The sequence below is a fragment of the Pseudonocardia endophytica genome (genome assembly GCF_004339565.1).
Taxonomy (GTDB): domain Bacteria; phylum Actinomycetota; class Actinomycetes; order Mycobacteriales; family Pseudonocardiaceae; genus Pseudonocardia; species Pseudonocardia endophytica.
The window spans coordinates 2,177,755-2,233,595 of sequence record NZ_SMFZ01000002.1 but is presented as its reverse complement, the minus strand read 5'-3'; the positions used below and the strand labels follow the sequence as shown (position 1 = coordinate 2,233,595).

At 71.5% G+C, this 55,841-nt stretch carries 54 protein-coding genes and 1 pseudogene (1 of these 55 running past the window's edge); 18 read left to right on the top strand and 37 right to left on the bottom strand.

The features are described from left to right. From EV378_RS29330 to EV378_RS29245, 18 genes are all read right to left on the bottom strand, one after another. Positions 1 to 30, bottom strand: the beginning of a protein-coding gene (locus EV378_RS29330) for a MaoC/PaaZ C-terminal domain-containing protein (protein WP_132430606.1). The gene continues 393 nt to the left of window position 1, outside the view; the window shows 30 of its 423 coding nt (coding positions 1-30); the start codon lies at positions 28 to 30; its stop codon lies beyond the left edge, outside the window. Continuing rightward, positions 27 to 452, bottom strand: a complete 426-nt coding sequence (locus EV378_RS29325; RefSeq protein WP_132430605.1) for an FAS1-like dehydratase domain-containing protein — start codon at positions 450 to 452, stop codon at positions 27 to 29. Before EV378_RS29325 ends, EV378_RS29330 begins: the two co-directional genes overlap by 4 nt. Before the next feature lie 3 nt (positions 453 to 455). Next, positions 456 to 1,640, bottom strand: a complete 1,185-nt coding sequence (locus EV378_RS29320; protein WP_132430604.1) for a lipid-transfer protein — start codon at positions 1,638 to 1,640, stop codon at positions 456 to 458. 23 nt (positions 1,641 to 1,663) lie between these two features. Beyond that, positions 1,664 to 3,133 carry an APC family permease gene (locus EV378_RS29315; RefSeq protein ID WP_165922542.1) on the bottom strand — a complete coding sequence of 490 codons (1,470 nt, stop codon included), beginning with the start codon at positions 3,131 to 3,133 and terminating at the stop codon, positions 1,664 to 1,666. Between the two features lie 321 nt (positions 3,134 to 3,454). Beyond that, a complete protein-coding gene (locus EV378_RS29310) occupies positions 3,455 to 4,360 on the bottom strand; it encodes an NAD(P)-dependent oxidoreductase (protein WP_132430602.1) in 906 nt (301 codons plus the stop codon). Positions 4,361 to 4,390: 30 nt separating this feature from the next. Beyond that, positions 4,391 to 5,761, bottom strand: coding sequence for an FAD-binding oxidoreductase (locus tag EV378_RS29305; protein WP_165922541.1), 1,371 nt, complete (start codon positions 5,759 to 5,761; stop codon positions 4,391 to 4,393). After that, positions 5,758 to 7,101, bottom strand: a complete 1,344-nt coding sequence (locus tag EV378_RS29300; RefSeq protein WP_165922540.1) for an FAD-binding oxidoreductase — start codon at positions 7,099 to 7,101, stop codon at positions 5,758 to 5,760. Before EV378_RS29300 ends, EV378_RS29305 begins: the two co-directional genes overlap by 4 nt. Before the next feature lie 69 nt (positions 7,102 to 7,170). After that, complete coding sequence (locus EV378_RS29295; protein WP_165922539.1) at positions 7,171 to 8,430, bottom strand: LLM class flavin-dependent oxidoreductase; 1,260 nt, start codon at positions 8,428 to 8,430, stop codon at positions 7,171 to 7,173. Further along, a complete protein-coding gene (gene fgd / locus EV378_RS29290) occupies positions 8,427 to 9,458 on the bottom strand; it encodes a glucose-6-phosphate dehydrogenase (coenzyme-F420) (protein WP_132432911.1) in 1,032 nt (343 codons plus the stop codon). The genes EV378_RS29295 and fgd overlap by 4 nt, the downstream gene beginning before the upstream one ends. A 196-nt stretch (positions 9,459 to 9,654) precedes the next feature. After that, the gene (locus tag EV378_RS29285; protein ID WP_165922538.1) at positions 9,655 to 10,500 is read right to left on the bottom strand and encodes a MerR family transcriptional regulator; all 846 of its coding nucleotides are present in this window, start codon (positions 10,498 to 10,500) and stop codon (positions 9,655 to 9,657) included. 215 nt (positions 10,501 to 10,715) lie between these two features. Continuing rightward, positions 10,716 to 12,218: an aldehyde dehydrogenase family protein gene (locus EV378_RS29280; RefSeq protein ID WP_132432909.1), complete on the bottom strand. Its 1,503-nt coding sequence runs from the start codon at positions 12,216 to 12,218 to the stop codon at positions 10,716 to 10,718. After that, positions 12,202 to 13,746, bottom strand: a complete 1,545-nt coding sequence (locus tag EV378_RS29275; protein WP_132430597.1) for a GMC family oxidoreductase — start codon at positions 13,744 to 13,746, stop codon at positions 12,202 to 12,204. The genes EV378_RS29280 and EV378_RS29275 overlap by 17 nt, the downstream gene beginning before the upstream one ends. Next, on the bottom strand, positions 13,743 to 14,732 hold the full coding sequence (locus EV378_RS29270) for an LLM class flavin-dependent oxidoreductase (protein ID WP_165922537.1): 990 nt from the start codon (positions 14,730 to 14,732) through the stop codon (positions 13,743 to 13,745). Before EV378_RS29270 ends, EV378_RS29275 begins: the two co-directional genes overlap by 4 nt. Next, positions 14,732 to 16,216: a class I adenylate-forming enzyme family protein gene (locus tag EV378_RS29265; protein WP_132430595.1), complete on the bottom strand. Its 1,485-nt coding sequence runs from the start codon at positions 16,214 to 16,216 to the stop codon at positions 14,732 to 14,734. The genes EV378_RS29270 and EV378_RS29265 overlap by 1 nt, the downstream gene beginning before the upstream one ends. Further along, complete coding sequence (locus EV378_RS29260; protein WP_132430594.1) at positions 16,213 to 16,683, bottom strand: VOC family protein; 471 nt, start codon at positions 16,681 to 16,683, stop codon at positions 16,213 to 16,215. The genes EV378_RS29265 and EV378_RS29260 overlap by 4 nt, the downstream gene beginning before the upstream one ends. A gap of 25 nt (positions 16,684 to 16,708) precedes the next feature. Next, a complete protein-coding gene (locus EV378_RS29255) occupies positions 16,709 to 17,845 on the bottom strand; it encodes an LLM class flavin-dependent oxidoreductase (RefSeq protein ID WP_132430593.1) in 1,137 nt (378 codons plus the stop codon). Beyond that, positions 17,842 to 18,261, bottom strand: coding sequence for a Zn-ribbon domain-containing OB-fold protein (locus EV378_RS29250; RefSeq protein ID WP_132430592.1), 420 nt, complete (start codon positions 18,259 to 18,261; stop codon positions 17,842 to 17,844). The genes EV378_RS29255 and EV378_RS29250 overlap by 4 nt, the downstream gene beginning before the upstream one ends. A 5-nt stretch (positions 18,262 to 18,266) precedes the next feature. Beyond that, on the bottom strand, positions 18,267 to 19,472 hold the full coding sequence (locus EV378_RS29245; protein ID WP_132430591.1) for a thiolase C-terminal domain-containing protein: 1,206 nt from the start codon (positions 19,470 to 19,472) through the stop codon (positions 18,267 to 18,269). Positions 19,473 to 19,799: 327 nt separating this feature from the next. On the opposite strand from EV378_RS29245, the pseudogene EV378_RS29240 reads away from it, so the two are divergent. From EV378_RS29240 to EV378_RS29215, 7 genes and pseudogenes are all read left to right on the top strand, one after another. Then, positions 19,800 to 19,946: pseudogene (locus EV378_RS29240) on the top strand (IS3 family transposase); the annotation flags it as partial. Positions 19,947 to 20,169: 223 nt separating this feature from the next. Beyond that, positions 20,170 to 21,204 (top strand): helix-turn-helix domain-containing protein, encoded by a 1,035-nt coding sequence (locus EV378_RS29235; RefSeq protein WP_165922536.1) that lies wholly within the window; start codon positions 20,170 to 20,172, stop codon positions 21,202 to 21,204. A 47-nt stretch (positions 21,205 to 21,251) separates the two neighbouring features. Further along, positions 21,252 to 22,151 (top strand): alpha/beta hydrolase, encoded by a 900-nt coding sequence (locus EV378_RS29230; RefSeq protein WP_132430589.1) that lies wholly within the window; start codon positions 21,252 to 21,254, stop codon positions 22,149 to 22,151. Positions 22,152 to 22,220: 69 nt separating this feature from the next. After that, complete coding sequence (locus tag EV378_RS29225) at positions 22,221 to 23,120, top strand: MaoC/PaaZ C-terminal domain-containing protein (protein WP_132430588.1); 900 nt, start codon at positions 22,221 to 22,223, stop codon at positions 23,118 to 23,120. A gap of 50 nt (positions 23,121 to 23,170) precedes the next feature. Beyond that, positions 23,171 to 23,347 carry a hypothetical protein gene (locus tag EV378_RS35620; RefSeq protein WP_165922535.1) on the top strand — a complete coding sequence of 59 codons (177 nt, stop codon included), beginning with the start codon at positions 23,171 to 23,173 and terminating at the stop codon, positions 23,345 to 23,347. 165 nt (positions 23,348 to 23,512) lie between these two features. Beyond that, positions 23,513 to 23,944, top strand: coding sequence for a nucleotide triphosphate diphosphatase NUDT15 (locus EV378_RS29220; protein WP_132430587.1), 432 nt, complete (start codon positions 23,513 to 23,515; stop codon positions 23,942 to 23,944). Positions 23,945 to 24,005: 61 nt separating this feature from the next. After that, positions 24,006 to 24,824, top strand: coding sequence for a class I SAM-dependent methyltransferase (locus EV378_RS29215; protein ID WP_132430586.1), 819 nt, complete (start codon positions 24,006 to 24,008; stop codon positions 24,822 to 24,824). A 216-nt stretch (positions 24,825 to 25,040) separates the two neighbouring features. Here the strand turns inward: EV378_RS29215 and EV378_RS29210 are convergent, their stop codons facing one another. Beyond that, a complete protein-coding gene (locus tag EV378_RS29210) occupies positions 25,041 to 25,604 on the bottom strand; it encodes a dihydrofolate reductase family protein (RefSeq protein WP_132430585.1) in 564 nt (187 codons plus the stop codon). A gap of 275 nt (positions 25,605 to 25,879) precedes the next feature. Here EV378_RS29210 and EV378_RS29205 point away from each other — a divergent pair, with 275 nt between their 5' ends. Further along, positions 25,880 to 26,371 carry a pyridoxamine 5'-phosphate oxidase family protein gene (locus EV378_RS29205; protein WP_132430584.1) on the top strand — a complete coding sequence of 164 codons (492 nt, stop codon included), beginning with the start codon at positions 25,880 to 25,882 and terminating at the stop codon, positions 26,369 to 26,371. A 9-nt stretch (positions 26,372 to 26,380) separates the two neighbouring features. On the opposite strand, the gene EV378_RS29200 is transcribed toward EV378_RS29205, so the two are convergent. Beyond that, positions 26,381 to 26,770, bottom strand: coding sequence for a hypothetical protein (locus EV378_RS29200; protein WP_132430583.1), 390 nt, complete (start codon positions 26,768 to 26,770; stop codon positions 26,381 to 26,383). Between the two features lie 72 nt (positions 26,771 to 26,842). On the opposite strand from EV378_RS29200, the gene EV378_RS29195 reads away from it, so the two are divergent. Next, positions 26,843 to 27,145 (top strand): hypothetical protein, encoded by a 303-nt coding sequence (locus tag EV378_RS29195; protein WP_132430582.1) that lies wholly within the window; start codon positions 26,843 to 26,845, stop codon positions 27,143 to 27,145. A gap of 194 nt (positions 27,146 to 27,339) precedes the next feature. On the opposite strand, the gene EV378_RS29190 is transcribed toward EV378_RS29195, so the two are convergent. Further along, complete coding sequence (locus EV378_RS29190) at positions 27,340 to 28,188, bottom strand: metallophosphoesterase family protein (protein ID WP_279389668.1); 849 nt, start codon at positions 28,186 to 28,188, stop codon at positions 27,340 to 27,342. Between the two features lie 143 nt (positions 28,189 to 28,331). Between EV378_RS29190 and EV378_RS29185 the strand changes: the two genes are divergently transcribed. After that, a complete protein-coding gene (locus EV378_RS29185) occupies positions 28,332 to 29,669 on the top strand; it encodes a cytochrome P450 (RefSeq protein ID WP_165922534.1) in 1,338 nt (445 codons plus the stop codon). Between the two features lie 12 nt (positions 29,670 to 29,681). On the opposite strand, the gene EV378_RS29180 is transcribed toward EV378_RS29185, so the two are convergent. Next, on the bottom strand, positions 29,682 to 30,248 hold the full coding sequence (locus EV378_RS29180; protein ID WP_132430581.1) for a DUF6069 family protein: 567 nt from the start codon (positions 30,246 to 30,248) through the stop codon (positions 29,682 to 29,684). Positions 30,249 to 30,399: 151 nt separating this feature from the next. Next, positions 30,400 to 31,437, bottom strand: a complete 1,038-nt coding sequence (locus tag EV378_RS29175; protein ID WP_132430580.1) for a phosphotransferase family protein — start codon at positions 31,435 to 31,437, stop codon at positions 30,400 to 30,402. A gap of 96 nt (positions 31,438 to 31,533) precedes the next feature. On the opposite strand from EV378_RS29175, the gene EV378_RS29170 reads away from it, so the two are divergent. After that, complete coding sequence (locus tag EV378_RS29170) at positions 31,534 to 32,007, top strand: SRPBCC family protein (protein ID WP_132430579.1); 474 nt, start codon at positions 31,534 to 31,536, stop codon at positions 32,005 to 32,007. 41 nt (positions 32,008 to 32,048) lie between these two features. Here EV378_RS29170 and EV378_RS29165 read toward each other — a convergent pair whose 3' ends face one another. The 3 genes from EV378_RS29165 to EV378_RS29155 all read right to left on the bottom strand — a co-directional run bounded on the left by EV378_RS29165 (position 32,049) and on the right by EV378_RS29155 (position 33,873). Further along, positions 32,049 to 32,480, bottom strand: coding sequence for a DUF3037 domain-containing protein (locus EV378_RS29165; protein WP_132430578.1), 432 nt, complete (start codon positions 32,478 to 32,480; stop codon positions 32,049 to 32,051). Then, entirely contained in the window at positions 32,477 to 33,325 is an 849-nt protein-coding gene (locus EV378_RS29160; protein WP_243653822.1) for a HipA family kinase, read from the bottom strand. The genes EV378_RS29165 and EV378_RS29160 overlap by 4 nt, the downstream gene beginning before the upstream one ends. A gap of 83 nt (positions 33,326 to 33,408) precedes the next feature. Beyond that, on the bottom strand, positions 33,409 to 33,873 hold the full coding sequence (locus EV378_RS29155) for a DoxX family protein (RefSeq protein WP_132430577.1): 465 nt from the start codon (positions 33,871 to 33,873) through the stop codon (positions 33,409 to 33,411). Positions 33,874 to 34,291: 418 nt separating this feature from the next. Between EV378_RS29155 and pgi the strand changes: the two genes are divergently transcribed. The 3 genes from pgi to EV378_RS29140 all read left to right on the top strand — a co-directional run bounded on the left by pgi (position 34,292) and on the right by EV378_RS29140 (position 38,063). Beyond that, on the top strand, positions 34,292 to 35,974 hold the full coding sequence (gene pgi, locus EV378_RS29150) for a glucose-6-phosphate isomerase (RefSeq protein WP_132430576.1): 1,683 nt from the start codon (positions 34,292 to 34,294) through the stop codon (positions 35,972 to 35,974). A gap of 325 nt (positions 35,975 to 36,299) precedes the next feature. Further along, positions 36,300 to 37,154 carry an alpha/beta fold hydrolase gene (locus tag EV378_RS29145; RefSeq protein ID WP_132430575.1) on the top strand — a complete coding sequence of 285 codons (855 nt, stop codon included), beginning with the start codon at positions 36,300 to 36,302 and terminating at the stop codon, positions 37,152 to 37,154. Between the two features lie 258 nt (positions 37,155 to 37,412). Beyond that, positions 37,413 to 38,063 (top strand): phosphatase PAP2 family protein, encoded by a 651-nt coding sequence (locus EV378_RS29140; RefSeq protein ID WP_165922533.1) that lies wholly within the window; start codon positions 37,413 to 37,415, stop codon positions 38,061 to 38,063. On the opposite strand, the gene EV378_RS29135 is transcribed toward EV378_RS29140, so the two are convergent. From EV378_RS29135 to EV378_RS29110, 6 genes are all read right to left on the bottom strand, one after another. Next, positions 38,049 to 38,648 carry a hypothetical protein gene (locus tag EV378_RS29135; RefSeq protein ID WP_132430573.1) on the bottom strand — a complete coding sequence of 200 codons (600 nt, stop codon included), beginning with the start codon at positions 38,646 to 38,648 and terminating at the stop codon, positions 38,049 to 38,051. The two genes, EV378_RS29140 and EV378_RS29135, sit on opposite strands and share 15 nt — an antisense overlap. Before the next feature lie 47 nt (positions 38,649 to 38,695). Then, positions 38,696 to 39,514, bottom strand: a complete 819-nt coding sequence (locus EV378_RS29130; protein WP_132432901.1) for an Fpg/Nei family DNA glycosylase — start codon at positions 39,512 to 39,514, stop codon at positions 38,696 to 38,698. Between the two features lie 194 nt (positions 39,515 to 39,708). After that, on the bottom strand, positions 39,709 to 40,626 hold the full coding sequence (locus tag EV378_RS29125) for an alpha/beta hydrolase (protein ID WP_132430572.1): 918 nt from the start codon (positions 40,624 to 40,626) through the stop codon (positions 39,709 to 39,711). Positions 40,627 to 40,751: 125 nt separating this feature from the next. After that, positions 40,752 to 42,104: an AAA-type ATPase lid domain-containing protein gene (locus EV378_RS29120; RefSeq protein ID WP_165922531.1), complete on the bottom strand. Its 1,353-nt coding sequence runs from the start codon at positions 42,102 to 42,104 to the stop codon at positions 40,752 to 40,754. Between the two features lie 572 nt (positions 42,105 to 42,676). Further along, positions 42,677 to 43,891 (bottom strand): acyl-CoA dehydrogenase family protein, encoded by a 1,215-nt coding sequence (locus tag EV378_RS29115; RefSeq protein ID WP_132430570.1) that lies wholly within the window; start codon positions 43,889 to 43,891, stop codon positions 42,677 to 42,679. An 11-nt stretch (positions 43,892 to 43,902) separates the two neighbouring features. Continuing rightward, positions 43,903 to 44,721 (bottom strand): mycofactocin-coupled SDR family oxidoreductase, encoded by an 819-nt coding sequence (locus EV378_RS29110; RefSeq protein WP_207908997.1) that lies wholly within the window; start codon positions 44,719 to 44,721, stop codon positions 43,903 to 43,905. A 331-nt stretch (positions 44,722 to 45,052) separates the two neighbouring features. On the opposite strand from EV378_RS29110, the gene EV378_RS29105 reads away from it, so the two are divergent. Then, positions 45,053 to 46,813: an NHL domain-containing thioredoxin family protein gene (locus tag EV378_RS29105; RefSeq protein ID WP_132430568.1), complete on the top strand. Its 1,761-nt coding sequence runs from the start codon at positions 45,053 to 45,055 to the stop codon at positions 46,811 to 46,813. Positions 46,814 to 46,944: 131 nt separating this feature from the next. Here the strand turns inward: EV378_RS29105 and EV378_RS29100 are convergent, their stop codons facing one another. Together EV378_RS29100 and EV378_RS29095 are read right to left on the bottom strand one after the other, a co-directional pair. After that, on the bottom strand, positions 46,945 to 47,586 hold the full coding sequence (locus EV378_RS29100) for a response regulator transcription factor (protein ID WP_132432899.1): 642 nt from the start codon (positions 47,584 to 47,586) through the stop codon (positions 46,945 to 46,947). A 23-nt stretch (positions 47,587 to 47,609) separates the two neighbouring features. Further along, positions 47,610 to 49,076, bottom strand: a complete 1,467-nt coding sequence (locus EV378_RS29095) for a sensor histidine kinase (protein ID WP_132430567.1) — start codon at positions 49,074 to 49,076, stop codon at positions 47,610 to 47,612. Between the two features lie 69 nt (positions 49,077 to 49,145). On the opposite strand from EV378_RS29095, the gene EV378_RS29090 reads away from it, so the two are divergent. Then, the gene (locus tag EV378_RS29090; protein ID WP_132430566.1) at positions 49,146 to 49,913 is read left to right on the top strand and encodes an enoyl-CoA hydratase/isomerase family protein; all 768 of its coding nucleotides are present in this window, start codon (positions 49,146 to 49,148) and stop codon (positions 49,911 to 49,913) included. 4 nt (positions 49,914 to 49,917) lie between these two features. Here the strand turns inward: EV378_RS29090 and EV378_RS29085 are convergent, their stop codons facing one another. Next, positions 49,918 to 50,724, bottom strand: coding sequence for an enoyl-CoA hydratase/isomerase family protein (locus tag EV378_RS29085; RefSeq protein ID WP_132430565.1), 807 nt, complete (start codon positions 50,722 to 50,724; stop codon positions 49,918 to 49,920). 294 nt (positions 50,725 to 51,018) lie between these two features. Between EV378_RS29085 and EV378_RS29080 the strand changes: the two genes are divergently transcribed. Further along, positions 51,019 to 52,176: an acyl-CoA dehydrogenase family protein gene (locus EV378_RS29080; RefSeq protein ID WP_132430564.1), complete on the top strand. Its 1,158-nt coding sequence runs from the start codon at positions 51,019 to 51,021 to the stop codon at positions 52,174 to 52,176. Positions 52,177 to 52,261: 85 nt separating this feature from the next. On the opposite strand, the gene EV378_RS29075 is transcribed toward EV378_RS29080, so the two are convergent. Continuing rightward, positions 52,262 to 52,660, bottom strand: a complete 399-nt coding sequence (locus tag EV378_RS29075; RefSeq protein WP_132430563.1) for a cytochrome c oxidase subunit 4 — start codon at positions 52,658 to 52,660, stop codon at positions 52,262 to 52,264. A gap of 15 nt (positions 52,661 to 52,675) precedes the next feature. Next, complete coding sequence (ctaC, locus tag EV378_RS29070; RefSeq protein WP_424511259.1) at positions 52,676 to 53,641, bottom strand: aa3-type cytochrome oxidase subunit II; 966 nt, start codon at positions 53,639 to 53,641, stop codon at positions 52,676 to 52,678. 212 nt (positions 53,642 to 53,853) lie between these two features. Here ctaC and asnB point away from each other — a divergent pair, with 212 nt between their 5' ends. Next, positions 53,854 to 55,800, top strand: a complete 1,947-nt coding sequence (gene asnB / locus EV378_RS29065; protein ID WP_132430561.1) for an asparagine synthase (glutamine-hydrolyzing) — start codon at positions 53,854 to 53,856, stop codon at positions 55,798 to 55,800. Positions 55,801 to 55,841: the final 41 nt, after the last annotated feature.

The window sequence follows — 55,841 nt, the reverse complement described above, 5'->3', positions numbered from 1 at the left end:
GATCACGGCCGTCCCGGTCCCCGCGGTCATCGGGACGCCTCCGGGGCGCGGATGATCGCGACCGTTCGGAGGTCGGCGACCTGGCTGCCATCGGCGCGGGTCACGGCGGTGTCCTTGACGACGAACTCCATCGTGCCGCCCTTCTTCGTGTAGACGTCGGCGATGCGCGGGGTGGCAACGAGCGTGTCGCCGGCGTGCGCGACCGAGTGGTAAGCGAAGGACTGCTCGCCGTGCAGGAGATGGCGCAGGTCCACGCCGATCCGGGTCAGCCAGGCGAACGGGTCCGGCTGCTCGAACTCGATGCTGAACAGGAACGTCGGCGGCACGGCGGGTGCGTCCTCGACCGGAACCGGCGCACCGGTCGCCTTGGCGAAGAACCGCAGGCGGCCGGCGTCGACGGTCAGCTGCACCGGTGGCAACTCGGTCCCGATCGCGTCCTGGTCGACGGCCACGTCTCAGCTGACCTTCTCGTAGAGCGTCACGACGGCGGCGCCGCCGAGACCGATGTTGTGCTGCAGGGCGACCGTGGCGCCGTCCACCTGCCGTCCCTCGGCCTCACCACGCAGCTGCCACACCAGCTCGGCGCACTGGGCCAGCCCGGTCGCGCCGAGCGGGTGGCCCTTGGACAGCAGCCCACCGGACGGGTTGGTGACGACCCGGCCGCCGTAGGTGTTGTCGCCGTCGGAGATGAACTTCTCCGCCGTTCCCTCCGGCGTGAAGCCGAGCGCCTCGTAGGTCAGCAGCTCGTTGGCGGTGAAGCAGTCGTGCAGCTCGGCCACACCGATGTCCTCCGGCGACACCCCGGACGCCTCGTACACCTGCCGGGCCGCGGCCTGGGCCATGTCGTAGCCGACGAGCTTGGTCATGTCCTTCTCGTCGAACGTCGACGCGAAGTCCGTGGTCATCGCCTGGGCCTTGACTGCGACGTCCGTCCGCAGCCCGTGCGCGCGGGCGAACTCCTCACTGGCGATCACCGCGGCCGCCGCCCCGCAGGTCGGCGGGCAGCACTGCAACCGGGTCAGCGGTCCGAAGATCGCCGGGGACCCCAGCACCTCCTCGACGGTCAGCGGGTCGCGGAACACCGCGTACGGGTTGTTCGCCGCGTGCTTGCGGGACTTCACCGAGATCGCCGCGAACGTCTCGGGCTTCGTGCCGTAGCGCTGCGCGTGCGCCGCGCCTGCGCCGCCGAAGTACTGCGCGGCCAGCGGCGCGTCCGAGGTGCCCTGCACCGACTGCGCGACCTCGTCGAACCGGTCGAACGTGCCGGGCCGGTCGGTCCAGTGCATCGTGATCGCCCCACGCTGCATCTGCTCGAACCCCAACGCCAGCACGCAGTCGGCGGCACCGGACTCGACCGCCTGCCGTGCCAGGAACAGCGCGGAGGAACCCGTCGAGCAGTTGTTGTTGACGTTCACCACCGGGATGCCGGTCTGCCCCACCTCGTAGAGCACGCGCTGACCAGAGGTCGAGTCGCCGTAGACGTAACCGGCGTACGCCTGCTGCAGCAGACCATGGTCGACGCGCGCATCGGCCAGTGCCGCCCGCACCGCCTTCACACCCATCACGTCGTAGGACTCGGACTTGCTCGGGGTGCGGAACGGGACCATCCCGACCCCGACAACGTACGCACGCTGAGACATCGGACTCCTCCAGATTGCTCGGTTCATGTCGTTCCAGGTTCGACGGACGGCGCCGGACCGACGTCCGCACCGTGCACACCGCCGATTCGGGTCCAGATCTGCGGACGCCTGGTCCGCAGCCAGGTCGCGTAGACCATCCCGGCGGCCGCGACGACCACGACGGCCGCGATGCACCAGGCCGCCACGACGCCGCTGCCACCGACCATCACGTCGCTGTTCACGGTGGCCTGCAGAACCGCGTACCCCAGGCCGAGGATGGCGAGCATCGGGGCGACGGTCGTCCTCCACACCCCGAGCTCGGTGTCGGGGTTCCTCCGGAAGAAGACGGTGATCGCGACGGACGTCGCGAGCATGAGCACGAGGATCACCCAGAGACCGATGCCCTGCAGCGCCACGTAGGCGACCGTGGAGTCGATCCGCAGCAGGGCCGGCACAGCGATGATCACGACGATGACCAGGGCGACGACCACCGCGGCCCTGGTCGGCGCCTTGTACCGCGGGTGCGCCACCCCCAGCCACGGCGGCAGGACGTGGTCCCGCCCCAGCGCAAAGCTGTAGCGGGCGCAGATGTTCTGCACGGCGAGCATGGCCGCGACGACGCTCGTCACGAGCAGGACGTTCGCGACGTCCCGAACGGCCGTTCCGGCGTACTGGGCGAGGCTGGCGAGGAAGCTCTCCGCGGGCGTGGCCGCGGTCGCGATCGCGGCGTCGGTGCCGTACGCCACGAGGTAGGCGTAGGAGCCGAGCGCCCAGAAGCCGGTCAGGATCACGACCGTGAGGTAGGTGGCCCGGGGGATCGTGCGGTTCGGCTCACGGGTCTCCGCGCGGAAGACCTGGATCGACTCGAAGCCGGTGAGGCAGGCGATGCCGAACAGCAGGGCGAACCCGACCGAACCGGTGCCCAGCTGTGCGGTGAGATCGAGCCCGTATCCGGCCGGCCCCCCGTGGGTCAGCACCTGTGCGTCCCAGAGCAGCACGATCGCGATCTCGGCGGCGAGGCAGATCGTGAGCACCCGCGCGGACACGGCGATGTTGAACATCGTCAGCGTCGAGACCACGGCCCAGAGCACGATCGCCCAGAACCACCACGGCAGCGAGGGACCGTGGAACAGTCCCTGGACCAGCTCGCCGGTGACGATCCCGCCGAGGCCGTAGGTCGCCGCGCCGGTCACGACGTAGCCGGTGAGGGCGGCGAATCCGGCACCGAGACCTGCGACCCGCCCGAGCCCCGCGGTGATGTAGGTGTAGAAGGCGCCGGGCGTCGTCATGTGGCGCGCCATCGCCATCAGCCCCACGGCAAACACCAGCATCACCGCCATCACGCCGGCGTAGACGACCGGCGTCGCCGCACCCAGCCCGTACCCGATGATCACCGGTACGTAGCCGCCCATCGCGACCAGCGGTGCCATGTAGGACAGCGTCAACAGCAGCAGGGCGGGCGTGCCGAGGTGTCCGTCGAGACCTGCCGGCTCGGTGGTCGTGTCGGCGGTCACCTGCGGACGTTCGGTGTCACGATCCACGGCTGTTCTCCGATCCAGCTGAGGCGCCCGTGCCCCCGACAGGCGGGCTGCCACGACGGCGCCCGGGATCCGGGCGCCAGCTTCGGCCCACCACATCGACGCGAGCCGTTGGTGCTGGCTAACATTACTGTACAACAGCTGAGTTAGTACATAGCTGCAGTCCTGGATGTGCCCGTAGATGCAGGAAGTTCTGCGAGACATGGGATAGCGGAGGAGTTCATCCCTGCCGTACAGGCGTCGAGATGAAGGAGACTTTGTCGGTCTCGTGCGCCCGGCGTCGCGAGGGTCCGCGGCTCAGTGCGTGTCGGTGGTACCCGGGTCCCGGGCGGTCTTCGCCTGCGCGTAGAAGCCGAGGCCCCCGAGGCCCGCCGCCTCCGCCCTGTCCAGGTTCTCGACGGCCGCGGCGAGCAGTCGGGCCCGATGACCGGCCGCCCGGACGGCGTCGAGGCAGATCGCCGACGTCTCGGCGTAGAGCGCGACGGTCGCCTGGTCCGAGTCGTAGCGACCGGTCGTGATCGCCTCCGTCGTCTCCTCGGTCGTGTAGGTGATCGTCCGCAGCGGTGGGACGGTGATCTCGCGCAGCGTGTCGGGGGACACGCCCTGGTCCAGCAGGTACGTCGCCGCCTCCACATACGCGCTCATCGCAGGTATGAAGAACGCCGAGATCCCGACGAACATCACGTTCGCCGTCCTCGTCTGCTCCGAGACGTGCCGCGACGAGCCGGCGAGCACCGTCAGGGTCCGCTCGTGCTCCGTCCAGAGCATCGCCGGCCCGGAGTAGTAGATCGTCGCCTCGGCCGAGCCGAGGTCCTGCGGGTAGCAGAAGATGCCGCCCTCGAGCGTCCTGGCACCCCGCGCTCTCGCCCACCGCTCGAACGCGTCGGCCTCGTCCGGCGTGCCGTTCGCGAGGTTGACCAGCGTCGTCCCGTGCCACTGGTCGACCGGGTCGAGCGCAGAGCGCGTCGTGTCGTAGGTCGACGTGCACGACACGACCAGCGGCGCGGCCCGGACCGCGTCGACCACGGCCCGGACCGGCGTGACACCGTCGCCGGCCAGTGCCTCGGCCCGCTCGTGCGTGCGGTTCCAGGCCACCACCCGGAACCCGCTCTTCGCGAACTGGCGCGCCAGCCCTGCTCCCATCAGACCGCAACCGATGACCGTGACATCGTGGGTGTGCGGGCTGAGTTCGGATCCGGTCATGCAGCCCCTCCATGGGTGCCGGTGCTGCCCTCAGGCAGGCGGAATGTTCTGGTTCCCGGTGAACACGTTGTCCGGGTCCCACCGGCGCTTGAGGGCGCGCAGGCGGTCGAACCGGTCGCCGTACAGGCGGCGGACGCCGTCCGGGTCGCGCTCGTCGCCTGCTGTGTTCGGGTGACCGCACCCGTCTCGGGTGGGGCCGATCCGGCGGGTGACCTCGAGGACCTCGGCGATCCAGCGCCGCTGCATCTCGTCCTCCGCCGCGTCCTCCCACCAGCTGCCGGGGACGATCTGCCAGGTCGGCGGCTCCGCGGTCTCGCGCAGCGCGCTCGGATGCTCCGGCGCGCGGGCGAGCGCGCCCCTGCGGGTGAGAATCTCGATCATCCGGAAGCTGCTCCCCGCCGGTTCGCGGATCTTCGCGACCAGGGCCTCGATCAGCTCGTCGCCGAGCACGGTGACGGGCTGCTCGTCGATCGCGGCCCGAGTGGCCGGGAACTGATCGTCGAACATGAACGTCATCTCGGTGAACGGCACCTCTGCGATGCCGTCCTCGTCCGGCGCCCCGAACGACCGCAGCCGATCGATCTCCGTGCGGGCCAGGTCGGCGGCGCCGGAGTGGCACACGAAGATGTCGAGGGCGCCACGCCCGTCGAGCGAGGACGAGCCCAGCTGCGGCAGCAGATTCAGGTACTCCGAGGCCCAGTCCCAGTTCCTCAGCGCTCGCAGCGGCCCGTCGAGGTTGTCCACGGCCCAGGACATGGTGCCCGCGTGGACGAGCGGCGGGACCTCGTGCAGCCGGACCTCGAGCGCGGTCACCACACCGAAGTTCCCGGTCGACCCCCGCACGCCCCAGAACAGGTCCGGATTCTCCTCCGGCGACGCCCGAACCACCTCACCGGCCGCCGTCACCAGCTCGACGGCCAGAATGTTGTCGCACGCGTACCCGGCACGGGATGACAGGTGGCCGAGGCCGCCACCGAGCATCAGGCCGACGCCGGTCAGTGACAGTCCTCCGGTGGCGGCGGCGAGCCCGTGCACGCCCGCCTCGATCTGCAGGTCGCCGCCACGCACGCCGCCCTGGATCCGGGCGACTCTCCGCTCGGGCAGTATCCGCACGCCGCGCATCAGCGACAGGTCGACGACCAGACCGTGGCCGTGGGTCACGCCGCCGAGGTTGGTCCCCGTGCTGCGCACGTCCAGCCGCATCCCCCGGCCCCGCGCGTACGCGACGGCCGACACGACGTCGGAGACTCCCGCGCAGCGGGCGATGATCTCGGGACGCGCGTCGACACGCCGGTTGAACACGGGACGTGCCGCCTTGTACCCGGTCCCACCGGGGAGAAGCCACTCCCCGCGGAAGAACGCGGGGCGACCCGAAGCGGTGGTCGTGCCGTCGGAGGTCATCGATCGACCGGCGGGATGTTCTGGCCGCCCGCAAAGACGTTGTCGGGGTCCCATGTCGACTTGAGCCGGCGCAGGCGCTCGAGGCGGTTGCCGTACAGACCCCGCAGGCCGTCGACGTCACGGGCGGCACCGACGCTGCCGGGATGCTCGTAACCGCCGACCGTCGCCACCCGCCGCACGGTGTCGACGGCCTCGGCGACCCAACGGTCATGGACGGCGTCCTCGGACGGGTCGTCCCAGAAGCAGGTGGGACCGATGCCCCAGGTCGGCGCCTGCGCGGACTCACGCAGAGCGCTCGCGTGCCGGGGAGCGCCACGCATCGCTCCGGTGCGCGGGACCAGCTCGACCGAGCGCGTGCCGCCCCCCACCGGCTCGCGGATCTTGTCGACCAAGGCGGTGACGAGCTCGTCGTCGAACGCCACGACGGACTGCTCGTCCATCGCACAGCGCGTCGGTGGGTACCCCTCGTCGAACAGGACGCTCAGCTCCCGGAACGTCCGGGTTCCCATGTTCTCCTCGTCGGGCGCACCGAACGACCGCAGCCGCTCCAGGTCGGCGCGGGCCGCCTCCGACGGTCCGCTGTGGCTGACGACAAGATCGAGACCCCCGCGCCCTCCGAGGGAGGCCGAACCGAGCAGGCCGATGACGAGCATGCCGTCCGAGGTCCAGTCCTGTTCCCGTAGTGCTCGCACCGGACCGTCGAGCCGGTCCAGGGACCAGCTCATCGTCCCGCCGTGGACGACCGGCGGGACCTCGTGCAGCCGGACCTCGAGCGCGGTCACCACACCGAAGTTCCCGGTCGACCCCCGCACGCCCCAGAACAGGTCCGGATTCTCCTCCGGCGACGCCCGAACCACCTCACCGGCCGCCGTCACCAGCTCGACGGCCAGAATGTTGTCGCACGCGTACCCGACGCGCCGTGCCAGGTGACCGATCCCCCCGGCCAGCCACGCTCCGACACCCGTGGTCGACACGATGCCGGTCACGCCGGCGAGACCGTGCACGGACGCCTCGATCTGCAGGTCACCGCCACGGACCCCGCCCTGCACTCGGGCGATGCGCTGCTCGGGCAGGATCTCGACTCCGCGCATGAGCGACAGGTCGACGACGACCCCGCGGCCTGCGGTGAGGCCGCCGAACGTGACGCCGGTGCAGCGCACGTCGGCCGGCATCCCGCGCTCGGCCGCGTATCGGAGCGCGGCGACGACGTCGGCGACGCCCGCGCAGCTCGCGACGACCTCGGGCCGCGCGTCCACGCGCCGATTGAACACCTGCCGGGCCTCGTCGTACCCGGGCACGCCGGGAACGAGCCATTCGCCGCGGAAGAACGGAGGGGTCACACCGGTTCCTTCTCGATCGTGGTCGTCGGCACTGTCGGGAGCCGCCATCGGATTCGCGCCGAGAGAGACTCAGTGCCGGAGCCCGCGCTCCTTGAGCAGCGGGATGACGTGCTCCCCGAACGCCTCGACGCTGCGAGCCGGGTCCCAGAAGCACATGGCGACGTGCTCGACGCCCGCCTCGTGGAGATCCGCGAGCTCGTTCGCGACGGTCTCGTACGAGCCGACGATCTGGCGCCCGCTGATCCCGAGGCCGAGGTTGCGGATCCAGTTCTCGTTCACGTCGGCCGGGAGGGCGTCCGTGGGCACGCCCCGGTACCTCCCGTACAGGTTCGTCACGGCCGCGACGTCGATCTCGTTCTCGAGCCACGACATCGTCGTGGCGGCCCTCTCGTCCGTCTCGTCCATCACGACGAAACACATCCCGCAGATCCGGACCTTGCGGCCGTAGGACTCGGCCGCTGCACGGACCTTGGCGGCCGTGGTCGCGTAGCTGGCCCGCACCTCGTCGCGGCTGTGCCCACCCGACTGGAGACCCGCGATGAAGATGGCGTCGCACTGCCGGGCCGCGAAGTCGATGCCCAGGTCCGACGAGGCCGCGCTCATCAGCAGCGGGCGGGGGTCGCTCGTCGGTCGGGGGTTCACCTGCGCGCCGTAGGCCTGGAAGTACTCGCCCTCGAAGTCGACCGGGTCGGCCGAGGTCCACAGGTACTTGAGCAGCGTGCAGAACTCGTCGGCCATCGCGTAGCGCTCGGCCGAGGTGCGCGTGATCCCGCGCTCGTCGGCCTCCCGGTCGCGTTCCTTGCCGCCGAAGCCGAACTGCGCGTAGTCGGCGAGGTCGTAGGCGGCGACGATGTTGACGCCGAGCCTGCCGCCCGAGACGTGGTCCGTGGCAGCGGTGATCTTCGCGACGAGCAGCGGGTGGAAGTCGTAGCCGACGTGCACGGTGGTGAACAGACCGAGCCGCTCCGTGGCCACCGCCGACGCCGCCGCGCCCGTCGCGAAGTCCAGCGCCGCACCGTTCCAGTTCGTCTCGCCGCCGTAGCCGCTCCACATGCCGTACTGCAGCTGGCTGTCGAAGCCGACCCGCTCGGCGGCCTGCAGGAGGTCTCGCGACGCGGGCCACTTCCACTGGTCGGCGTAGCGCCCCTCGTCGGTCAGCACCGCCTTCGTCGCCGCCAGCCCGGAACGGACGTTCCAGGCGAACAGCGACAGGTGCAGCGGGTGGTCGCGGTCCAGGGACGGCTGACCGCCGGGATCGAACGGACCACGTCGGACCTCGGTCGGCACGCTCGCGCGGGGCTGCAGCTTCTTGGCGTTGTCGATGCTCACTGGCCCTCCCCGGGGCTCGTGGTGGTTGCGGCACGACCGAACCGGTCGTGCAGCTTGGGAAGGACGTCGGTGCAGAAGCCGCGCAGGAACCGCTCCTGGTCGTGTCCCGGCCCGTGGAAGACGAGGTGGGTGAACCCGACCTCGACGTACGGCGCGATCCGTTCGACGACCTCCTCGGGGTCGTCGGACACGATGAAGCGGGTGTGCGCCCGGTCGAGGATCTTGTCGGCCGCCTGCTCCATCTCCAGCGCGTCGTCGATGCCGGTCTTCTCCTCCGGCTTGAGCGCGAGCGGCGCCCAGAAATGGCAGGCGTCCCTGGCGTAGTCGGCGTCCTTGTCGTAGGAGACTTTGATCTCGATGAACCGGTCGATCCGGTTCACGTCGCGCTGGGCAGCCTCTGCGCCCTCGGCCAGTGCTCCCAGCAGGTCGCGGTAGAGCTGGGGGTCCTTGCCCGAGGTCGCGATGTAGCCGTCGGCCACCCGGCCGGCGAGCTTCGCCGCGAGCGGCCCGGAAGCTGCGAGATAGATCGGAATCCGGGTCTCGGGACGGTCGTAGATCGTCGCCCGGTCCGTGCGGTAGTACTCGCCGTCGAACGTGACCCGATCCTCGGACCACAGCCTGCGGATGAGCTCGATCGACTCACGCAGCATCAGTCTGCGTTCCTTGGGGCCGGGCCACTCGCCCGCTGTCGCGGGCGTCTCGTTCAGCGCCTCGCCCGTCCCGACCCCCAGGAACACCCGGCCGGGGTTCAGACAGGCCAGCGTCGCGAACGCCTGCGCGACGACCGACGGGTGGTACCGCATCGTCGGCGTCAGGACGCTCGTCCCGAGTACCGCGTGCCTGGTGCGCTCGCCCAGCGCCCCGAGCCACGGGAGCACCGCGGGGGTGTGGCCACCGTGGTGGCGCCACGGCTGGAAGTGGTCCGACACCGCGATGGTCTCCAGACCGAGATCCTCGGCCAACGCGGAGTATCCGATCAGCTCGCGCGGGGCGAACTGCTCGGCGGACGCCTTGTACCCGTACCTCATCGGCTGCGCTGTGACTGACGACACGGCGCAAACCTTACTGAAATTCAGCTGACTTGACAACACCGCGGAGTGGCCGATCCCGGGATGCGCCGGGCACGCGTCGGCGTCACGACCACAGCGCGCGGGAGGCCGGCACGGCATGAGCCAGCCGCTCGACGGCCCCGCCCCGCTCGGCCGGCCGGCTACCGGGCCCGGATCAGTAGGACGGCGGCGTGGCCACCCAGAGAAAGCGGGTCGGCCCGGAACCGGTGTTCGTCCACTCGTGCTCGATCGTGCTGGGGTAGAACAGCGACTCTCCCGCTCGGACCTTGAACCGCTGCCCGGTCCCGAGCCGAACGTCCAGCACGCCCTCCAGGATGTAGATGATCTCCTCACCCTCATGGGTGACGGGGCCGCTCGACTCAGAGGACGGCTCGAGAGTGATCAGCATGCCGTCGAGCATGGTCTGCCCGTTGATCAGATGCTCGGCGCGGAAACCGTGGACCGAGCTCACCTTCCGCTTCCCGGCCGGCGACAGCTGCACGAGCTCCGTGGTGTCGCTGCGCAGCACGGCCGAGACGGTCGAGCCGTACGCGTGCGTCAGCCGATGCAGACTCTGGGACGACACGCCGGTCTGGTCGCGCTCCAGGGCGCTGAGGAACGACGGCGACAGCTCGGCCAGCTCGGCGGCCTGGCCGAGAGTCATCCCGGCGTCCTGCCGGAGCTTGCGCAGCCGCGGCCCGATGGTCGACTCGGCGCTCACCGGCGGGGACGCGGACACGCTCTCGTCGCTGTCGTGCAGCGCCCGCCGGATGCCTTCGATGTTGAGCCGCTTCACCTTGCGCAGGTGGGCGATGCGCCGGATCCGCTGCAGGTCCGCCTCATTGAAGTAGCGATAACCGTTCGATCCGCGGTGGGCGCTCACCAGCCCGTTGCGCTCCCACACCCGCACGGTCGTCGGACTGACGTCAGCGATCCGCGCCGCCTCCTGGACCCGGTAGACCCCGCCCTGACCCGCGGGTGTTGCAGGGCCGCGGCTTGCTGCGGGCGGAGTGTCGGGCATCGAGGTATCGGCGTCCTTCCGTGGCATGGCGCGTCGAGGATACCCGCGGGCCGTCCCCCGGGAGCAGCACGGCGAGGTTCGCCGGGTGACTGACCAACCGGATTCGCCCGGTGGCCGGCCAACCGGCGACGACAAGCGCCCTCGCACACTCCCATACCTTACTGGAGTTGCAATGAGTTGACCGACGTCAACACGGGCCTGGTGCATCGCCACCGTCAGGTCGCGGTCGCCACCGTCTTCGTCTGCGTGTACAGCTCGATCGCCGCGGCACCGCTCTCGCGGCCCCAGCCCGACTGCTTGTACCCACCGAACGGCAGTGCCGGATCGAACAGGTTGTAGCAGTTGACCCACACGTTCCCGGCCTGCAGCGCTCGCGTCATCCGCTCCGCCGTTGCCAGGCTGCCGGTGAAGACACCGGCAGCGAGGCCATAGGGCGTGTCGTTGGCGCGGTCGATCGCCTCGTCCACGTCGTCGAACGGCGTCACCGATACGACCGGACCGAACACCTCATCGCGTTCGATCGTCATGTCCCGCGCGGTCCCGGTCAGCACGGTCGGCGCCACGTAGTAGCCAGGACCATCGGCCGCGGCACCGCCGCACGCCGTCCGCGCGCCCTCGCGCACGCCGGACTCGATGTAGCCGACGACACGCTCGCGCTGGTGGGCCGAGATCAGCGGCCCCGTCGTCGTCGCAGGGTCCAGGGGCGGGCCGGCCACGAGCACCCCCGCCGCCCCACACAACCGGGCCACGACATCGTCGAAGACGGGTCGCTGGACGAACACCCGCGACGGGGCCGTGCAGAACTGACCGGACAGCAGGAACGCGTTGCCGGCCACCGACTCGACGGCGGCGTCGAGATCCGCGTCGGCGAAGACGACGGCGGGCGACTTGCCGCCGAGCTCGAGCGATACCGGGGTCAGGTTCGTGGCCGCCGCGGCGGCGATCCGCTTCCCGGTCGCCGTCGAACCGGTGAACGAGATCTTGTCGACGCCGGGGTGCTCGACGAGTGCGGCACCCGCGTCGTGACCGAGCCCGGGCACGACGTTCAGCACACCCGGCGGCAGCCCCGCCTCGAGGAACAGCTCCGCGACCCGCAGCGCGCCCAGCGGCGTCTGCTCGGCCGGTTTGACGACGACGGTGTTCCCGGTCGCGAGCGGGTACCCGATCTTGTCGAGCAGCATCGCGATCGGCGAGTTCCACGGCAGGATCATCCCCACCACACCCAGCGGCTCGCGCAGGACGCGGGCCTGGAACCGGTCGCCGCGCAGACCCGAGGGCGCGAGAACCTCTCCGACGACGCGCGCCGGGATCCCGGCCGCGTACTCCAGGGCCTCGGCCGCGGCGGTCACCAGTGTGCGGGACAGCGCGATCGGGATGCCGGCATCCAGGGCGTCGAGCTGCGCGAGCTGCTCGGTGTGGCGGTCGACCAGGCTGGCCGCGGCGAGCAGGAGGCGGCTGCGGGCCGAGGCCGGGAGCCAGCGCCACTCGTCGCCGTCGAACGCGGCGCGCGCGCTCGACACGGCGCGGTCCACGTGCTCGGGGCGGCCCTGGGCGACCTCGGCCAGGCACCGCCCGGTGGACGGGTCCTCGACCGCCGACGCCGACGCGTCGTCCACCGCCACCCCGCCGATGAGCATCGGTCGGCGGCATTCCAGCCATTCCCGCAGCGAGGGGTCCACACCGGCGAGCCCATCGGTGTCCTCACGAGGCGGCCGCATCGTTGCCACGAGTCCTCCGTCCGCACAGCAGGTCGGCCGCCTTCTCCCCGATCATGACCGTTGCCGCGTTCGAGTTGCAGGACACGAGCGTCGGCATGACCGATGCGTCCGCGACGCGCAGCCCGTCCACGCCCGCGACGCGGAGTTCCGGATCGACGACGGCGCGGGAGTCGGAGCCCATGCGGCAGGTGCCCGCGAGGTGGAAATAGCTGCCCATCGCATCCCGCACGGCGCTCTCGAGCTCCGCTCGTCCGAGCCGGAGCAGCGCGGTGGTCTCCGAGAACCCGCCCCAGTCGTCGAACACCCCGGTCTGCACGATCTCCTCGACGAGCTCGACACCCGTGATCAGGGTGTCGACGTCGGCCGGGTCGGCGAGGTAGCCCGGGTCGATGACAGGTGCTCGCGTCGGGTCGGCCGAGGCCAGGCGCACGGCGCCGCGGCTGCGCACACGCATCAGACCGATCGCGAACGTGATGCTGTTCGGCAGCGGGTGCTGCCACTCGTAGTGGAAGTCCATACCCGCCGCGGTGATGTGCAGGTCCGGGGCGACCGAGTCCGGTCCGCTCCGGGCGAGCACCGTCGCGGTGGGCCGCAGGTACTCCGGTGGCAACGGCCGCTCGCTTCGGTACCGGATGCCGGCCAGTAGCGGGTGGTCCTGCAGGTTGTGCCCGACCTCCGGAGCGTGCACGACCGGCTCGATGCCGAGCGCAGCCAACTCGTCGGCGGACCCGACACCGGACAGCAGCAGCAGGTGGGGTGATCCGACGGCCCCCGCGCAGAGCACGACCTCCACGGCGGCCGTCGCCAGGTGGGTGGCGCCGTCCCGGTCGTACTCCACCCCGGTGCACCGACCCGCCTCGATGCGCAACCCCCTGGCCAGCGCGTTCGGACGGACATGCAGGTTCGGCCGCACCATCGCCGGACGCAGATACGCCGAGGCCGTGCTCTCGCGCCGGTCGGAGAAGATCAGCGCGTCCGGGAACCCGATGCCGAGCATCGACGCAGCGTTGAGATCTCCCACCCGTTCGTGCCCGGCCCGCTCCGCCCCGGCAGCGAACCGCATGCCGACCGGGTCGGACGTTCCGGACGGGCGCGGGTTCAGCGGGCCGCCCCGCCCGCGGTACAGGGGGTCGCCGTCCGGGACGTCCTCGCAGCGGCGGAAATAGGGTAGGACGGCCGCATGGTCCCATCCGTGCGCGCCCGCAGCGGCCCAGCCGTCGAAGTCAGCGGCGTGCCCACGCAGGTGCACCATGTTGTTGATCGAGCCGGAGCCGCCGAGCACCTTGCCCCGCGCGGCCGGGCAGGCGCGCCCGGTGCCTGGCTGCAGAACGGTCTCGAACGCCCAGTCGGCGTCGCTGCCGAGCAGCGACGGCCACCCCTCAGGTGACTCGACGTCGGCCCGCCGCTCGTCCCCGCCCGCCTCGATCAGCAGCACCGATGCCTGCGTGTCCTCGGTCAGCCGTGCCGCCACGACACATCCTGCGGTTCCGCCGCCCACGACGACGTAGTCGAAGGCCTCGGTGGTCATCCGCGCTCTTCTATCGCGTTCAGTACCTCGAACCCCGCCTCGGAGGACCGGCCGAGCATCGACACGACCGGGTGGGTCACGCCGGCGTCGACCAGTTCCTGCAGCTTTGCCCGGCACAGGTCGGGCGGACCGGCGATCGCGAGCTTGTCGATCATCTCGGGGGTGACCGTGCGGGCCACCTCACGCACGCCGCCGGCCGCGAACGCCGCGCGCAGCCGGTCGGCGATCCCTGGGTCGAGCCCGTTGCCCTGCAGGATCCGCTCCGCCTCCGGGGCGAGCATGAGGATGCCGAGTAGCGGCCCGACGGTGCGCTGCGCGTCCGCCTCGTCATCGGCAACGGCGAGCACGATCATCGCCGCGATGTCGACGTCGCGCGGGTCCCGGCCGGCGTCGGCGGCGCCCTTCGCCACGTCCTTCACCGCGGCCCGGACGAACTCGGGGGACGTCTGCGGCACGAACGCGCCCGCACCGCGCCTGCCCGCAAGCTGGAGCATCTTCGGGCCGACGGCACCGACGTAGATCGGGAGCTGCCGAGCGCCGCGGATGACGAGGCGAGGCCCGCGGGCCGTGATCACCTTCCCGTCGTACCGGACCTCGTGGCCCGTGGCCATCTGTTCCAGCACGTCGATGGCCTCGCGGACGGCCGTGAGCGGGCGGGATCCGTCGTAACCCATCTGGTCCGCGACCTGGTGCTGTGCGCCGGAGCCGATACCGATCACCGCGCGCCCGCCGCTGAGCTCGTCCAGCGTCGCGAACGCCATCGCGAGCGCCGCCGGATGGCGCGTGTACGGGTTGAGGACCGACGTCCCGAGCAGGACGCGCTCGGTCGCCGCGCCGACCGCCGCGAGCGATACCAGCGGGTCACGGGCGTAGTAGCCGTCCGCCATCCAGACCGAGTCCAGGCCGGCCTGCTCGGCCTTGCGGGCGAGCTCCACCATCCGCTCGGTGGGTACGTCTCCCGCGAACCAGATCCCGCGTCGCAGCATCAGACCTTCTCCTTCGCCTCGTCGTCGGTGAACCATGCGGCCACGGCCCTGCGCGACGGCTTGTCCAGGCCGCCGCGGGGCAGCTGGCGGACCGCCCGGACGTCGCGGGGGACCTTGAACGTCGGCAGCGCCTCGCCCAGCGCGGCGGCCACCGCGACCCGGACGGCGTCCGGGTCGTGCGCGGCCGCCACCTCGACGGCCAGAGCGACGTCCTCACCGAGCACCGGATGCGGGATCGCGCAGGCCACCGCGCCGGTGACCCCCGCAACCCGCGCCGCGACGTCCTCGACGTCGATCGGGTCGAACTTGTAGCCGCCCCGGTTGATCCGGTCGCCGACCCGACCGCGGATGACGTACGCGTCACCCTGACGCTCGACGATGTCGCCGGTGTGTACCCAGCCGTCGAGGACCCGCGCGGCGGTGAGGTCCGGGCGATCGAGGTAGCCCTCCATCATCCCGAACGACCGCATGACCAGCTCGCCCTCGTCGCGCGTGTCCCGGCCGTCGGCATCGACGAGCCTGATCTCGACGCCGTGGACCGGCCGTCCGGCGCCGTAGGCGTCCTCGTCGACCGCGACCGTCATGCCGGCGCACGTCTCGGTCAGCGCGTACGCGTTGACCAGCCGGGCGTCGCCGCGACGGCGGAGGAACCATTCGATGTCGACGCCCGAGGGTGCCTGCCCGATCACCATGTAGGTGCGACCGGTGAGGACGGCGTCCGGCTCAGCCTGCCGCCACAGCGCGAGGTGCGCCGGAGCGCCGTAGAAGACCGTCCCGCCGACGTCGCGCATGACGTCGGAGAACGTCGCCGCATCGAACTTCGGGAGGATGTGCATCCGCGCCCCGACGTCCAGCCCGGTGTTCAGGAGCCCGTTCGTGGTGGCCGCGCTGCCTGCCGGAAAGGCTGAGACGATCGTGTCGCCCCACCCGAGAGGCTCGCCCGGTTCATCGAAGGAGTGCCGCCCCGCGAACGCGAGGTGGCTCGCCATCACACCGGCCCAGGCGAGTGCCCAGTGGCTGAGCAGGATCCCCTTCGGCTCTCCCGTGGTCCCGGACGAGAACGAGATCTCCGCGACCGGAGTGCCCCAGCGGTCGAGCAGCGGCTCCGACCGCAGCTCGACGGCCGGGCCGATGTCCTTGCCCGCACTCTGCAGGACCGTGCCCGCACCCGCGAAGTCGATCTGCGTGCGCAGGTCACCCGCCGGGATCTTCGGGTTCAGGACGAGCGCGGGGCGCCCGGCGGCATGCGCGGCGACGTACCCGACCGCGAAGTCGATCGCGTCGGCCACGTCGTACACGAGCGCGACCGGCGAGACGTCATCGCGGAGGGCTGCGGCGCACTGCCGTGCGCGTTCGTGCCACTCGGCGAAGGTGATCCAGCGACCGGCGTAGCCGATGGCCAGCCGCTCGGGACACTCCTCCGCCCAGTGCGCGAGCCGTTCGTACGAACGGACGCCGCGAACGTCGTCGGGCGTCCGTATCACTGCTCTTCCGAGGCCCAGACGAACTCCTGGAACTCCACGAGCATGCCGTGGAACGTGCGCGGGTTGGTCCAGACGACCCGATTCGTGATGTACGGGCGGCCGGCGTACTCGCCGTTCTCGAACAGCCGGGGCTCGTCCTCGACCAGCTCGACACCGGCTGCGCGCAGCCGCTCGATCGTCGCGTCGAGGTCATTGACCTGAATGATCGAATTGAAATAGTGCTCGCCACGGCGCTTGACTGCGCGGCCGATCGGGCCCGCTCCGCCGTCGATATCCTGCATGAGGTTGATCCGCTGGTCACCAACGGTCACATAGGCGAACTTCATCTGGATCCCGGGCTCGGGAGCCTCGATGACCGGGCAGGCCTTCGTCCCGAAGACGGCCTCGAACTTGGCGATCGCGGCGTCCAGGTCCTCGACCGCGAGGCCGAGCTCCTGCACACCCTGGAACACGCTCTCGTCACTCATGGTGGTACTCCTCGAATCGTTCCGGTCAGAGCTGGTAGGTCAGGCCGCGCGCCATGGCGTCGGTCAGCGCGAAGGACTCCCGCGCCAGTGAGAGGTCGGCGAGCGGCGTCACGTTGAGCAGCACGACGTGCTCGAGTCCGGCCCGGACGTAGGGCTCTAGCTGACTCGTGATGTCGTCCGGGGAGCCGTGCGGCACGTAGTCACGCACCAGCTCCCCAGGAATAGAGTTGATCATCGAGAGGATCTCGTCCCGCCCGAACCGCCCGGGGATGTACTCGGTGATCCCGACGGCGGACTCGCCGAGCGGGTGGGGCACCCCGTACCGCTCGAAGGCTGAGGCGGGCAGGGTCATGCACATGCCCTTGACGTACGGGTGGTCCAGCAGCGGTTGAGCCGCGTCGACATCCGGCGCCACGGCCGCGAACGCGAACAGCCCGAACGTGAACGGGTCCTGCTCCCGCCCTGCAGCCGCCCGGGCCTTACGGATCCGACCGACCCGATCGGCGTAGTCTTCGGCCGTCATCAGCGCGGGCAGCCAACCGTCGCCGAGCTCACCGGCAACCCGGCACATGCGCGGCCCAGCGCCGCACAACCAGATCTCCGGGAGCCCGGCCTCCGGTACCGGCAGGCCGAACACCGCGTCGTCGAACCGGAAGTGCTCGCCGGAGAAGGCGACCGGCTCGCCCTGGCTGCCCCAGAGCGCACGGATGACCCGGATCGCCTCCTCCATCCGCCCGACCGGCTTCTCGAACGGGATGCCGTAGGGCAGGAGGTTCTCCCCCTCACCGCCCCCGATGCCGAGGACCGTACGGCCTCCCGCGATGTGCTGGAGCGTCAGGAACTGCTGCGCCAGCGCCACCGGATGCCGCCGGATCGACTCGGTCGTGATGCCGATCGAGATCTCCGACGTCGCCGAGCCTGCCAGTGCCATCGCGGCAACGGGGTCGAAGAACGTGTCGGGGCTAGTCCCGGGCCGCGCGATGGCGCTGATGTCCGGTGTCCACAGCGATCGCGGCGTCCATCCCATGTAGTGGTCGCCCCACCACATCGACGCGTAGCCGGCCTTCTCGGCGGCCTGCGGCCGCGACGTGAGCATCGCTGTCGGTGGGCCCATCGGCCCGCCGATCCCCACCTGGACCGTGCGGGTGGTCGTCTCGCTCATGGCGTCTCCACGGGGGTGAACATCGGGATCTGGTGGCCGTCGGTGGTCGGAGCAAAGGTGACCCGTACCGGCAGTCCGATATGGACGAGTTCCGGGTCGCAGCCGACGATGTTGCTCTGGACGATCAGTCCGCCCCGGTCCTCGTCGAGCTGCACCATCGCGGCGACGTAGGGCACGGTCTCCTGGAACCCCTCGGTGTCGTTGCGGTAGATCACGCTGTAGGTGAAGACCCTGCCGCCGCTCACGTCCCGCTCGTCGAACTCGGCCGACCAGCAGTGGCTGCAGAAGCCGCGGTACGGGAACTGGAAGCGCTCACAGGCCCGGCACTGCTGCACGACGAAGCGGCTCGCATCGGCCGCGTCCCAGAACGGCTTCGTCTCGGGTGTGTGGGTGGGGAGCGGCCGTGTCCACGACATCGCGTTCACCGGTCCTTCGACAGGATGGCCACCGCCGACCCCTGCACGCCCATGTAGGCCGAGCCGGTTCCGTAGACGAGGGCGAGGTCGGGGTCACGCACCTGGTAGCCGGGCGCCTCGCCGCGCAGCTGGCGCACCGCCTCGATCAGCAGGAACAGCCCGCGCCGCCCGGGATGGTTCGAGCACAGGCCGCCACCGTCGGTGTTCACCGGCAGCGGGCCGCCCGGGTCGATGCCGCCGGCCTCGATGAACGGCCCCGCCTCCCCCGGTTTACAGAGCCCGAGACCTTCGAGGCCGAGGATGGTGGCGATGGTGAACGCGTCGTACACCTGTGCCACGTCCACGTCGGACGGCGTGACGCCCGCCATCGCGTACGCCTGTTCGGCGGAAGCCCGGGTGATCTCGGTGAAGTCGGTGTTCCAGTCGGCATAGCCGCCGTTGGAGTTCGCGACGGCCTCACCGATGCCGAGCACGTAGACGGGATCCTTGCGCAGCGTCGCCGCGCGCTTCGCCGAGGTGAGTACGATCGCGCCGCCACCGTCGGTGATCACACAGCACTCAAGCCGGTGCACCGGCGAGGCGATCACCGGGGAGGCGAGCACCTCGTCGACGGTGATCTCCCGGCGCTTCGCCGCGTCCGGGTTGAGCGCCGCGTACCTGCGTGCGGCGACGGCCACGGACGCGGACTGCTCCGGCGTGAGTCCGTACTCGAACATCTGTCGCTGCATCAGCATGCCGATGTAGCCGATGATCGTGGTGCCGTAGGGCTCCATGAACGCGTCCGGGAACGGCATCGTCGGACGCCCGATCAAGTCGCCGAAGTTCCGCGTTCCGACCTTCACGGCCTGCGAGCGGGTGCACGCGCCGTAGCTGATGACCGCCGTCCGGATCAGCCCGGCCTCGATCGCCATGACCGCGCGGTTGAGGAACAGCCCGAACGAGGCCCCGCCGATGTCGGTCTCGTCGACGAACTTCGGCCGCAGGTTCAGGTAGTCACACATCATCGACGCCGCCGACTCGCGCAGATACCCGGCCTCCGGCGACGTCGCGACCGTGAAGAATGCGTCCACATCGGACCGATCCAGACCCGCGTCACCCATCGCACCGATGATCGACTCGGCCTGCATCAACCACTCCGACTTCTCCGCGGCGATGCGGAGCGGGTGCTCGTAGGCACCGACGATCGCGACAGTTCCACGGAGATCACTCATCGGGGCCGACCGGCGGTCTCGACCTGCAGTAATTCCATGCAGCAGACCTTACTGTAACTGCGATGGCTTGTCAAAAGTCGAGCGCGCTCTGCGGGCGGCGGATGCCGCCCGGCCAGGTCGCCGTCAGCACGGCCTCACCGATCCGAACGCCTGAATAATCAGACAACGACATGCATCTCGCCAACGGAATGCTGACCGGCCGCCTGAAGCACGGGAGGACCCGATACCCCTCGCCGGAGCGGGGGACCGAGAAGATTACCGCCGATCCGTGGCAGTACTGGAAGCGCGGCTGCGGAGGCTCCCGGCCTTGGAAACGAGGCCGGAGTCATGCCGCCAGAACGATCTGCCGGGAAGCCGACAACGCGGCGGTACTCGCAGGAGGAGAAGGCCGCGGCGGTGCGCATGGTCCGCACCCTGCGCGTCGAGCTGGGTCACGACCACTGCGTGGTGAAGTGGGTGGCCGAGCAGCTCGGCCCGGTGTCACCACCGATGACACCGCCCGGGTGCTACCGCGTCCACGGAGCGCGCAAGCTCTGATAGGCGGCGCGACGCGCCGGCCTGGATGTGGGCCGCTCGTTCCTCGACCACGACGTGGGCGTTCCCGATACGCCATCGGCAGCCTGGTCACGACACCGCCCGCGACCTAGCCTGGATCTCCGACGTCGCCACACTGGCGTGGTGGGAGACGAGGGACCGGATGCGCGGAACCACGGAGTACTGGAGCACCGACCGCGACGCGTCCACCGTCGTCGACCAGTGGCGGGAGATGTTGTCCGCCACTCACCTGCCGTGGTCGGTCGCCGTACCGCGGCCCCGCACCGCGGGGTTCGAGGCGACGATCCGGCGCTGGTGGATCGACGACCTGGCTCTCGTCGACTGCACCTGCGATCCGTGCTCTGGCACCCGGACGAAGCGGGACATCGCCGGGACCGACGGCGAGTTCGTCGTCGTCCTGATCAACCGGGGCGGTCGGGAGACGGTCGCGCAGAGCGGCGCGGAGGCCGGGTTGCAGCCCGGCGACGCCGTGGTCTGGGACAGCTCGGCGACGGCCCGATTCGCCGTCGAGGAGCCGTTGACCAAGCGCAGCCTGCTGATCCCGCGGTCGGCGCTCGACGAGATCGTCGGACGGGCGCAGGTCACCGGCGGCGTGATGCTCGACGGCAGCAGACCCGCGACCCGCCTGCTCACCTCCTACCTCGACACGCTCAGTGCGGCACTGCCCGAGCTCGACCAGGCCGCCGTGTCCGCGGCCCGGAACGCGACGCTGGAGCTGTTCATCGGCGCGCTGCGCACCGCGGGCGACACCCCGGAGTCGACCGTCACCCAGCCGGCGTTGCGGGCGGCGATGGACCGCTACATCGAGCGCCACCTCGCGGACCAGCTCTCCCCTGGCCGGCTCGCCCGTGCCCACGGCGTCTCGCTGCGCACCGTGAACCGGATCTTCACCGCGTCCGGTCAGACCGTCGGTGAAGTGGTGCGGGTACGACGGCTGGCCCGCGCCCGCGAGGAGCTCGCCGGCACCGACCGGCCGGTCGCGTCGATCGCGCACCGCTACGGGTTCTCCGACGCCAGTCATCTGAGCCGGTTGTTCAAGGCGCACTACGGCGCGACGCCGCGCGAGTACCGGACGGCTGCCCGGGCCGATGGCGCGCACGTGCAGGTTCGTGGCGCTGAGGTTCAAGGCCCCGGCGCCGGTCGTCGTGAGACTGGGGTCACAGCGACTCAGGGATGAGCGGGCCTCCTCCCGGGCCGGTCGACGCGACCTGGAGGTTGGCGCAGATGGCACGACGTGACGTGGAGTTCACCGGCGAGGACGTGACCCTGCGCGGGTGGTTCTACCCCGCCCAGGGAGCAGGCGCGACGGCGCCGGTGATCGTCATGGCGCACGGCTTCTCGGCGGTGAAGGAGATGTACCTCGACAAGTACGGCGAGGCGTTCTCCGCGGCCGGGCTGAACGTGCTGGTGTTCGACAACCGCAACTTCGGCGCCAGCGACGGCGAGCCGCGCCAGGAGATCGACCCGATCCAGCAGGTCCGCGACTACCGCCACGCCATCACTTACGCGCAGAGCCTGCCCGAGGTGGACCGCACGAAGGTCGGTGTGTGGGGGTCCAGCTACTCCGGCGGGCACGTCCTGGTCGTCGGCGCGATCGACAAGCGCGTCGGGGCCGTCGTCTCCCAGGTCCCGCTCGTGTCCGGGTACGAGAACATCCGGTCGCTGGTCCGGTCGGACTTCATCGGCGGCTTCCGGGAGATGTTCGACGCCGATCGCGAGGCCAGGGGACGCGGTGAGGCTCCGGCGATGGTGCCGGTCGTGGACAAGGACCCGCTCGCGCCGTCCGCGCTGCCGACGCCGGACTCCTACCAGTGGTTCACCGAGACCCACGAGAAGCGGGCTCCGTCGTGGCGCAACGAGGTCACGCTCCGCACGGTCGAGATGCTCTCCGAGTACGAGCCCGGCGCCTGGATCTCCCGGATCGCTCCGACGCCGTTGCTGCTCCTGGTGGCGCGCAACGACGTGCTCACGCCCACCGAGCTGGCGATCGGCGCCTACGAGAACGCCCGCGAGCCGAAGAAGCTCGTCATCCTGCCGGGCGGGCACTTCGACGCCTACGTCGACGGCTTCGACCAGTCCTCCGGCCCGGCCACGGACTGGTTCGTCCAGCACCTCGGAGCGTGACGGGGCGGCTCCGGTCCTCCCCGGATGCCAGGATGCGGGGAGGACCCGAGCGACCCGAGGAGCCTCGCCGTGACCAGCGCAGAGACGGCCGCGCCGCCCGACCACGTGATCCGGTTGCTGCCGGCCGACGCGCCGGAGGCGACGCGGACGCGGGTGCACGTCGTGGACGAGCGCGCGATCGCGGCCTACGCCGCCGGGATCGGGGACACCCGCGCCGAGCACTTCGACCTCGGGCGTCCCGGCGGCATCCAGGCCCACCCGGTCTTCCCGGTGACGTTCGAGTGGCCGCTCCTCGACGACGGCGGCCCCGGCACGTCGATGAGCCTCGCGACACGACATCGGGGACTGCACGCCCGGCACGACGTGCGGTGGTTCCTCCCGCTGGTCCCCGGAACGGAGATGCGGACCGTCGCGGGCCTGCACGACGTCGTCGTCAAGAAGTCCCTGAGCCTGGTGACCGTCCGCCTCGACACGTACGTCCCGAGCGGCGAACGCGCCGTCTCGACGCTGTACACCCGCGCCTACCCCGGCGTCACGGTCGAGGGCGACCTGCCGACCACGCCGGCGAGTCCGCCCACCGGACCACCGGCGGAGACGCGACCGCACCGCGTCTACGACGTCCCGCGCGAGGGCCCGACGGTCTACACCGAGTGCTCGCGGATCTGGAACCCGATCCACACCGACATCCGGGTCGCCCGCGCGTCCGGCCTGCCCGACATCGTCGTGCACGGCACCGAGACCCTTGCCCGCGCCGTGACCGCCGTGCTCGACGACCGGGACCTCGACCGATGGACCGTCTCCCGCGTCACCTCACGCTTCACGGGCATGGTGACCCCGGACCAGACCGTCACCGTGCACCGGAGCGACCCACGCCCGGTCGACGACGGGGGCGTGCACCTCGACGTCTGCTCCACCCGGACCGACGGGACGACCGTCCTCGCCGGCTCCGTGGACCTGCGTCCGCGATAACGGACCGGGCGATCGACGGACGGTCCCGCGCGGAGGCACACTGCCGGGCGATGGCGGAACAGCAGCGGTCGTTCGTGGCCCGGCACCCCCTGCTGGCCATCGCGATCATCCTGGCCGTCGAGCTCGTCCTGCTCGGCTTCTTCCACCTCGTACTGGGCTGGAGCTACCTGGCCGTCGCGCTGGCGGGTCTCGTCGTGCTCGTCCTCGTCTCGTTGCTGATGGGTTGAGCGGTCCGGCGGGCAGTTCGGTTCGCCGTCGGGTGATCCGGAGAACGCGCGTCTCGCCGGTGGCCGCACCCGTCCGGCCGCGTGCGTTCTCCGGCGTCGCACGCGTCGTCGCCGGCCGCTGTGCACCCATTTCCGGCGCGCCGCGCTCCGGTACGGTCGCCGCCGATGGTCACTCCCGTTCTCGGTGTCGGCGTCCTCGTCCGCGACGACGGCGGGCGGGTCCTGCTCGGGCATCGCGTCAAGCCGGGCGAGGCGCCGGTCTGGTCGTTCCCCGGCGGCGCGGTCGAGGCGGGCGAGTCGTTCGAGGCGGCTGCGGTCCGGGAGCTGCGCGAGGAGACCGGGCTCGACGCGAGGGGTGTCGACGTCGCCGGGGTGATCCTCTCCCCCGGTCCCGCGCCGTGGCTCACCGCCGTCACGGTGGCGCGCGACGTGCGCGGCGAGCCGGCGCTCACCGAGCCCGACGTGTTCGCCGAGTGGCGCTGGTGTCCCCGCGACGAGGTCCCCGACGCGCTGTTCGCCCCGACCCGGATGGCGTTCGACCTGCTCGAGGGCCGCCCGGTCGCCGACGCCGTCGCCGCCTACCGTCTCGCGCCGTGATTCTTGCTCTCTCAGCAAGAACGCGTGCCATGAACGCACGGCTGTGCCTACCCTCGCGACCATGACGCACGCTCAACAGCAGGGCCACGGGCACGGCCATGGCCACGGTCACGGCGGCCACGACGCGTTCACCGACGACGCCCTCGCCGAGATGCTCGACCTCGACGCCGAGATCGTCGCCCCGCAGCTGCGGGAGATCGTCGAGTTCGTCGGCGCGCACGCCCCGGAGGACGCGCGGCTCGTCGTCGACCTCGGTGCGGGCACCGGGACCGGCAGCGCGGCGCTCGCGCGGCGGTTCCCGGACGCCTCGGTGGTCGCCGTCGACGGGTCGGCGGCGATGGTCAACCGGTTGCGTGCCAACGGGTTCACCGCGACCCAGTCCGATCTGGACTCCGGGTGGCCGGAGGTCGGGTCACCGGACGTGGTGTGGGCCGCGTCGTCGCTGCACCATCTGTCCGATGTGGAGCGGGTGCTGCGCGACGCGCACGCCGCGACGAAGCCGGGGGCGCTGCTCGCCGTCGTCGAGATGGACGACCAGCCCCGCATTCTCGACGACGACGCAGGCCGGGCCCTCGAGGACCGCGCCCACGAGGTGATGGCTGCCGAGCGCTGGAACGCCCACCCCGACTGGACGGGGGCGATCGAGAGCGCGGGGTTCGCCGTCGTGGAGAAGAGGCGGTTCGAGCTCGACGACGTGCCGCCCCGCGACGTCGCCGTCCGCTACGGCCGGGCGTTCCTCACCCGCGTGCGCGCCGGCATCGGCGACAAGCTGCCCGCGGCCGACCGGGAGACCCTGGATCAGCTGCTCGCCGACGGCGTCCTCGAGCAGACCGACCTACGCGTCCGGGTCACCCGCACGCTGTGGCTCGCCCGGCGATGAAGGGGTGAAGGGACGGTGCAGGCCGCCCGTCGCCTTCCACGACCAGCATGTCGGCCCGGCGTGGTGCCACCCATGGCATCGATCCACGCCGGCCCGCTGATCATGCCGGGGCGCGAGCGTCGGGGCCGACGCCCAGGAGCATGATCGGCAGTTCGGCCGCGCCGAGTGCCGTGTGCGGCATCGACCCGCGCCCGTTCGGTGATCATGCACCGGCAGCTACCGGCGGACGTCGTAGCGCAGGTACACCACGCCTCCGTCGAAGCGGCGTTCCTCGCGGAGGCTCAGGTCCAGCTTCACGTCCGGCGGGAGGTACGGCGTCCCGCCGCCGACGACGACCGGGCAGAGGTACACGTTGAGCACGTCGACCAGGCCGGCGCGTAACGCGTGCACGGCGAGCGTCGGGCCACCGACGGCGACGTCGCCGTCCGACGAAGCGACGACCTTCCGGACGGCGTCCGGGTCGAACTCCCGCTCGATCCGGGTGCGCTCGGTGACGACGGTCTCCAGCGTCGTCGAGTAGACGATCTTGTCCGCAGCCTTCCAGATCGTGGCGAACTCGGAGAGCAGCGGGGCCGACCCGGTGAACTCCGGGTCGGTCTCCCAGACGCTCATCATCTCGTACATCCGGCGGCCGTAGAGGTACGTCGTCGCGCCGCGCTCGCGCTCGTTGACGAACGCGTGCACCTGCTCGTCCGGCTCGGCCCAGGCGAAGCCGCCGTCGGCGTCGGAGTGGTAGCCGTCCAGGGAGACGATCACGGAGTACTCGAGGCGGGGGGTCATGCGCGTCAGACTGCCCGAACCGTCCGGAGTCATCGCCGGCGTGCGAACCCGCCATCGGAGTGGATCGCCTACCGTGTTCCTCCCGCCGCGGTGCCCGCTCGAACCTCACCCGGCCGCGCGCAGGCGCTCGTACTCGGCCACCGCGTCCTCGACCTCCAGGACGAACGCGATCGCCTCGTCGCGGTCCTCGACCACGAGGGGCGGGCAGCGCAGACGTGCCATCCGTCCGGCTTCCCTGACCGGAACTGTCAGGGTCCCGTCCTACCGTTTCGTCCATGACCACCTGGGACGGGTTCGTGGACGGGGCGCCGACCATCTCCGAGATCTTCCGGCGCAGGCACGCGGCCACCGGCAACCTCTGCATGCTCGGCACGCTGCGGGCCGACGGGTGGCCAAGGATCAGCCCGGTCGAGCCGCGGACGTTCGAGGGCGAGCTGTGGATCGTCGGGATGCCCGACACCCGCAAGTTCGACGACCTGGCGCGAGACCCGCGGTTCACGCTGCACACGGCGACGGTCGACACGCACGTGAGCGAGGGCGACGCCAAGCTCTGGGGCGTCGTGGAGAACCGCCCGGATCCGGATCTCCACCAGCGCTTCGCCGAGGCCCTGTTCGACGAGACGGGCTTCGACCTGCGCGGACAGGAGTTCGGGCACTTCTTCGGTGCGGACATCCGGGGCGCGTCGTCGGTCCAGGTCGGCGACGGGCATCTCGACATCCACGTCTGGGAGCCCGGCGAGAAGGAACGGGTGGTGCGGAAGCACTGAGACCGAGGATCAGCTCCGGCGCCCGGGCGTGAGCGGGCGCGGACCCCGCAGGCGGGCGGGCAGGTCGTCCGGGTCGAGCACGCCGCGGGCGAGCCAGCCGGTGACGGCACGGACGTCGTCGGTCGTCCGGACAGGACCTGCGACGACCGTGGGCCCGGCGGGCGCGCGGTCCGCGTCGCAGGGCTGCACGAGCAGGACCATGCCCGGTTCCCGTGCACCACAGGCGGGCCCGACGCGGCACCCGCTCGAGACCAGCACGCCGTGCGTGCTGTCGCGCACGACCGCGCGCAGTCCCTCCACGAGCACCTCGTCGACACCCGGAAGGGCCGCGGCGCCGTCGTCGAACCCGGAGGGCATCTGGGCGCAGGCCGCGCACCGGACCACCGTGTAGCCGTCCATCCCGTCCTCCTGATAAGCGGAATCGTTTTCGTTTATGGAGCCGACCGTAACAGCCGGGGGTACGGTCGGACCATGTGGCGACGACGGCGGGACGACGTCACCGTCGTCACGGACTACGTCGAGCCGCTCGCCGTCCAGCACCGTCGGCGGATCCGGATCCGGCTGGTCGCGATGGCGGTGTGGATCGTCGGCTGGGTCGTCTCCGGGATCCTGTGGCGGCACGGGGTGCTGGCCACCGTGATCCTGCTCGGCAGCGGGCCCGGCATCTGGATGCTCTGGTGGTTGCTGGTGCCGCAGCGCGCCCCGGGACACCGGCGCGCGGTGACGCGGCGCGGCCCGCGGGCCCTGCCGGGACCTGGTCACGGCACGTCATGACGTTCACGAGCCCGCCACCTCCGGACCGCGGGCGGTGCCCGGCGACCGCAACGTGCCACTCGACGGGCCGCGCCGATCGAGCGGGACGTTGCGGCGGCGCAGACCGCCGGAACGTCACACTCGAATCCTGATCACGGTCGGGCGGCGCGCCACGAGCGGTCGAGGCGGACGCACCGGGCCCGGTGCGGACCGGGTCAGAACTCCTGGAGCGGCAGCACGACCCGCGGCAGCAGGTCCGGGAAGTGCGACCCGATCCGCTCGGAGTGCCGCTGCCACTCACGCGGGTAGCCCAGCGACGCCTCGACGAACGGCACGCCGTCGCACGCGATCGTGCGCGGGATGTGCAGGTGCCCGTGCACGACGACGGTCGCCCGGAAGCGCCGGTGCCAGTCGGCCGTCGCCGTCGTCCCGCACCACAGCGCGAACTCCGGGTACCAGAGCGGATCGCACGGCGTGCGCACCAGCGGCCAGTGGTTGACCAGCACCGTCGGCAGGTCCGGGTCCAGCTCGGCCAGCCTGCGCTCGCTCTCCTTGACCCGGTCCGCCGACCACGCCTGGCGCGACGGGTACGGGTCGGGGTGGAGCAGGTACTCGTCGGTGCACACGACGCCCGCCGCGTGCGCGGCCGCCAGCCCCTCCTCGGTCGTCGACGTGCCCTTCGGCAGGAACGAGTAGTCGTAGAGCACGAACAGCGGCGCGACCGTCACCGGGCCGCCCGGACCGGTCCACACCGGGAACTCGTCCTCCGGCGTCAGCACGCCGATCGCGCGGCAGCGGCGGACGAGCTCGTCGTAGCGGTGGGCGCCGCGCAGCGCGTCGATCGGGTCGGCGCGGGCACTGCGGTCGCGCGACCACAGCTCGTGGTTGCCCGGCACCCAGATCACGGTGGAGAAGCGGGACCGCAGGTCGGTCAGGACGTCGACGATGTCGGCGATCTTCTCGTCCACGTCGCCTGCCACGATCAGCCAGTCGTCCGGATGACGGGGCGCGATCGCCGCCGAGATCTCCCGGTTCTCGGAGTACCGGACGTGCAGGTCGCTCACCGCGAGCAGCCTCGGTTCGGACGACGGTTCGGGGAGCACCACGAGTCCGTTTCTACCCGTCCGTCGCCGGTCCGGCGAACCCTGGCGCGAACCTACTTACCGCAAGTAGCATACCGACAGTACGGCGAGGGAAGGATGGAGCGATGGCGGGTTCGCGGGGTCCTCGACGGTGGGTGCGCTGGCTGCTGCGCCACGGCGCGATGCGGCAGACGGTCGCGCGGCAGGCGAAGAAGGGCGACCTCGGCGCCACCCTGATCATCGACCGGGACACGGTCCGTGACCCGTTCCCGCACTACGAGCGGATCCGCGCGCAGGGCCGGATCGTCCGCTCGGCGCTGACGCTCACCACGGTCGACCACGAGGTCACCCAGACCGTGCTGCGCAGCCCGGACTTCATCGTCAGCATGCGGATGCCGGAGAACGCGCCGAGCCTGCTGCAGGCGCTGATGAAGGTCGGCGGCAGCTACCCGCTCGGGCCCGCCGAGCCGCCGTCGCTGCTCTCGTCGGACCCCCCGGACCACACCCGCATGCGCAAGCTCGTCACCCGCTCGTTCAGCGCGAAGGCGATCGCCGCGCTGCGCGGACGGACCGAGGAGATCGCGACCGGCCTGCTCGACGAGATGACGGCCACCGCGGGCCGCAACGGCAGGCGGGCGGACGTGATCGGCGACTACGCCGCGCTGCTGCCCGCCACCGTGATCGCCGAGATGCTGGGCGCGCCGACGTCGATGCGCGAGCAGTTCCTGCGGTGGGGCGAGGGCGGCGCGTACTCGCTGGACATGGGCCTGACCTACGGGCAGTTCCGGCGCTCGGAGAAGGACATCGACGCGCTGACGGACTGGATGCTCGGCCACTTCGAGACGCTGCGCCGCAACCCGGGCGACGACATCCTCTCCTCGCTCGTGCAGGCGCACGACGAGGAGGAGGGCAAGCTCGCCGACGACGAGCTGCTCTCGATCGCGATGCTGCTGCTGGCCGCCGGTTTCGAGACGACGGTGAACCTGATCGGCAACGGGACCCGGCTGCTGCTCGAGCACCCGGACCAGCGGGCGCGGCTCGCGGCCGAGCCCGAGCTGTGGCCGAACGCGGTCGAGGAGATCCTGCGCTACGAGTCGCCGGTGCAGCGGACCGGACGGGTCGCGGGCGCCGACACCGAGGTCTGCGGGATCCCCGTCCGGCGCGGGTCGCTGATCATCACGCATCTGGGCGGCGCGAACCGCGACCCGGCCGTGTTCCCCGAGCCGGGCCGCTTCGACGTCGCGCGTGAGGGCGCCGACCGGCACGTCTCGTTCTCCAGCGGCATCCACTACTGCCTGGGCGCGGCGCTGGCGAAGATGGAGGGCGAGGTCGGGCTGCGGGCGCTGTTCGAGCGGTTCCCGGACATGCGTGCGGACGGCCTGCCGGAGCTGCGGGGCACCCGCGTGCTGCGCGGCTACCGGTCGCTGCCGGTGCGCCTCGACCGCGCGCCGGTCCCCGCCTGACGGCAGGCGGGGTCAGCGGTTCGACGCCGCCATCGCCGCCGTCGTGACCAGGCTGATGATCGCGACGCCGATCACCAGGTGGATGATCCCGGTGGTGATCCGCACCGCGAGCGTCTCGCTGGACAGCAGCGGCAGGATCGCGGCGACCGCGGTCAGCAGCCCGGCGATCCAGCCGAAGTAGGACATCGGGCTCGGGACGGAGACCAGCAGCAGGTGCGCCAGCGCGGTCGCGGCCAGTGCGGCCAGTGCGGCGGAGACGCAGAGCGTGGTCGTGTTGCCGCCGGCCAGCGCGCCGGTGTCGGTCGGGGCGAGGTACGGGATCTGCAGGAGCACCCGGACCAGCAGCAGGGCGAGGAACGCGATCAGCGCGGCGATGATCGCGGCGGCCACCCCGCCCGACCACAGGCGCCCCGCGTTGATCGACGAGCGACGCGGCGGACGGTCGTAGCCGCCACCGTTGCCGCCGCCACCGCGCCCGTACCCGGCGTCGCGACCCCGGTCGTAGCCGGCGTCCCGGCCCCGGTCGTACCCACGGTCGTAGCCGGCCGCTCGCGTGCGGTCGTCCCAGCCCTGCGACATCTGCCCACCTCACCGGTCTCGCGCGCGTCCACGTCCAGTCTGACGCACCGTCGCGCTCCGTGGACGAACGATCACGCCCGCGGAAAGGGCACGGTACAAGCCCCCATCGGGTACTCGCCGTACCCCCGCGCCACGTAACGGACAGGACGTGTCAGGCCAGGGCCGCCAGTGCCGCCTCCGCCTCCGTGACGACCTGCTCGGCCCGCTGCTCCAGCTCGGGGCCCACCTGTGCGCCGGAGCCCATGTTCCCCCGCTTGTACCGGGTGTACACGCCCGCGCCGATGCACGCCGAGCGCCACCGGGCGAACGCCAGGAAGTACGGCAGCTCGGACAGGTCACGACCGGAACGCTCGGCGTAGCGCTGCGCGACCTCGTCGCGCTCCGGCCAGCCGTCCGCGGCCGTCGGACCGGTCGTGATCGCGCGCTGCGTGTCGTCCGGCCGCGCCCAGGACGCCAGCACCCAGCCGAGGTCGGCCAGCGGCTCGCCGAGGGTGGCCAGCTCCCAGTCGAAGATCGCGGCGATCCTCCCGTCGGCGCCGAACGAGAGGTTCCCGGGCCGGTAGTCGCCGTGCGCGATCCGGGTCTCCCCCGTCGCCGGCATCCGCTCGGTGAGCAGCCGGTGTGCCTCGTCGACGGCGGACAGGTCCTCGATCGCGCTCTCGTGCACCTGCCGGTGCCAGCGGCGTAGCTGGCGCTCCAGGTAGCTGCCGGGCCGGTGCAGGTCGCCGAGCCCGACCTCGTCGGGGTCGACGGCGTGCAGCTCGGCGAGCACGTCGGCGACGTCCAGGCCGCAGGACCGCCGGATGTCCTGCGGGATCCTCTCGCCGGACTCCGGATCGCCGGGCACGACGCCGTCGACGAAGCCCATCAGGTAGAACTCGGCGCCGATGACGTCGGCGTCGTCGCAGTACGCGACGGGGTCGGGCACCGGGACCGGGGTCGGCGCCAGCGTGGAGATGAAGCGCCACTCGCGGCTCATGTCGTGTGCGGTGGCCAGCACCCCGCCGGTCGGCGGGCGGCGGAGTGCCCAGACCGAGCCCGCGTCGTCGGAGACCCGGAACGTGAGGTTCGAGTGACCGCCGGAGATCCGGGCGACGTGGACGGGCCCGTCCACCAGCTCCCGCTCGCGCATCCAGGCGGCCAGCACCGCGGGGCGCACGCCGTCGACGACCTCGTCCATGGTCACCATCCAAGCACCGGAACCGTCCGATCGCCGGGCTGCGGACCGACCCGGATCGCGGGAGGATCACGCCCGTTCACAAGCGACGGTCAGGGAGGACCATCCATGAGTGACACCCAGATCACGGTCTCGAAGACGGTGAACGCCAGCCCCGAGGCGCTGTTCGCCCTGCTGAGCTCGCCGACCCAGCACCAGGCCATCGACGGGTCGAGCATGCTCCGGGGAACCGACACGGCGAAGGTCAGCGGTGTCGGCGACGAGTTCATCATGAAGATGAACAACGACGCGCTCGGCGACTACGAGATGAAGAACGAGATCGTCGCGTACGAGGAGAACCGTACGATCGGCTGGGCGCCGTCCCTGCACCCGATCGACGGCTACACCGACAAGCTCGGCGACGTCCGGGCCATCGGCCACACCTACACCTGGCACCTGGAGCCCGAGGGCAACGGCACGAAGGTCACCCAGGTCTACGACTGGTCCAACGTCACGGACGAGAGCTTCCTCGGCTTCTTCCCGATGCTCAACGAGGCCCAGCTGTCCGACTCGATCGAGAAGGCCGGCGACGCCGCGTCCTGAGTCCCGTCCGACCGGCCGTCGTCCCTCGTGCGGGGCGGCGGTCAGGCCGGTGGCAGCACCAGCCGCCGCAGCAGCCGCTCGGTCTCCGCGGCCGGGTCCCTGGTCCGTCCGGTGTGGACCGGTCCTGGTTGGACGATCGTGCTGCGCGCCGTCGTCAGCCGCCGGAAGCGGCGACCGATGTCCTCACCGGCCCCCGGGCCCGCCGCCGAGAGCGCTCCGGTGGCGTGCCGGTCCGAGCGCGGCGGCTCCGGCACCCCGCTGACCGCCGCGACCGACTCCAGCGCGGCGTCGACGGCGTCCGCGTCCGCCCCCGGGTCCAGCGCCGCCAGCCGCGCACGGTCCAGGTACACCTTGGCGCACAGGTAGTCCCGCGCCCTGCAGTGCACGATCACCCCGGCGTTGATCGACTCGCCGCGCTCGATCCGCGGGACGACGCGCAGCAGCGCGTACTCGAACGTCACCCACGCCGTCACCGAGCCCTCCGCAGCCAGGACGGCGGGTGCGGCGCGCGCGTCGTCGGGCGGGGCCTGCCGGCGGCCACCTGCTCCGCGACGCCGGCCAGCCAGGACTCCCGTACGGCGAGGCGGGCCGCGATCGTCGTCGCGAACGCCGCGCGGACCTCCTGCGGCGACGAGAACCCGGGCTCGTCGGCCAGCCACTCGTCGGGGACGAGCGCGGTGACGTCGGCGAGCACCTCCGGCGTGACGAGCGGCGCGAGGGCGCGGTCGGCGCCGTCGAGGTCGGGGTGGCAGCCGAGCAGGACGTGGTCGGACGCGTCGTAGGGCCGACCGGCGAAACCCGGTGCGGCCGACCAGGCGTGCGCGAACGTGAGCGTCGCGCCATGGTCGATCAGGTACGGGCCGCGGTGCCAGAGCAGCATGTTCGAGTTGCGCCACGAGCGGTCGACGTTGCCGACCAGCGCGTCGAACCACAGCACGCGTCCGGCGAGCTCCGGGCCCGGGTCGAACGCCAGCGGGTCGAAGTCGAGCGCGCCCGGCAGGAAGTCGATCGCGAGGTTGAGCCCGGCCGAGCGGCGCAGCAGCTCCTGGACCTCCTGGTCCGGCTCGGACAGGCCGAGGTCCGGGTCGACGGTCACCGTGCACAGCTCGGGAACCGGGAGGCCCAGCCGTCGTGCCAGCTCACCGCTGACGATCTCCGCGACGAGCACCGACCGTCCCTGGCCCGCACCGGTGAACTTCACGGCGTAGGTGCCGAGGTCGTCGGCCTCCATCAGGCCGGGCAGTGATCCGCCCTCGCGCAACGGCGTGACATAGCGGATCGCGGTGACGTGCCGCAACTCCGCTCGCCCCGCCTGCACGGTCGAGACGCTACCGACCCCCCGACATGGATCGCGGCCCGCACCCACAGGGGGAAGGGTGCGGGCCGCGGCTCGGGGGCGGGTCAGACCGCCACGGGCTGGCGCATCACGACGGTCTGCTGCATCCGCCGCTCACGGGCGAGGCTCAGCACGTGGTCCACGCTGAGCTTGCCCGGGCCGGAGGCCATCAGGGCGAGCAGACCGCAGATGATCGTCCCGACGAGCGCCCAGCCGTTGTTCGCCATGAACAGGCCGTTCTTGCCGTGCACGAAGAAGATCGCACCCGCCATCACGAACGTCATCAACGACATCGGCACGACCATCCGCAGGCCGAGCACCAGCGAGATCGTGGTCACCAGCTCGACGACGATCGTGAACGACGCGGCCGCGATGGCCAGCGGGATGCCGAACTTGGAGAACGTGCCCGCCGTCTCGAACAGCCCGGCGTCCACCTTCTTCCAGCAGTGCATGATCAGGATGTAGGCGAGCAGGACACGGCCGGCCAGCAGGACGATGTCCCTCGGCAGCCCGTTCAGGGAGCGATACACGCAACCTCCTCATGACGTTTGGTGACAAGGTCATCACGCAATGTGGGAGACCGTACGACGCAGATCGGGCTGCTCCACACGCTTCGGTGACCACACGCGACGAATCGACCGCATGCTGCGACGAGGGCACGCGAACACCCACACGGCCGCTGCCGCACGACCGTCCGGCCGCCGCCACCGGCGCGTTCGGCGCCGTGACCGGTGGTCCGGGCGTGTGCGACGACGAGTGGTCACGCGGCCGTGCACACCACGTCGCGGTGATCGCGACCACACTCACCCGGGTGGCAGAGCGGACCCTCGGATGCCGCACCGGGACGCACGGTGCGCAGTGGCGATCTGCACGCCACCGTCCCGCGAAGCCCGCTCGTCGCATCCGCGGACCGCGTCGGGCTCGCCGCGGCTGGGTATCCGGAGCAGGATGACGCCCGTGTCTGCGACCTCCGTCTCGACCGACATCACCGCGACCCCGGAATGGACGGCACTCACCGAGCACCACGCCGCCGTCGAACCCCGTCACCTGCGCGCCCTGTTCGCCGACGACCCCCACCGTGCCGAGGCGCTGACGTTCGCCGGCGCCGACCTCGTCGCCGACTTCTCCAAGCACCGCATCACCGGCGAGACGCTCGAGCTGCTCACCGCGCTGGCCCGCCGCGCTGGCGTGCCGGAACGCACCGAGGCCATGTTTCGCGGGGAGCACATCAACACCAGCGAGGACCGCGCCGTCCTGCACACGGCGCTGCGGCTGCCGCGCGCCGCCGATCTCGTCGTGGACGGCCAGGACGTGGTCGCCGACGTGCACGCCGTGCTGGACCGGATGTCCGCGTTCGCCGACCGCGTCCGCTCCGGCGAGTGGACCGGCCACACCGGTCAGCGGATCCGCACGGTCGTCAACATCGGGATCGGCGGGTCGGACCTCGGGCCGGTGATGGCCTACGAGGCGTTGCGCGACTACGCCCGGCGCGATCTCGAGTGCCGGTTCGTGTCCAACATCGACCCGACCGACCTGTCCGAGACGGTGTCCGATCTGGACCCGGCCACGACGCTGTTCCTCGTGTCGTCCAAGACGTTCACCACTCAGGAGACGCTGACCAACGCGCGCAACGCCCGCGCGTGGCTGCTGGACAACCTCGGAGCCGGTGACGAGGCCATCGCGAAGCACTTCGCCGCCGTGTCCACGAACGCGGAGAAGGTCGCCGAGTTCGGGATCTCCACGGACAACATGTTCGGGTTCTGGGACTGGGTCGGCGGGCGGTACTCCGTGGACTCGGCGATCGGGCTGTCGCTGATGTGCGCCGTCGGGCCGGACAACTTCCGCGCGTTCCTGGCCGGGATGCACGCGATGGACGTGCACTTCCGGGAGACGCCGCTGGAGCGCAACCTGCCGGCCGTCGCCGGACTGCTGAACGTCTGGTACTCGAACTTCTTCGGCACCGACACGCACGCCGTGCTGCCGTACAGCCAGTACCTGCACCGGCTGCCCGCCTACCTGCAGCAGCTGACGATGGAGTCGAACGGCAAGTCCGTCCGCGGCGACGGCACACCGGTCACGACGACCACCGGCGAGATCTTCTGGGGCGAGCCGGGTACGAACGGGCAGCACGCGTTCTACCAGCTGCTGCACCAGGGCACCCGGCTCGTGCCGGCCGACTTCATCGGGTTCGGCGAGCCGAACCACGAGCTGCCCGGCGACGGCCCCGACCCCGCCGCCCCGGACATGCACGACCTGTTCATGGCCAACCTGTTCGCGCAGACCGCGGCGCTGGCGTTCGGCAAGACCGCCGAGGAGATCGCCGAGGAGGGCACGCCCGCCGACGTGATCCCGCACAAGGTGATGCCCGGCAACCGGCCGACCACCACGATCCTCGCGCCGAAGCTGACCCCGTCGGTGCTCGGCCAGCTGATCGCGTTCTACGAGCACGTGACGTTCGTCGAGGGCACGATCTGGGGCATCGACTCCTTCGACCAGTGGGGTGTCGAGCTGGGCAAGGTGATGGCCAAGCAGTTCGGCCCCGCGCTGTACGCGGCCGACCCGCCGGACGCGGGCCTCGACCAGTCGACGGCGTCCCTGATCGCGCGCTACCGGGCCTATCGGGGGCGCTGACTCCCGCCACCGAGCCGCATGATCGGCGGATCGGCCCGGATCGGTGCCGTGTACGGCGGCGATCGACACCGGACGGCCGATCATCGGCCTGCGGTGGCGGAGGAGCGGGCCGGGCACGAGGGTGGACCCCGAGCGGCCGTCGTCGTGGACGGCCCGGGCGGGGGCGCGCCGTCGTCACGACCGGGCAGACCGCTCGGGTCGTGGACCGGGACGTCCCGGACCCGCGGTCCGCGGGCTCGACGGCGCCGTGTCCTACCTGCACGACCGCGTCGCCGGGCGTCCGGACGACGTGATCAAGCTGCTGGTCCGTCCGTAGGGAGAGCTCATGCCAGAGCACCACCGGGTGCGCGTCGGCGACGTCGACCTGCACGTCGCGCTCGACGGGCCGGCGGACGCGCCCGCCGTGCTGCTGCTGCACGGCTGGCCGCACACGTGGCTGTCCTGGCGCCGCGTCGCGCCGCTGCTGGAGGGGTACCGGCTGGTGATGCCGGACCTGCGCGGGCTCGGCGAGTCGTCGGTGCCGTCCGGCGGGTACGACAAGCTGACCGTGGCGGGAGACGTCGCGGCGTTGCCGGAGGCGTTGGGGCTGGGCGACGTCGTCGTGGTCGGGCACGACTGGGGCGGCGTCGTCGCGTTCTACGCGGCGTGGCTGCTGGGCTCCCGGGCGCGAGGTCTCGCCGTCGTCGACGTGACGATCCCGAACGACCTCGGCGCCGGACCGGACATCGCGCAGGGCGGCAACCGGTGGCACCACGCGTTCCACCGCACGACGCTGGCCGAGGACCTCACCGAGGGCCGCGAGGACACCTACCTCGGCTGGTTCTACGACCACTTCTCGGCGAACCCTGCGGCGATCGACGCCGGCACCCGCGCGTCCTACGTGGACCGCTATCGCGGCAGGGAGCGGATGGCCGCCGGGTTCGCGTACTACCGCTCGCGGGACGCGGACATCGCGAACGCCCGCCAGGTCGGCGCCGGGGGGATCACGGTGCCGGTGCTCGCGGTGGGCGGCGCGGTCGGGTTCGGGCGCGGCGAGGAGCCGCTGGAGTGCCTGCGCTACTTCGCCTCCGGTGAGGTGACCGGTGGGTCCGTTCCGGACTGCGGGCACTTCGTGCCGGAGGAGGCGCCGGACGCGCTCGCCGGGTACCTGCTGCCGTTCCTGCGGAAGTGCCATGCGTGATCCGCGTGACCGGCGCCGGCCCGGGTGCGACCTCGCAGGGCGTCCTTCGACCTCGCAGGCCATGTAGCCCGTGCGAGGTCGGGTGATCCCCTGCGAGGTGCGGCTGCCCGTGCCCGTGCCGGAGTCGCTGGGGCGGCTACGACGGGGACGACGTCCAGGGAGGCGGCCCGGCGATCCGCCCGGGGCAGGCGGCGCGCGTGCACGAGTCGGGTCACCCGGGCCCGGGCGGGCGACGGCCGAGGCGGGCAGACTGACCAGGTGGATCATCCCGTACGCGACTGGCGCCGCACCGCGTTCGTCGCGGCCGCGCTCCTGCTGCTGGCCGGGTTGCTGATCGCCGTCGCCTACACGGGCGGGTTCACCGGGCGCGACGCCGCCGCGCTGGCCGAGGCCACCGAGGAACGCACGCCCCCGCGGATCACGGCGGCGGTGACGCTGACCGAGATCGGGAACACGATCGCGTCGGCGACGATCGCCGTCGTCGCGGGTGCGGTGTGCTGGTGGCGCGGGCGCCGGGACGAGGCCGTCTACCTGGTCGCGACGACGGCCACAGCCGCCCTGGTGTTCACGCTGGTCAAGCGGCTGCTCGAACGGCCGCGGCCGCCCGCGTCGGCGCAGGTGGTCCGGGAGACGAACGAGTCGCTGCCGTCCGGGCACGCGACGATGTCGGCCGTCGCGCTGGCGTCGATCGTGGTCGTCGCGTGGCCGCACCTGGCCGCGCGCGGGCGGGCGCTGCTCGTCGCGGTCGCCGTGCTGTGGGTCGGTGCGGTCGGGTCGACGCGGATCTACCTGGGCGTGCACTGGTTCAGCGACGTGCTGGCCGGGTGGACGCTGGGGCTGGCCTGGGCCGCCGTCGGCGCGGCGGTGCTGTTCCGGTGGCGGGCGCGGGAACCCTCACCCGTCGTCTGACGCGGACCGGGCGACGTGGTCGGCCACGTCACGCCGGAATGCCTCGACCGTCTCGCCGCAGGACACGAGCCGGTCGGTGGTCGCGCGCCAGGCCACGTCGTCGCCGTCGAGCCACTGCCCGCGCAGCCGGTCGGTGGCCCGGTCCCAGCGACGGGTCATGGTGTGGAACCGCTTCGTGCGAGGCGGGTGCAGGCCGGTCTCCGCGGCCTTCTCGATCTCGCCGAGCACCGACTCGAACGCGCGCGCGACGGCGCCGAGCTCCTCGGCCCGGTCGGCGGGCACCGGAAGACCGGCCACCTGCGTCGCGGCGCCGTAGCGCGGCCCGACCAGCCGCAGCACCACGAATGACGCGACCACCGCCGCGAACCCGACGACCATCAGCGCGATGCCCGGCGCGCTCGTCGGGGCCAGGACGAATCCGATGCCGGCCACCACCGCCCCGGCGATCCCGGCCGGCTTCGACAGCCAGAACGGCCGTCCGAGCGAGCGTGCCCTGCGCTGCAGCTCGACGTCCGGTGGTCCGGGCTCGTGACGTCCCCCGTCGTGGGCGAACAGCACGTCGGCGGTCGGCGGCTGCGGGGTCATGCCCCGATCGTCCCAGCCGGGCGGCACAGCCTGCCGGGCGTCCGGCCTCAGGCGTGCTGCTCCTTCGGGCACCACCACGTCGTCCGGCCGCCGACCTTGCCACGCTCGACCTCCGTCCCGCACCGCGGGCAGTGGCCGCCGGTGTGGCGGTGCTCGATGAAGTTCCCGGTGTGCACGCCCCCGTTCTCGACGGCGTCGGCCAACGCACGGTTCAGGTTGCGGTGCAGGCGGTCCAGCTCGGTCCGGGTCAGCTCGTTCGCCCGTGCCGACGGGTCGATCCTGGCTTGCCAGAGCGTCTGGTCCGCCAGCAGGTTCCCGACGCCGGCCAGTACGGACTGGTCCAGCAGCCGCGCCTTGACCGCCGACCGGCCGCGCGAGATCCGATCCCGGAACTCGGCGGGCTTCATGTTCTCCGCGTCCGGCCCCAGATCCGACAGGTCCGGGTCCAGCCGGATGCGACCGAGACGGCGCTTGTCGAACAGCCGGAACTGGCCGCCGTCGGTGAAATCGATCGTGAACCGGTCCCACTCCGCCTTGCGTGGCCGCCTGTCCGGGCGCTTCGTGCCACCGCCGATCCGGTCCCCGTCCGGGTCCGTGACGACGATCCGGCCGCCCATGCCGAGGTGGACGCCCAGCGCCGGGCCCTCGTCGCCGTCGGAGGTCTCCGTGTCACACCACATCGTCTTGCCGCGGCGGTGGGTGGCGGTCAGCCGTCCGCCCTTCAGCGCCGTCGCGATATCACCTGCACGGTGAGGACGGCACAGCCACTCGTCGCGATCGTCGATCGACGCGATCTCTCGGCCGACCGCCAGCGCCAACACCTGACGGGCATTCTCCACCTCGGGTAACTCCGGCACGTTCTGCATCCTCGCGCGCGGCCGCACCACGCGCGCGCCGATCCCGTCATGGCGCTGCCACGGTCGCGCACCCACCCGCGGACGGCCCGACCACGACAGCGCCCGCCGAGACGACGACGGAAGTGACGACCGGCGCGATCGGCGGGCTTGCGCCTCGGACCCCGCCGTCGGCCGGCGCCACACCGGTGTGGGCCCCGAGTGGTTCAGGAGCGCGGCGAGGTCAACGGGACCGATCCGGCGGATCGCACCCGTGCACGGACGTACGCGCCGATCTGATCGATAGCACGGTCGGCATCCGGGAGCTGGTCCGCGAACATCTGGAAGACGTGGACCATCTCGTACCCGATCTGCAGAACCGCGTCGCCACCCGCTCTGAGAACGCCGTCGGCGATGCGGACCGCGTCGTCCTCGAGCACCTCACTGCTACCCACCTGCACGAGCAGCGGCGGCAGACCGGCCAGATTGCCCAGCAGCGGAGAGGCGCGATGATCGGCCGGGTCGGCTCCCTGGAGGTAGCCCTGCTGCATCTCGGTCAGCACGGCTCGGCTGACGAGCGGATCCATGGGCTCCCTGGCCGACATGGAGTCTCCACTCAACGTGAGATCGGCCCACGGGGACATGAGGACCCCGACCGCCGGCAGCGGGTCGCCGCAGTCCCGTGCGGCGGCCATCACTGCGAGAGCGAGACCGCCGCCGGCGGAGTCGCCCGACACGACCAGGGACGACGGGTCCACTCCGTCGGCGAGGATTCCCCGGTAGGCGGCGACTCCATCGTCGAACGCGGCCGGGAACGGGTTCTCGGGGGCGAGGCGGTAGTCGGCGACGAAGACCTGAGCGCGGGCGGCCCGGCCGATCCGAGCAGCCAGGTCACGGTGGCTGGTCGGCGACCCGATCAGATAGCCGCCGGCGTGGAAGTGCAGGATCGTGGTGCCTTCCGACCACGGTCCTCTGATCCACAGGCCGTTGATGCCACCCACCTGGGCGGGCGTGACCGACCCTTCTGCCGGGGGCTCCGGGCACATCCGGTCGAAGCCCACCCGCATCTCCTCGACCGTGGCGTCCTCGCGAAGCCACCCGGCATACGCCGTCGAGGCGATCTCGTTCACCTTGTGCGAGACCATCGATTCCTCCGTACCTGTGTGGCCGGCCTCACTGCCCGCCCTCGACGTCACAGGACCATGTGGAGGAACCACAGGAGGGTCTCATTACCGTCGCCGCTGTCTCAGCCGTGAGACGAGCCGGGGAATCAGCCGCGAGCCGGGCGCTTGATGTTGAGCGACTTCATCTTGCGATAGATCGTCGCGCGGGAGATTCCCAGTGCGACGGCCGCGGCTTCGGCGTTCCACGAGTTGCCCTGCAGCGCACGCACCACCGCTGCACGTTCGGCGACCTCGAGTGCGACGAGCCGTCGACCCTGTCGGCTGACCGCGTGGTGGCTGGAGGGGAGGTCGTCCAGCGTGACGTCCCGGCCGTCGGCCGCAGCGAGCGCCGTGGACAGGACGCGGCGCAGCTCGGCCACGTTGCCCGGGAGATCGTTGTGGCGCAACGCGTCGACGCACTCCGACGCGCAACGGACCGGCGTGGAGCCCGGGTTCAGCTCGGCCAGCAGGACGGCGATCAGGGCCGGGATGTCGTCGCGCCGATCCCGGAGCGAGGGAACGGTCAGGGCTCCGTCGGTCTGATCGATGAGCCGGCTCAGCAGGATCGGGTCGATCTGGGTGGGATCGACGGTGAGAAGAACTCGTCCGTTCGATCTCTCCAGGTGCGCGCACAGCGCGCGGACCTGGCGATGGTCGAGGCAGTCGACGTGTCGCAGCACGGCGGTCGAGTCGTCGTCTCGCGCATGGGTGGCGAACTGCTCGACCTGGTCGACCGCGAAGTCGAGCTCCAACGCGGACGTGTCCGGGCGGAGCAGGTTGTGGATCGCCCGGGCGAAGGTGGCCTTTCCGGCGCCCTGCTCGCCGAGCACGGCGAGGCGACGTCGGTCGCGTAGCAGCCGGCATCCCTCGTCGAGGAGCCGTTGCCAGACCGGCATGTCGGGCAGTGTGGATCCGAGCGAACGGCGGGCAGCTGGACGCGTCTCGCGCCCCGGTCTCATCGTCAGCAGGACACCCGCCGGAGACGCCCCGTCATCGACGGTCGAGCAGCGGACGTCGACCGGAACGCCCCTGCTCAGGGTGAGTCGCCCGGTGACGGTGCGCGAGTGCTGCATGCTGTCCTTGGCCCAGCTCCACAGCAGCGCGTGGTCGGTGGGGTCGAAGAGCTCCGCAGCCTGCGCGTTGGTGAACAGGAACTGGTCGTTCATCGATGCCACGGCCAACGCCGGTGAGCGGGCCGTGCGCAGGAAGGCATCGAACAGCGCGCGTTCCCGGGTGGATGCCCCCTCCTGCAGCCGCACCTCGATCTCACGGGCCGCCTCGGCCACGAGAGGGAGGAGATGTTCGTTGGTGTCTCGGTAGTGACAGGTGAGAGCGACGATGCCTTCCAGGCGCATCGTCAGGGGATCCTTGATCGGCACCCCGACGCAGGTGAAGTCCTGCATGTCTTCGAGATAGTGCTCGGGACCTGCGACGATGATGGGTGACCGGACCTCGATCACGGTGCCGAGGCCGTTGGTCCCGGCTACTTCCTCGGCGAGCAGCGCTCCGGGAGCGGCCGAGATGCGGTCGAGCCCGGACAGCAGACGATGGTCGGCGGCATCCCGCCAGACCAGCCACGACGAGCTGTCGGCCAGGGTGATCGCGGTGTGGGACAGCTGCTGGCTGAGTCGTTCCAGTACCGGAGTGGCCGCACGCAGGAGCCGGGGCGTCGGTTGACGATCCGGGTCCAGCGGGAGGGCGAGGCTGGCACCCGGATCGATGCCACTGAGCTGGGAGCGACGCCACGAGGAGGCGATCTCGCTGCGCAGGGACGCGTCGGGCGACCGGTCATCGTCTGCCTCCAGCGCGATCGGGTCGCTCAGCAGCCGATCACGGGCGGCCTGCGTCCGTCGGCGAGCTCGGGGACCCCAGCCGGTACCGGAGTTGGGCGGGCCGAGCTCTCCCGACATGACCGAACCTCCCGCCTGCTCCGAGCACCGTTGGCCGCCGGGGCTCGATCGTGGCAGTGCTCGGGCCCCCGACCCAAGGATTCCGTGGATGGGGACCCGAGCGCTGCCGCGCCTGCCCCTCGTCAGATCAGAAGGAGACCGTCGACCGGGTCGGCCAGGCCGAGCAGGGCAGCGCCCGCGGGAACGAACGCTCCGTCCGGATGCAGGTAGGAGTGGTTCTTCAGGAAGTTGATGTCACGCTGCTGGCGCTGCAGGGGGTTGTCGAGGTGGTAGATGCTCGACCCGGAGCCCTCGACGATGATCTGAACGGCGTCGCGCGCCACCTGGCAGATCCGCGGCGACGCCATGCGGAGCGTGGCTGCGGTCTCGACGTCGGCCACCTCGCCCCGCTCGGACAGATCCGACACGACCCGCAGCGTCTCGTCCCACAACGTCCGGGCCATGCGGGTCTCGGTGACCGCCTGTCCGTAGCGACCCCACGCCTCGGGGTGTTCGCGCTGAGGTCCCAGCCCGAAGCCGACGATGCGGGTCTGGATCCGGCGGTGGAAGTCCTCGAGGGCCGCCTCCGCGCTCCCGACCGCGACGGCAGCCAGCAGCACGTCGAACATGCGGATGATCGAGAAGCCCTCGAGCGGGCGGACGTCGTCGGGGTCGGCGGGGTGCAGGCGCTCCTGGCCGAAGGCCGTCCACTGCCTGTCGGCGGGAATGAAGTGGTCCTCGAGCGAGAAGGTGTTCGAGCCGGTGGCCTGCATGCCGGCCATGTGCCAGATGTCGGTGATCGCGACGTCCGCGACGTCCGCGCACAGACCGAGCACCGCCGGGTCCTCGCCGTCCGGACGCTCTTCGAGCGTGATGAACAGGACGTGGTCAGCGTTCATGATCCCGCTCGCGAAGGGCCACGTACCGGTCACCCGCCAACCGCCCTCGACCGGAACGGCCGTGCCGGAAGGGGTGGCCTGGAAGCCGGCGGACAACGCGGCCGGGGCGAACGGACGGCCCTTGAGCAGGTGCCGGAGGTCCTGGGTGATGGACACGTTGTGCACCACGAGGAAGGAGTAGACCCACGCGGTGGACGCGCAGCCCTTGGCCAGGATGCGCGTGATCGTGCCGAGCTCGGTCATGCCGTAGCCGTACCCGCCCTCGCTGCGGGGGCTGACGACGTGCAGCAAGCCCGCCTCGGTGAGGTCGGCCATCGTCTCGTCGGGGATGCGGCGCAGCTGCTCGGCGTTGCGGGCACGCTCGCGCAGCGTCGGCACCAGTGCCTCGGCCCGCGAGATCAGCTCCTCGGCGCTGGGCCGCTCCGCGTTCCGCGCGGGTGTTGACAGCGTGGCGGTCATGGTTGTTCCTCTCAGATCTGCATCGAACCGGCGTCGACCGGAAGCGCGACACCGGTGATGTAGCGAGCCTTGTCCGAGGCCAGGAAGAGAACGGCGTTGGTGATGTCCGTGGTCTCGACCCACGGAATGGGCATGATGTTGAGCGAGGCGAATCCGGCCTTCGCGTCCTCGGCAGTGGGGTTGTCCAGATCGGGCCGGAAGAGCCGGTACTGCGCGTCGTGCTGGATCATGTCGGTGTTGACCGTCGTCGGGTGGATCGAGTTGACCCGGATGTTGAACGGCGCGAGCTCGTGGGTCATGGCACGGAGGAGGCCGGTCACACCGTGCTTGGCCGCGGTGTAGTGAGCGACGCCGCCGTTTCCCTTGAGTCCGTACACCGAACTCGTCGCGATGAACGAGCCACCCCCGGACGCGATGAGGTGTTCGACGGTCGCCCGGGCCGTGTTGAACACCCCGGTGAGGTTCGTGCCGATCATGTCGTTCCACTGCTCGGCGGTGAGGTCACGAACCCCGCCGTAGCTGACGATGCCCGCGTTCGCGAGGACGATGTCGAGACGACCGAGCTCGCTGACCCCCCTGTCGACCGCGGCGGCCAGTGCACCCGCGTCCCGCGTGTCGGCGACGGCGTGCACGATCCGGCGATCCTCGGCCTCGACGAGCTTCGCGGTCTGGGCGAGGTCGGCCTCACTCGAGAGCCCGTACGGAACCGAATCGATCTGATCGCAGATGTCGATCGCGATGATGTCCGCACCCTCCTGCGCCAGTCGGACTGCGTGGCTGCGGCCCTGCCCGCGGGCCGCACCGGTCACCAACGCGACCTTGCCTTCCATCTCTCCCACATCGACTCCCTCGTCGGTCGGCGGCTCTGGACACCGTGTGGCGTGGACTACGGTTCCGGGATCATGCATCGGCGACCGGCCGCCGCAAGCTCTCAGTAGTGAGACGGTGAGACCGGCCGGTGCTCAGGCTCGGTGTTGCGTCGTCCGATGTGCCGCTCGGACCTCTGTCGGCCACGCTGCGTCGCAGCGTGCGCGTACGACACCCGCGGACCACCGGCGTGTGGACGGGCGGATCGGCTCGCCGACGTCAGGAACGACAGGTGTCGACGACGGAGTGGCGGATGCGTGCGCCGGCGGTGTGTTGAGATCGGGTGTGGAGCTCATGCGGGTACGCGCGCCGGAACTGCAGGGACGACGCTGGCTGAACACCGGCGGCGAGGACCTGACGCTCGCCGGGTTGCGCGGCAAGATCGTCGTCCTGGACTTCTGGACGTTCTGCTGCGTCAACTGCCTGCACGCGCTCGACGAGCTCCGGCCGGTCGAGGAGGAGTTCGGCGACGTGCTCGTCGTGATCGGCGTGCACTCGCCGAAGTTCGCGCACGAGGCCGACCCGGCCGCCGTCGAGGCCGCGGTGGAGCGCTACGGCGTCGCGCACCCGGTGCTCGACGACCCGGACCTGCGCACGTGGGACGCCTACGCGGCGCGGGCGTGGCCGACGCTCGTGGTGATCGACCCGGCCGGGAAGGTCGTCGCGCGGATGGCCGGCGAGGGGCACGGGCCGGGGCTGGCGTCGCTGGTCCGCGAGCTGATGGTCGCCCATGCCGGCGAGCTGCGCCACGGCTCCGCTGCCGGCGACCCGTACGTCGCCCCGGCCGAGCCGTCGACGGCGCTGCGGTTCCCCGGCAAGGTCGTCGCGCTGCCCGGCGGCACGTTCCTGGTGTCCGACACGGCGCACCACCAGATCGTCGAGCTCGAGGCGGATCTGGTCACCGAGCGGCGGCGGTTCGGGGACGGCGCGCGCGGGTTCGGCGCGAACCACTTCTCCGAACCCCAGGGCCTGCTCGTGCTCGGCGACGGCGACGTGCTCGTCGCGGACACCGTCAACCACGCCGTGCGCCGGCTGCACCTCACCGACGGCACCGTGAGCACGGTCGCCGGCACCGGTTCGCAACTGCGCGAACGCGTGCTGCCCGGTGAGTCGGCGACCGAGCTCTCGTCACCGTGGGACCTGGCGTACTGGGACGGGCAGGTCGTCGTCGCGATGGCCGGACCGCACCAGCTGTGGACGCTCGACCCGGACACCGGCGTCGCGACCGTACTGGCCGGCACGACGAACGAGGGCCTGCGCGACGGCGGCGCCGACGAAACGTTCTTCGCCCAGCCCAGCGGCCTGGCCGTCGACGGCGACACGCTGTGGGTGGCCGACTCCGAGACCTCGGCGCTGCGACGGGTGCAGCGCGGCCCCGGCTCGCTCGTCACGACCGCAGCGGGCACGGGCCTGTTCGACTTCGGCCACCGCGACGGCCCGGCCGCCGCGGCGCTGCTGCAGCACCCGCTCGGCGTCGGGGTGTTGCCGGACGGCAGCGTCGCCGTCGCGGACACCTACAACGGCGCCGTCCGCCGCTACGACCCGGCGACCGACACCGTCTCCACCCTGGCCGAGGACCTGGCCGAGCCGTCGGACGTGCTCGTCGACGGCGACACGCTGATCGTCGTCGAGAGCGCGGCGCACCGCCTGACCCGCATCCCGATCCCGACCGGCGCGACCGTCGACGGTGCCGCGCACCGCGTGCAGCGCGCACGCACCGACCTGGCGCCCGGCACCGTCGAGCTGCGGGTCGCGTTCACCCCGCCGGCCGGCCAGCACCTCGACGACCGGTTCGGCGACCCGACGCAGCTCACCGTCGCGGCCGACCCGCCGTCGCTGCTCGCGTCCGGCGACGGCACGTCCACCGGCTTGACCCGCACCCTGACGCTGACCGGCGACGAGGGCGTGCTCAGCGTGAGCGTGGCGGCCGCCAGCTGCGACGACGAGGGCGGCACGTTCGCGGCCTGTCACCGCTACCAGCAGGACTGGGGCATCCCGGTCCGGCTCCTCGACGGCGCCCCGGCCGAACTGTCACTCGACCTGCGTGCCGTCTGACCGACCACCCCGTGCCGAACGAGGGGCAGCACCCCCCAGTGCCGAACGAGGGACACCATCGAGCAGTGTCATTGCCCGAAGGTGCCGTTCGTTCGGGATGGGGGCGGGGCGGCGGAGCGGGGCGGGGCGGCTCAGGCCTCCAGCCAGGCGAGGACGGCCATCACTCTGCGGTGGTCGTCGCCGGAGGGGGGCAGGCCGAGCTTGGTGAAGATCGAGCTGATGTGCTTCTCGACGGCGCCCTGGGTGATCACCATGATCCGGCCGATCGCCGTGTTCGTGCGGCCCTCCGCCATCAGCCCGATCACCTCGCGCTCGCGCGGCGACAGCTCGGCCAGCGGGTCCTTGCGACGGCGCTTGGTGAGCAGCGCGGAGACGACCTCCGGGTCCAGCACGGTGCCGCCCGCCGCGACGCGGGCGAGCGCGTCGGACAGGTCGGCGAGCTTGGACACCCGGTCCTTGAGCAGGTAGCCGACGCCGCCGCCGGCCTCCAGCAGGTCGGTCGCGTAGCTCTCCTCGACGTACTGGGACAGCACGAGGATCTTGGTTCCGGGGAAGCGGCTGCGGATGTCCAGCGCCGCGCGCAGTCCCTCGTCGGTGTACGTCGGCGGCATCCGCACGTCCACGACCGCCACCTCCGGCCGGTGCTCGGCGACCGCCTCGACGAGCGACGTCCCGTCCCCCACCGCCGCGACGACCGTCGCACCGGCCTCGTCGAGCAGCCGGACCAGGCCCTCGCGCAGCAGCAGCGAGTCCTCGGCCAGCACCACGGTCATCGCCATGGCGCCATCATCTCGGTTCAGGCCTCCCCGAGACCGGCCAGGGGGATCTCCGCCACGATCACGGTCGGGCCACCGGGCGGGCTGGTCAGCTCGATCCCACCCTCGACGATCTCCAGCCGGTCGGCCAGCCCGGCCAGCCCGTGGCCCTTGCCCTGGTGGGCGCCGCCGACACCGTCGTCGCACACGGTGACCAGCAGCGCGTCGGAGCCCGCCTGGACGGTGACCGTGGCGAGCGAGGCGTGCGCGTGCTTGGCCACGTTCGTCAGCGCCTCGGTCACCACGAAGTACGCCGTGTTCTCCACCAACGCCGGGAGCCGCCTCCCGTGGTCGAGCTGCACGTCCAGCGAGACCTCGACCGGCGAGCGCGCGGCGGCCGCGGCCAGCGCCGGGCCGAGGCCGCGGTCGGCCAGGATCGGCGGGGCGATGCCGCGCGACAGCGCCCGGAGCTCGTCGAGCGCCTCCCGGCTCTGCGCGAGCGCCTCGGCGAGCAGCGGGCGGACACGTTCCGGGTCGTCGTCCAGGCGGCGGGTGGCGGCCTCCAGGTCCATGCCGAGCCGGACGAGCCGCTGCTGCGGCCCGTCGTGGATGTCGCGCTCCAGCCGTCGCAGCGTCTGTGCCTCGGCGGCGACGGCGGCGCGCCGGGCCGCGGCGAGCTGCTGGGCCCTGGCGCGCAACGCCGCCGTCTGGTTCGTCAGCAGGCCGCGGGCCAGCAGCGCGCGGACGTCGGTCAGCCAGCGCACGACCGTGGGCAGCGTGCCGAGCAGCAGCACGCCCAGGCCGGTGTTCAGGGCGACGTCGCCGAGCGTCGAGTGCACCCCGGTGATCGACGAGAACAGGGTCCAGTTGTCGTCGCCGCGCGGCAGCGACCACTGCCAGAACACGTAGAGCAGCCCACCGAGGCCGACGACCGCCCAGACGAGCGCGATCAGCGCGCACGCGGCGCGCACCGGCAACCCGGCCATCGCGTGCGCGAAGTCCCGCCAGGACTGCGGGTCGCCCAGCTCGCGCAGCATCCGGACCATGCCGCGGCCCCGGGCCGTGCGGTAGTGGTGCGGCGGGAGCGGACGGCCGGTCACCGCCTCGGTGGCGCGCCGCTCCTGCCGGGCGAACCCGCGGGCGGCGGCCAGCGTGCCGACCGTGATCGGCAGCCCGATCCAGGCGACGGCCGTCGCGGCTCCGAGGATCACGCCGACGAGCACGATCAGGAACGTCACGATCGCGACCGGCAGCCCGGCGAGCAGGTAGGACATCTGCGACCCGAAGCGGGTCCGGCCCGGCCACGCGGCCGGCCAGTTCACGTTCGCCGGGAGGTGCAGCACGCCGTCGCGCATGATCCCGTGGCCGTGCCAGGTCCGGACGAGGTCGGGGTCGGCCTCCAGCTCGGCCACGTCGGGGTCCGCTCCGCGCGGCGGAGGCGCCGGCGTGGCCGTGCCGGATCGCCCGCGCCGGCGCCGCGACGGGGCGTCGGTGCGGTCCTCGGCCATGGGGTCCAGGGTAGGGGCCGCGGCGGACCTGCGGGTGCGACGGCGCCCACCTCCTGCTTCGCTGGCCGGGTGGCTCCCGAACTGCTCGACGTCTCCCGCGACGGGTCCGTCCTCACGATCACGCTGAACGAGCCGCGGCGGCGCAACCCGCTGTCGTTGGCGATGCGCGAGGAGCTGCTGGCCCTGCTGGAGCAGGTCGCGGCCGACGACGGGGTGCGCGCCGTCGTGCTCACCGGAGCCGGGACGATCTTCTGCGCGGGCGGGGACATCGCGAGCATGAGCGACGACCGTGCGGCGGGCAGCCACCGGCTGCGGGTGTTCAACCAGGTGATGGAGGCGCTGGTCGGGCTGCCGAAAGCGGTCGTGGCCGCCGTCGAGGGCGGGGCGTTCGGGGCGGGGCTGTCGTTGATGGCGGCCTGCGACCACGTCGTCGCGGCCGAGGACGCCGTGCTGCGCAGCTCGTTCGGCGGGATCGGGCTCGGCACCGACGGCGGGCTGAGCTGGACGCTGCCGCGCCGGGTCGGCTACGGGCGGGCCGCTGAGATCGTGATGTTCGGCGACCCGCTGGACGCGGTCGAGGCGCGGCGGATCGGGCTGGTCGAGCGCGTCGTCCCGGCCGGGACAGCGCTGGCCGAGGCGCAGGCCAGAGCGGCGCTGCTGGCCGCCCGGTCGCGCCCGGCGCTGGCCGCGAACAAGGCGACGCTGAACACCGGCGGATCGCTGCACGACGTCCTCGAGGCCGAGAAGCACCACCAGCTCGACCTGATGGCCGGGGCCGACTTCGCGGAGGGGCGGGCGGCGTTCGCCGAGCGCCGCCCGCCGGAGTTCCGCGCCTGAGCCCTCACGGCACCGGGCCGTCGAACTGCGGAGCCCGCTTCTCGCGATGCGCCGCAACGCCTTCGGCCACGTCCGGGAGCCCGAAGCCGATGAACTCGTATGCCAGCGACGCGTCGAACGCCGGGCCCGCGCTGCGGTACCAGTTGTTCAGCGTCTGCTTCGTCCAGGACACCGCGCTCGGCGACCCCCTGGTCAGGCTGCGGGCGACGTCCATCGCCTCGTCCTGCACCAGCTCGTCGTCCACGCAGACCGACACGAGCCCGATCCGCTCCGCCTCCTCTCCGGTGATCGGCTTGCAGGTGAGCAGGTAGTACTTCGCCTTGGCCATGCCGCACAGCAGCGGCCAGCAGATCGCCGCGTGGTCGCCCGCGGCCACGCCGAGGCGGGTGTGCCCGTCGACGATCTTCGCCGTCCTCCCGGCGACGGACACGTCGGCCAGCAGCGCGACGGCCAGCCCGGCCCCGACGGCCGGACCGTGGACCGCCGAGACGATCGGCTTCGAGCAGTTGATCACGTTGTAGACGATGTCCCTGGCCTCGCGCAGGACCCGCGCACGTGCGATCGGGTCCTCGACCATCACCTCGATCATGTCGAACGCGCCGCCCGCGGAGAACGCCTTGCCCTCGCCGCGCACGACGACGGCCCGGACCGACTGGTCGCGGTCGATCACCGGCCAGATGTCGGCGAGCTGCTCGTGCGCGTCGGCGCCGACCGCGTTGAGGTTCGGGGCGTCGAGCACGATCCGGAGGATCCCCTCCTCCGGTCGTTCGATGCGCAGGGCGGTGAAGCGGGCGTAGCGGTCCTCGGTCATGTCCCGCACCGTATGCCGCGGATCAGCCGAGGCGTACTGCAGGATCCGGTCCCCGGCGGGCGACGTCCGGTCACTGCCGGCGACGGCGAGGTGGAGATCTGCACGAGGGGTGGAGCGGCGGCGATCGCGGGCGAGATCCCGGGCAGGAGCCGCTCGCGGAACGCGATCATCCCGGGGAGGTCGACGTCGTACCGGGCGACGCCGGGCGGCGGCACGCACCGACCCCTCCCCTGGTTCGCGTACGCTGTTCGCATTCTGGCGCGGACCCGGTTACCCCGGGGTAGGTTGTCCGGCATGGATGCCGCGGACCTGCAGGACGTGCTGGACTCCGTGCGCGACTTCATCCGGACCGAGGTCGTGCCGCTGGAGGAGACGATCGACGCCGAGGACGCCGTCCCGGAGCGGATCGTCGCGCAGTGCAAGGAGATGGGCCTCTACGGCTTCACCATCCCCGAGCAGTACGGTGGGCTCGGCCTCACGGTGAGCGAGGAGGTCCGGCTGGCGTTCGAGCTCGGATGGACGACGCCGGCGCTGCGGAGCCTGTTCGGCACGAACAACGGCATCGCCGGGCACGTGCTGATGGAGGGCGGCACCGAGGAGCAGAAGCGCGAGTGGCTGCCGAAGCTCGCCTCCGGCGAGGTGACGGCGTCGTTCGGGCTGACCGAGGCGGACGCGGGCTCCGACCCGTCGTCGCTGACGACCAGGGCGGTGCGCGACGGAGACGAGTGGGTCCTGAACGGCTCCAAGCGCTACATCACGAACTCGGTCGTCGCCGACGTGATCATGGTCTTCGCCCGGACGAACCCGGACGCCCCCGGCACGCGCGGCATCTCGACGTTCCTCGTCCCGAAGGACACGCCGGGCCTGTCGATCGGGCCGAAGGACCACAAGATGGGCCAGTTCGGCGCCTGGACCGCGGACGTCTACCTGGACGACGTCCGGGTGCCGGCCGCCAACCTCGTCGGTGGCGAGGACGGCGTCGACACCGGCTTCGTGACGGCGGCGAAGTGCCTCGCACACGGGCGGCTGCACATCGCGGCGGTGTGCGTCGGGATGGCGGCCCGGCTGGTCGAGGAGACCGTCGAGTTCGCGAGGACCCGCGAGCAGGGCGGCAAGCCGATCGCGCGGTTCCAGCTGGTCCAGGGCCTCGTCGCGGACTCGGTGACCGACCACCGGGCCGGGCGCGGCCTGGTGCTCGAGGCCGCGCGGAACTTCGACGCCGGCACCGACACCGTCGCTGGCCCGGCCACCGCGAAGTACTTCTGCTCGGAGATGGTCGGACGCGTCGCGGACCGCGCGGTGCAGGTGCACGGCGGCGCCGGCTACATGCGCGGGGTGGCCGTCGAGCGCTTCTACCGCGACGCCCGGCTCTTCCGGATCTACGAGGGCACCAGCCAGATCCAGCAGGTGATCATCGCGCGGGACGCGCTGGGCAAGGCCGCTCGCGGCTGACCCCTCCCCCACCCCTGACACAACGAGCGGCACCGTCGAGCAATGTCGTTGCTCGACGGTGCCGTTCGTTCGCGGAGAGAGGGTGTCAGTGGTGCGCGGGCCGGATGTGGTACTCGAACACCAGGCCGCCGACCGTGATCAGCAGCATGATCCCGGCGATCACGATCAGCCAGACGTAGAAGAACGCCAGCCCGATCCCGACGAGTGCGGCGCACGCGGCCATCATCACCGGCCAGTAGCTGCCCGGCGAGAAGAACCCGACCTCGCCAGCGCCGTCGGAGACCTCCGCATCGGCGTTGTCCTCCGGACGCTCCTCGAGCCGCCGGGAGACGAACCGGAAGTACGTCCCGACGATCAGCGACAGGCCACCGGTCAGGAACAGGCCGACGACACCGACCACCTCACCGGCCAGGAACGTGTACACGATCCCGCAGATGAAGAAGAAGACCGTGCAGATCTCGAAGATGCGTGACTCGACCTTCATGGCCCCGCTCCTCTCTCAGCCCGTGGCCTGCGCGGCGAGCTGGCCGCGGTCGGTGTTGAACGGGACGGTGCTGATCGACTCCGGCGCGCACCACTGGCCGCAGTTCAGCGCCTGCAGCGCCTCACCGGCCGTGTAGGGCTCGCGGGTCTGCGGGTTCAGCTGCTTGCGCAGTGCGATGTAGCGGTCGTAGAGCCCCGGCTCCAGCGCGCGGACCTCGAAGTTCATCTGCGAGTGATACGTGCCGCACAGCTCGGCGCAGCGGCCGACGAACGCGCCCTGCGAGTCGATCCGGTCGATCACGTACGTGTTGTCCTGCTCGTTCTTCTCCGGCAGCGGGAACACGTCACGCTTGAACAGGAACTCCGGGACGAAGAACGAGTGGATCACGTCGTTGGACTGCTGGGTGAACTGGATGCTGCGATCGGTCGGCAGCACGAGGATCGGGATCGTCGAGCTGGTGCCGACCGTCTCCACCGGACGACCGTCCGCGGCGATCTGGTCCGGATAGTCGAACTTCCAGTTCCACTGGAACGCCGTGATGTCGACCTTGGTCTGCGGTGGCGCACCGTTCGACGGGTCGGCCTTGTCCACGTAGTTCTGCACGTTGACGGTGAAGCCGAACAGCACCGCGACGATGATCGTCGGGATCGCCGTGAACACGAGCTCGAGGGGCAGGTTGTACTGCGTCTGCCGGGGCAACGACCCGTCGTCGTCCTTGCGCTTGCGGTGCATGACCACCGCCCAGAACATGGCGCCCCACGTGATGACACCGACGATCAGCGCGGCGACCGCGGACCACGTCCACAGGTGCCGCATCGACTCGGCCTCCGGCGTGACCCCGACCGGCCAGCCGAAGCGGAGCACCTCCTCGACCGAGCACCCGGTGAGCGCGGGCACCGCCACTGCCGCAACGACCCCGAGCTGGGCGACCCTCACCCATCGGGAGCGACCGCGACTCGATGCGCGTTCTGCTCGGCCCACTGCCCGCCGCCTTCCTGCCGTTCGCCTGTGCGATCTCCACCGCGGGATCCGCCCAGGTTGAAGGCGGTTCGCGGGGCGGCGCACCATCCGTTCGGAGCACCGACTTTCGACCTCGCGTAGAGACTAGACGACGGGCCCTGCATGCGCGCCCTCCGGGGCCGCGCGCCGGGGGGCGGACAACGGGTTCGGGGGACGTCGGCATACTGACCGGTGTGTGCGGACTGCTGGGACTGCTGACCGCCGGGGCGGACGCCGCCACCCGGGTCGAGCCGACGGCCGAGGCGCTGCGATGCGCCCGCCACCGCGGACCCGACGAGAGCGGCACCTGGAACGACCACGACCTGGTCCTCGGGTTCAACCGCCTGTCGATCATCGACGTGGACCACTCGCACCAGCCCCTGCACTGGGGTCCGGTGCCGGGTGAGGACACCCGCTACACGATCGTCTTCAACGGCGAGATCTACAACTACCTCGAGCTCCGCGAGGAGCTGATCGAGACCTACGACGCGGCGTTCGCCACAGAGGGCGACGGCGAGGTGATCGTCGCCGCGTTCCACTATTGGGGTCCGGACGCCGTCCAGCGCCTGCGCGGGATGTTCGCGTTCGCGATCTGGGACGTCGTCGAGCGCGAGCTGTTCGTGGCGCGCGACCCGTTCGGCATCAAGCCGCTGTTCCTGGCCACCACCGGCGCCGGGACGATCTTCGCCAGCGAGAAGAAGTCGATCCTCGCGATGGCCCAGAACCTCGATCTCGGCCTGGACCTGGAGCCGGCGGCGCTGCAGCACTACCTGACGTTGCAGTACGTGCCGGAGCCCTGGTCGCTGCACCGGCACATCCAGCGCGTCGAGTCCGGCACGCATGTCACGGTGCGGCCCGGCGAGGCCCCGGTGCACCAGCGGTACTTCGCGCCGAAGTTCCTGTCGCTTCCCTCGCACGCGCCGGCCAGCGCGGAGGCGGAGGCGATCGTGCACGGCGAGATCGCCGACGTGCTGCGCGACTCGGTGGCCAAGCACATGCGCGCCGACGTGACGGTCGGCGCCTTCCTGTCCGGCGGCATCGACTCCACCGCGATCGCGGCGCTCGCCAAGGAGCACAACCCGAACCTGATCACGTTCACCACCGGGTTCGAGCGCGAGGGCTACTCCGAGGTCGACGTGGCCGCGGAGTCGGCGGCGGCGATCGGCGTGCGTCACGTGGTCCGCACGGTCAAGCCGGACGAGATGATGGAGGCGCTGCCCCTGATCGTCTGGTACCTCGACGACCCGGTGGCCGACCCGGCGCTCGTGCCGCTGTGGTTCATCGCCAGGGAGGCGCGCGAGCACGTCAAGGTCGTGCTGTCCGGCGAGGGTGCCGACGAGCTGTTCGGCGGCTACTCGATCTACCGCGAGCCGCTGTCGCTGGCGCCGTTCGAGAAGGTGCCGGGCACGCTCAAGCCGCTGATGCGCCGCGCGTCGCGCCGGATGCCGGAGGGCATGCGGGGCAAGGACCTGCTGCGACGCGGGTCGCTCTCGCTCGAGCAGCGCTACTACGGCAACGCCCGGATCTTCCGCGACGACCAGCTGCACGAGGTGCTGCGCGGCTACGACCCGCGCGTCTCGCACCAGGACATCACCGCGCCGCACTACTTCGCGTCCCGGGACTGGGACGAGGTCGCGCGGATGCAGCACGTGGACCTCTTCACCTGGCTGCGCGGCGACATCCTGGTCAAGGCCGACAAGATGACGATGGCGCACTCGTTGGAGCTGCGGGTCCCGTTCCTGGACCCCGAGGTGTTCGACATCGCCTCCGCGCTGCCGCTGTCGCAGAAGATCACGCACGGCTCGAACGGCACGACGAAGTACGCCCTGCGCCGCTCGTTGGAGGGGATCATCCCCTCGCACGTGCTGAACCGGCCGAAGCTCGGCTTCCCGGTGCCGATCCGGCACTGGCTGCGCGACGAGATGTACGGCTGGGCCCGGGAGATCATCCAGAACTCGGAGGCCGGGCACCTGATCGACCTGCAGGCCGTGCACCGGATGCTGGACGCGCACCGCGAGGGCCCGATCGACCACAGCCGCCGGATCTGGACGATGCTCGTCTACCTGATCTGGCACGGCATCTTCGTCGAGCGCCGGATCGTGCCGGAGATCCCGACGCCGCACTACCCGATCAAGATCTGACCCTACGCAGAACGGCCCCGCCGGGTTCGGCGGGGCCGTTC

What these genes read in the sequence shown, in the direction of transcription:
- EV378_RS29320 (WP_132430604.1), bottom strand. Translation starts at nt 1,640, where the DNA reads ATGTCTCAGCGTGCGTACGTTGTCGGGGTCGGGATGGTCCCGTTCCGC.
- EV378_RS29310 (WP_132430602.1), bottom strand. Translation starts at nt 4,360, where the DNA reads ATGACCGGATCCGAACTCAGCCCGCACACCCACGATGTCACGGTCATC.
- EV378_RS29305 (WP_165922541.1), bottom strand. Translation starts at nt 5,761, where the DNA reads ATGACCTCCGACGGCACGACCACCGCTTCGGGTCGCCCCGCGTTCTTC.
- fgd (WP_132432911.1), bottom strand. Translation starts at nt 9,458, where the DNA reads ATGAGGTACGGGTACAAGGCGTCCGCCGAGCAGTTCGCCCCGCGCGAG.
- EV378_RS29285 (WP_165922538.1), bottom strand. Translation starts at nt 10,500, where the DNA reads ATGCCCGACACTCCGCCCGCAGCAAGCCGCGGCCCTGCAACACCCGCG.
- EV378_RS29280 (WP_132432909.1), bottom strand. Translation starts at nt 12,218, where the DNA reads ATGCGGCCGCCTCGTGAGGACACCGATGGGCTCGCCGGTGTGGACCCC.
- EV378_RS29275 (WP_132430597.1), bottom strand. Translation starts at nt 13,746, where the DNA reads ATGACCACCGAGGCCTTCGACTACGTCGTCGTGGGCGGCGGAACCGCA.
- EV378_RS29270 (WP_165922537.1), bottom strand. Translation starts at nt 14,732, where the DNA reads ATGCTGCGACGCGGGATCTGGTTCGCGGGAGACGTACCCACCGAGCGG.
- EV378_RS29260 (WP_132430594.1), bottom strand. Translation starts at nt 16,683, where the DNA reads ATGAGTGACGAGAGCGTGTTCCAGGGTGTGCAGGAGCTCGGCCTCGCG.
- EV378_RS29255 (WP_132430593.1), bottom strand. Translation starts at nt 17,845, where the DNA reads ATGAGCGAGACGACCACCCGCACGGTCCAGGTGGGGATCGGCGGGCCG.
- EV378_RS29250 (WP_132430592.1), bottom strand. Translation starts at nt 18,261, where the DNA reads ATGTCGTGGACACGGCCGCTCCCCACCCACACACCCGAGACGAAGCCG.
- EV378_RS29245 (WP_132430591.1), bottom strand. Translation starts at nt 19,472, where the DNA reads ATGAGTGATCTCCGTGGAACTGTCGCGATCGTCGGTGCCTACGAGCAC.
- EV378_RS29235 (WP_165922536.1), top strand. Translation starts at nt 20,170, where the DNA reads ATGCGCGGAACCACGGAGTACTGGAGCACCGACCGCGACGCGTCCACC.
- EV378_RS29230 (WP_132430589.1), top strand. Translation starts at nt 21,252, where the DNA reads ATGGCACGACGTGACGTGGAGTTCACCGGCGAGGACGTGACCCTGCGC.
- EV378_RS35620 (WP_165922535.1), top strand. Translation starts at nt 23,171, where the DNA reads ATGGCGGAACAGCAGCGGTCGTTCGTGGCCCGGCACCCCCTGCTGGCC.
- EV378_RS29220 (WP_132430587.1), top strand. Translation starts at nt 23,513, where the DNA reads ATGGTCACTCCCGTTCTCGGTGTCGGCGTCCTCGTCCGCGACGACGGC.
- EV378_RS29215 (WP_132430586.1), top strand. Translation starts at nt 24,006, where the DNA reads ATGACGCACGCTCAACAGCAGGGCCACGGGCACGGCCATGGCCACGGT.
- EV378_RS29210 (WP_132430585.1), bottom strand. Translation starts at nt 25,604, where the DNA reads ATGACCCCCCGCCTCGAGTACTCCGTGATCGTCTCCCTGGACGGCTAC.
- EV378_RS29205 (WP_132430584.1), top strand. Translation starts at nt 25,880, where the DNA reads ATGACCACCTGGGACGGGTTCGTGGACGGGGCGCCGACCATCTCCGAG.
- EV378_RS29200 (WP_132430583.1), bottom strand. Translation starts at nt 26,770, where the DNA reads ATGGACGGCTACACGGTGGTCCGGTGCGCGGCCTGCGCCCAGATGCCC.
- EV378_RS29195 (WP_132430582.1), top strand. Translation starts at nt 26,843, where the DNA reads ATGTGGCGACGACGGCGGGACGACGTCACCGTCGTCACGGACTACGTC.
- EV378_RS29185 (WP_165922534.1), top strand. Translation starts at nt 28,332, where the DNA reads ATGGCGGGTTCGCGGGGTCCTCGACGGTGGGTGCGCTGGCTGCTGCGC.
- EV378_RS29180 (WP_132430581.1), bottom strand. Translation starts at nt 30,248, where the DNA reads ATGTCGCAGGGCTGGGACGACCGCACGCGAGCGGCCGGCTACGACCGT.
- EV378_RS29175 (WP_132430580.1), bottom strand. Translation starts at nt 31,437, where the DNA reads ATGGTGACCATGGACGAGGTCGTCGACGGCGTGCGCCCCGCGGTGCTG.
- EV378_RS29170 (WP_132430579.1), top strand. Translation starts at nt 31,534, where the DNA reads ATGAGTGACACCCAGATCACGGTCTCGAAGACGGTGAACGCCAGCCCC.
- pgi (WP_132430576.1), top strand. Translation starts at nt 34,292, where the DNA reads ATGACGCCCGTGTCTGCGACCTCCGTCTCGACCGACATCACCGCGACC.
- EV378_RS29145 (WP_132430575.1), top strand. Translation starts at nt 36,300, where the DNA reads ATGCCAGAGCACCACCGGGTGCGCGTCGGCGACGTCGACCTGCACGTC.
- EV378_RS29135 (WP_132430573.1), bottom strand. Translation starts at nt 38,648, where the DNA reads ATGACCCCGCAGCCGCCGACCGCCGACGTGCTGTTCGCCCACGACGGG.
- EV378_RS29130 (WP_132432901.1), bottom strand. Translation starts at nt 39,514, where the DNA reads ATGCAGAACGTGCCGGAGTTACCCGAGGTGGAGAATGCCCGTCAGGTG.
- EV378_RS29125 (WP_132430572.1), bottom strand. Translation starts at nt 40,626, where the DNA reads ATGGTCTCGCACAAGGTGAACGAGATCGCCTCGACGGCGTATGCCGGG.
- EV378_RS29115 (WP_132430570.1), bottom strand. Translation starts at nt 43,891, where the DNA reads ATGACCGCCACGCTGTCAACACCCGCGCGGAACGCGGAGCGGCCCAGC.
- EV378_RS29110 (WP_207908997.1), bottom strand. Translation starts at nt 44,721, where the DNA reads ATGGAAGGCAAGGTCGCGTTGGTGACCGGTGCGGCCCGCGGGCAGGGC.
- EV378_RS29105 (WP_132430568.1), top strand. Translation starts at nt 45,053, where the DNA reads ATGCGGGTACGCGCGCCGGAACTGCAGGGACGACGCTGGCTGAACACC.
- EV378_RS29100 (WP_132432899.1), bottom strand. Translation starts at nt 47,586, where the DNA reads ATGACCGTGGTGCTGGCCGAGGACTCGCTGCTGCTGCGCGAGGGCCTG.
- EV378_RS29095 (WP_132430567.1), bottom strand. Translation starts at nt 49,076, where the DNA reads ATGGCCGAGGACCGCACCGACGCCCCGTCGCGGCGCCGGCGCGGGCGA.
- EV378_RS29085 (WP_132430565.1), bottom strand. Translation starts at nt 50,724, where the DNA reads ATGACCGAGGACCGCTACGCCCGCTTCACCGCCCTGCGCATCGAACGA.
- EV378_RS29080 (WP_132430564.1), top strand. Translation starts at nt 51,019, where the DNA reads ATGGATGCCGCGGACCTGCAGGACGTGCTGGACTCCGTGCGCGACTTC.
- EV378_RS29075 (WP_132430563.1), bottom strand. Translation starts at nt 52,660, where the DNA reads ATGAAGGTCGAGTCACGCATCTTCGAGATCTGCACGGTCTTCTTCTTC.